This window comes from Bifidobacterium sp. MSK.17.10, from assembly GCF_019129655.1.
GTDB classification, from domain to species: Bacteria; Actinomycetota; Actinomycetes; order Actinomycetales; family Bifidobacteriaceae; genus Bifidobacterium; species Bifidobacterium adolescentis.
On the sequence record NZ_JAHOJD010000008.1, the window covers coordinates 1 to 57,671 of the forward strand.

General features: G+C 61.4%; 43 protein-coding genes and 2 tRNA genes (1 of these 45 running past the window's edge). 9 read left to right on the top strand and 36 right to left on the bottom strand.

The annotated features are described in order from the left end of the window. Window positions 1-364 precede the first annotated feature (364 nt). The 10 genes from KSX58_RS07850 to KSX58_RS07895 all read right to left on the bottom strand — a co-directional run bounded on the left by KSX58_RS07850 (window position 365) and on the right by KSX58_RS07895 (window position 17,806). On the bottom strand, window positions 365-1,507 hold the full coding sequence (locus KSX58_RS07850; protein ID WP_254882494.1) for a hypothetical protein: 1,143 nt from the start codon (window positions 1,505-1,507) through the stop codon (window positions 365-367). Between the two features lie 771 nt (window positions 1,508-2,278). Continuing rightward, a complete protein-coding gene (locus KSX58_RS07855) occupies window positions 2,279-3,352 on the bottom strand; it encodes a LacI family DNA-binding transcriptional regulator (RefSeq protein WP_217752063.1) in 1,074 nt (357 codons plus the stop codon). Window positions 3,353-3,396: 44 nt separating this feature from the next. Further along, window positions 3,397-5,499: a beta-galactosidase gene (locus tag KSX58_RS07860; protein WP_217752064.1), complete on the bottom strand. Its 2,103-nt coding sequence runs from the start codon at window positions 5,497-5,499 to the stop codon at window positions 3,397-3,399. Between the two features lie 55 nt (window positions 5,500-5,554). Further along, window positions 5,555-7,810 (bottom strand): beta-galactosidase, encoded by a 2,256-nt coding sequence (locus KSX58_RS07865; RefSeq protein WP_217752065.1) that lies wholly within the window; start codon window positions 7,808-7,810, stop codon window positions 5,555-5,557. Between the two features lie 41 nt (window positions 7,811-7,851). Beyond that, a complete protein-coding gene (locus KSX58_RS07870; protein WP_003809794.1) occupies window positions 7,852-8,685 on the bottom strand; it encodes a carbohydrate ABC transporter permease in 834 nt (277 codons plus the stop codon). Beyond that, window positions 8,682-9,644, bottom strand: a complete 963-nt coding sequence (locus KSX58_RS07875; RefSeq protein ID WP_172458536.1) for a carbohydrate ABC transporter permease — start codon at window positions 9,642-9,644, stop codon at window positions 8,682-8,684. The genes KSX58_RS07870 and KSX58_RS07875 overlap by 4 nt, the downstream gene beginning before the upstream one ends. A gap of 101 nt (window positions 9,645-9,745) precedes the next feature. Next, window positions 9,746-11,023, bottom strand: a complete 1,278-nt coding sequence (locus KSX58_RS07880) for an ABC transporter substrate-binding protein (protein ID WP_254882496.1) — start codon at window positions 11,021-11,023, stop codon at window positions 9,746-9,748. Between the two features lie 551 nt (window positions 11,024-11,574). Beyond that, window positions 11,575-12,279, bottom strand: a complete 705-nt coding sequence (gene pdxT, locus KSX58_RS07885; RefSeq protein ID WP_217752066.1) for a pyridoxal 5'-phosphate synthase glutaminase subunit PdxT — start codon at window positions 12,277-12,279, stop codon at window positions 11,575-11,577. 189 nt (window positions 12,280-12,468) lie between these two features. After that, window positions 12,469-13,344 carry a pyridoxal 5'-phosphate synthase lyase subunit PdxS gene (pdxS, locus tag KSX58_RS07890; protein ID WP_085393463.1) on the bottom strand — a complete coding sequence of 292 codons (876 nt, stop codon included), beginning with the start codon at window positions 13,342-13,344 and terminating at the stop codon, window positions 12,469-12,471. Between the two features lie 424 nt (window positions 13,345-13,768). After that, entirely contained in the window at window positions 13,769-17,806 is a 4,038-nt protein-coding gene (locus tag KSX58_RS07895; protein WP_217752073.1) for an ATP-binding cassette domain-containing protein, read from the bottom strand. 643 nt (window positions 17,807-18,449) lie between these two features. On the opposite strand from KSX58_RS07895, the gene KSX58_RS07900 reads away from it, so the two are divergent. Beyond that, window positions 18,450-20,273, top strand: a complete 1,824-nt coding sequence (locus KSX58_RS07900; RefSeq protein WP_035011338.1) for a long-chain fatty acid--CoA ligase — start codon at window positions 18,450-18,452, stop codon at window positions 20,271-20,273. A 192-nt stretch (window positions 20,274-20,465) separates the two neighbouring features. On the opposite strand, the gene araA is transcribed toward KSX58_RS07900, so the two are convergent. The 15 genes from araA to KSX58_RS07975 all read right to left on the bottom strand — a co-directional run bounded on the left by araA (window position 20,466) and on the right by KSX58_RS07975 (window position 39,141). Then, window positions 20,466-21,980 (bottom strand): L-arabinose isomerase, encoded by a 1,515-nt coding sequence (gene araA, locus KSX58_RS07905; RefSeq protein ID WP_003809815.1) that lies wholly within the window; start codon window positions 21,978-21,980, stop codon window positions 20,466-20,468. A 53-nt stretch (window positions 21,981-22,033) separates the two neighbouring features. Continuing rightward, entirely contained in the window at window positions 22,034-22,726 is a 693-nt protein-coding gene (locus tag KSX58_RS07910) for an L-ribulose-5-phosphate 4-epimerase (RefSeq protein ID WP_003809816.1), read from the bottom strand. Between the two features lie 43 nt (window positions 22,727-22,769). Continuing rightward, window positions 22,770-24,392, bottom strand: coding sequence for a xylulokinase (locus tag KSX58_RS07915; RefSeq protein ID WP_011743705.1), 1,623 nt, complete (start codon window positions 24,390-24,392; stop codon window positions 22,770-22,772). Between the two features lie 164 nt (window positions 24,393-24,556). Further along, entirely contained in the window at window positions 24,557-25,675 is a 1,119-nt protein-coding gene (locus KSX58_RS07920) for a LacI family DNA-binding transcriptional regulator (RefSeq protein ID WP_038445162.1), read from the bottom strand. Between the two features lie 110 nt (window positions 25,676-25,785). Next, the gene (locus KSX58_RS07925) at window positions 25,786-27,213 is read right to left on the bottom strand and encodes a Maf family protein (RefSeq protein WP_055054972.1); all 1,428 of its coding nucleotides are present in this window, start codon (window positions 27,211-27,213) and stop codon (window positions 25,786-25,788) included. Further along, window positions 27,210-28,214, bottom strand: a complete 1,005-nt coding sequence (gene thrB / locus KSX58_RS07930; protein WP_003809823.1) for a homoserine kinase — start codon at window positions 28,212-28,214, stop codon at window positions 27,210-27,212. The genes KSX58_RS07925 and thrB overlap by 4 nt, the downstream gene beginning before the upstream one ends. Before the next feature lie 171 nt (window positions 28,215-28,385). Next, window positions 28,386-29,702 (bottom strand): homoserine dehydrogenase, encoded by a 1,317-nt coding sequence (locus KSX58_RS07935; RefSeq protein WP_042990582.1) that lies wholly within the window; start codon window positions 29,700-29,702, stop codon window positions 28,386-28,388. Between the two features lie 158 nt (window positions 29,703-29,860). After that, window positions 29,861-31,435 (bottom strand): diaminopimelate decarboxylase, encoded by a 1,575-nt coding sequence (locus KSX58_RS07940; RefSeq protein ID WP_217736125.1) that lies wholly within the window; start codon window positions 31,433-31,435, stop codon window positions 29,861-29,863. A 22-nt stretch (window positions 31,436-31,457) separates the two neighbouring features. Then, window positions 31,458-33,248, bottom strand: coding sequence for an arginine--tRNA ligase (argS, locus tag KSX58_RS07945; protein ID WP_217736126.1), 1,791 nt, complete (start codon window positions 33,246-33,248; stop codon window positions 31,458-31,460). Window positions 33,249-33,279: 31 nt separating this feature from the next. Continuing rightward, window positions 33,280-34,764, bottom strand: coding sequence for an amino acid permease (locus tag KSX58_RS07950; RefSeq protein ID WP_085382131.1), 1,485 nt, complete (start codon window positions 34,762-34,764; stop codon window positions 33,280-33,282). Window positions 34,765-35,025: 261 nt separating this feature from the next. After that, a complete protein-coding gene (locus tag KSX58_RS07955; RefSeq protein WP_151908339.1) occupies window positions 35,026-35,415 on the bottom strand; it encodes a Rid family detoxifying hydrolase in 390 nt (129 codons plus the stop codon). Window positions 35,416-35,693: 278 nt separating this feature from the next. Further along, a tRNA-Arg gene (locus KSX58_RS07960) sits at window positions 35,694-35,766 on the bottom strand. A 145-nt stretch (window positions 35,767-35,911) separates the two neighbouring features. Then, complete coding sequence (locus tag KSX58_RS07965; protein ID WP_021913582.1) at window positions 35,912-36,880, bottom strand: tetratricopeptide repeat protein; 969 nt, start codon at window positions 36,878-36,880, stop codon at window positions 35,912-35,914. 132 nt (window positions 36,881-37,012) lie between these two features. Beyond that, a complete protein-coding gene (locus KSX58_RS07970) occupies window positions 37,013-38,011 on the bottom strand; it encodes a hypothetical protein (RefSeq protein ID WP_003809846.1) in 999 nt (332 codons plus the stop codon). Then, the gene (locus KSX58_RS07975; RefSeq protein ID WP_080863616.1) at window positions 38,011-39,141 is read right to left on the bottom strand and encodes a hypothetical protein; all 1,131 of its coding nucleotides are present in this window, start codon (window positions 39,139-39,141) and stop codon (window positions 38,011-38,013) included. Before KSX58_RS07975 ends, KSX58_RS07970 begins: the two co-directional genes overlap by 1 nt. Window positions 39,142-39,221: 80 nt before the next feature. On the opposite strand from KSX58_RS07975, the gene KSX58_RS07980 reads away from it, so the two are divergent. Continuing rightward, window positions 39,222-40,178 carry an FKBP-type peptidyl-prolyl cis-trans isomerase gene (locus KSX58_RS07980; protein WP_173401859.1) on the top strand — a complete coding sequence of 319 codons (957 nt, stop codon included), beginning with the start codon at window positions 39,222-39,224 and terminating at the stop codon, window positions 40,176-40,178. A gap of 48 nt (window positions 40,179-40,226) precedes the next feature. Here the strand turns inward: KSX58_RS07980 and nucS are convergent, their stop codons facing one another. The 10 genes from nucS to metA form a co-directional block, all read right to left on the bottom strand. Further along, a complete protein-coding gene (gene nucS / locus KSX58_RS07985; protein ID WP_034984488.1) occupies window positions 40,227-40,931 on the bottom strand; it encodes an endonuclease NucS in 705 nt (234 codons plus the stop codon). A 149-nt stretch (window positions 40,932-41,080) separates the two neighbouring features. Next, window positions 41,081-41,359 carry a F0F1 ATP synthase subunit epsilon gene (locus KSX58_RS07990; protein ID WP_085382134.1) on the bottom strand — a complete coding sequence of 93 codons (279 nt, stop codon included), beginning with the start codon at window positions 41,357-41,359 and terminating at the stop codon, window positions 41,081-41,083. Next, entirely contained in the window at window positions 41,359-42,843 is a 1,485-nt protein-coding gene (atpD, locus tag KSX58_RS07995; protein WP_003809855.1) for a F0F1 ATP synthase subunit beta, read from the bottom strand. The genes KSX58_RS07990 and atpD overlap by 1 nt, the downstream gene beginning before the upstream one ends. 8 nt (window positions 42,844-42,851) lie before the next feature. Then, a complete protein-coding gene (locus KSX58_RS08000; protein ID WP_070122622.1) occupies window positions 42,852-43,772 on the bottom strand; it encodes a F0F1 ATP synthase subunit gamma in 921 nt (306 codons plus the stop codon). A gap of 3 nt (window positions 43,773-43,775) precedes the next feature. Beyond that, complete coding sequence (gene atpA / locus KSX58_RS08005) at window positions 43,776-45,404, bottom strand: F0F1 ATP synthase subunit alpha (protein WP_003809860.1); 1,629 nt, start codon at window positions 45,402-45,404, stop codon at window positions 43,776-43,778. Between the two features lie 71 nt (window positions 45,405-45,475). Continuing rightward, window positions 45,476-46,303 (bottom strand): F0F1 ATP synthase subunit delta, encoded by an 828-nt coding sequence (locus KSX58_RS08010; RefSeq protein WP_011743720.1) that lies wholly within the window; start codon window positions 46,301-46,303, stop codon window positions 45,476-45,478. Between the two features lie 29 nt (window positions 46,304-46,332). Then, window positions 46,333-46,854, bottom strand: a complete 522-nt coding sequence (locus KSX58_RS08015; protein WP_011743721.1) for a F0F1 ATP synthase subunit B — start codon at window positions 46,852-46,854, stop codon at window positions 46,333-46,335. A 59-nt stretch (window positions 46,855-46,913) separates the two neighbouring features. Beyond that, the gene (atpE, locus tag KSX58_RS08020) at window positions 46,914-47,141 is read right to left on the bottom strand and encodes an ATP synthase F0 subunit C (RefSeq protein WP_003809874.1); all 228 of its coding nucleotides are present in this window, start codon (window positions 47,139-47,141) and stop codon (window positions 46,914-46,916) included. Between the two features lie 56 nt (window positions 47,142-47,197). Then, window positions 47,198-48,007: a F0F1 ATP synthase subunit A gene (gene atpB / locus KSX58_RS08025; RefSeq protein ID WP_011743722.1), complete on the bottom strand. Its 810-nt coding sequence runs from the start codon at window positions 48,005-48,007 to the stop codon at window positions 47,198-47,200. Between the two features lie 493 nt (window positions 48,008-48,500). Continuing rightward, window positions 48,501-49,535: a homoserine O-succinyltransferase gene (gene metA, locus KSX58_RS08030; RefSeq protein ID WP_011743723.1), complete on the bottom strand. Its 1,035-nt coding sequence runs from the start codon at window positions 49,533-49,535 to the stop codon at window positions 48,501-48,503. A 195-nt stretch (window positions 49,536-49,730) separates the two neighbouring features. Here metA and KSX58_RS08035 point away from each other — a divergent pair. The 4 genes from KSX58_RS08035 to KSX58_RS08050 all read left to right on the top strand — a co-directional run bounded on the left by KSX58_RS08035 (window position 49,731) and on the right by KSX58_RS08050 (window position 54,150). Further along, window positions 49,731-49,807: transfer RNA gene (locus KSX58_RS08035), tRNA-Met, on the top strand. A gap of 271 nt (window positions 49,808-50,078) precedes the next feature. After that, window positions 50,079-52,337 (top strand): maltotransferase domain-containing protein, encoded by a 2,259-nt coding sequence (locus tag KSX58_RS08040; protein WP_217736127.1) that lies wholly within the window; start codon window positions 50,079-50,081, stop codon window positions 52,335-52,337. Between the two features lie 437 nt (window positions 52,338-52,774). Further along, window positions 52,775-53,269 (top strand): inorganic diphosphatase, encoded by a 495-nt coding sequence (locus KSX58_RS08045; RefSeq protein WP_021913572.1) that lies wholly within the window; start codon window positions 52,775-52,777, stop codon window positions 53,267-53,269. Window positions 53,270-53,583: 314 nt separating this feature from the next. Continuing rightward, a complete protein-coding gene (locus KSX58_RS08050; RefSeq protein ID WP_117762691.1) occupies window positions 53,584-54,150 on the top strand; it encodes a manganese efflux pump MntP family protein in 567 nt (188 codons plus the stop codon). A 67-nt stretch (window positions 54,151-54,217) separates the two neighbouring features. On the opposite strand, the gene KSX58_RS08055 is transcribed toward KSX58_RS08050, so the two are convergent. Continuing rightward, window positions 54,218-55,003 carry a hypothetical protein gene (locus tag KSX58_RS08055; RefSeq protein WP_039775832.1) on the bottom strand — a complete coding sequence of 262 codons (786 nt, stop codon included), beginning with the start codon at window positions 55,001-55,003 and terminating at the stop codon, window positions 54,218-54,220. A 157-nt stretch (window positions 55,004-55,160) separates the two neighbouring features. On the opposite strand from KSX58_RS08055, the gene KSX58_RS08060 reads away from it, so the two are divergent. From KSX58_RS08060 to KSX58_RS08070, 3 genes are all read left to right on the top strand, one after another. Then, window positions 55,161-55,919, top strand: a complete 759-nt coding sequence (locus KSX58_RS08060) for a response regulator transcription factor (protein ID WP_217736128.1) — start codon at window positions 55,161-55,163, stop codon at window positions 55,917-55,919. Between the two features lie 188 nt (window positions 55,920-56,107). Further along, window positions 56,108-56,773 carry an endonuclease III gene (gene nth, locus KSX58_RS08065; protein WP_055054963.1) on the top strand — a complete coding sequence of 222 codons (666 nt, stop codon included), beginning with the start codon at window positions 56,108-56,110 and terminating at the stop codon, window positions 56,771-56,773. An 89-nt stretch (window positions 56,774-56,862) separates the two neighbouring features. Continuing rightward, window positions 56,863-57,671, top strand: the 5' portion of a protein-coding gene (locus KSX58_RS08070) for an ABC transporter substrate-binding protein (RefSeq protein WP_217736129.1). The gene runs 739 nt beyond the window's last position; the window shows 809 of its 1,548 coding nt (coding positions 1-809); it begins with the start codon at window positions 56,863-56,865; its stop codon lies off the right edge, out of view.

Genomic DNA, 57,671 nt, shown 5'->3' on the forward strand with positions numbered 1-57,671 from the left:
AAATGTGTCACGATTCGAAATTTCGGCTGTTTTTTCGAATCGTGACACATTTTTCCTTCCCCAAAAACAATACGGGGGTATAAATCGGCGCATTTCCAAGGAAAATGCCTCAAAAAACATACCCCCGAACCGAAAGCGGTATGTCACGATCCAAAATTTTGGCCATTTTTTCGAATCGTGACACAAAAAACAAGCCTCCTATATCCTGTGCGCAACCAAACGTATCGGAATGACGCGCGACGAACACGATTATCAGCGGCTTTCAAGGATTCCAGCGCCGATCGCCACAAAAGAGGCACAACACCGAGGAGTCGCGATCATGCGGAAAGCGGGCGGCCTCACGCGCGCACCCAACGAAACCGCATCAGTCAAGCAGCCTAAGCTTGCGGGCTTTCTGATAACGCAGCACCACTTTGCGCCATGGCAAGGGCGTGGTCACCCCAATCGGCCGACCGACGATCGAAGACAACGCATGGGCGACGTTCATGGCGAACGCGGCGCGATGCAATTCGTCGGACAAATCCAGCTGCGTGACCGAAAACACAGTCCAACCAGCGGCCGCAAGACGCGACAGCTTGTTCTGATCGCGCCGATATTGCGCACGGTCAGTACGATGATGGTCACCCTGATAGTCCAGGCCAAAACGATGCTCGGCATCGACAAGATCCAACGTCACCGCAGCGCCATTCGCAAAATTCACGCCGGGGACCACACAGTTCGGTTGCATAATCGGCAGGCCATAACGCACAAGAGTCAGCCTCATTTCGGTCTCCTTGGGGGAATCGCTGCCTGACTGCACGAGCGCCAACGCATCCAGACACTTGCTCCGGTATGGGACGTTCTCAGTTTTAACAAACTCAATCAGCCCCTTGCGAGTGGCGAATCGATGGCGAATCAACGACTCCGCAACCATGACGATGTCCTGGATACCCCACCGGCCGGCAGCCAAAGACCACGCCGGAACGGACATAAGCACCGGAACTCCAGCAACCTCACGCACGTGTCGCGCGGACAAGCCCTTCCAGACATGCACGGTCACATCGGCCGACACCGATGTGCTTTTCTTCACACGGCCGCGACGAGCCGGCGATTGGGCGACCGTATGAAGTTTCGCCGGGGATTGCGGGAATTGGGAAGGCTGAGAAGCCGACTGCCGAAGACCTGGAATCTGATTCCGAGAAACAGCCTGGGAAGCCGGGAAATATTGAAAATCCGAATCCGGGAAATCCTGCCCTAAGCGGATAGAGTGCTCGGAATGGCCGAAAGCCGGACTTTCTCCACTCCATCCATAGTCCACGTCCGTCCCAGCGTAACCGCCTTGCGACGAACGCAGCGAAACAACGGAGCAATCACTATCTGCGGGCAGCTCGACGCCCCAAATCGCGAGCGCGGTCTCGTGACTTACGGGATGCCGCAACTCCACGGACTGGGCAATGCGGAGAATACGCCAGCTGGCTTCGGACAGGGTCGCCCGCTGGATCGGCTTGTATGCATCATCAGCATTCATGGCGTGCAATATAAACGATGGCAACGGTTTGATGTGCGTTTTTCCAAAGTTGTGGTCGGAGAACATGCGATTTGGGGCAGTTCAGCATGGCATGGCCGTAATTCCAACGATTTGGAGCGCAACAGCCTGTGGATAACCAATGGAGATGGTTCCAGCTACCACCGCAGCCTTTACAAGGGACGCGGCCTGGCACTTCCGGAAGTGCGGCAAACCGGTATTTCTTTTCGCTTGGGGAATCGGGGATGGATCAGCCTCAGCCCAGCCTTCAAGGCAATTCGGACCAATTCATCACGAACCAGCACAAACTAGTCTCAAGCGAGCCTTGAACCAGTTTTGGAGCGGAATCTTCCGCTATAAATGTGTCACGATTCGAAATTTCGGCTGTTTTTTCGAATCGTGACACATTTTTCCTTCCCCAAAAACAATACGGGGGTATAAATCGGCGTATTTCCAAGGAAAATGCCTCAAAAAACATACCCCCGAACCGAAAGCGATGTGTCACGATTCGAAATTTTGGCCATTTTTTCGAATCGTGACACAAAACAAGCGACACGGGCAGTACCGGAAGAGTAGGTCCAAGGCCTGCTCTGGAAAGGGCGGAGCTGGCGCACAGATAGCGTGGGCAGTGCCGGAAGAGCGGAATCAAGGCCTGCGATGGAAGCGAGGAGGGCACTCAGGGGAGGAAGGCATGCGGAAAGCGGGAAGCACTAGGCGGCGAGAAACCAAACACGCGACACTAGACACAGGCAGCTAGGCACAGCCAACGCGACACTAGGCACGGGTGGTGGCGCGGGCTATGACGCGGGATTGGGTGGTGATGAGCTCCGGTTCCAGCGTGCGGCTGCCGTCGATGCGGTTGATGATGCGGCTGACCGCGGTCGGCGCGATCCAGTCGAGGCAGGAATCCATGGTGGTCAGCGGCGGCTGGAAATATGCGGCTTCCTCGTTGTTGTCGAAGCCGATCACCTGCACCCGGTCGGGCACCGCGATGCCGTTCGCTGCCAAAGTGAACAGTGCGCCCAACGCAAGCTGGTCGTTGAACGCCACGATGCCATCGAAGGGGATGCCGGAGTCGACGATGCGCTGCGTCATGCGCGCGCCCGAGCCGATGGTCCAATCCTGGCCGACGTTGGGCACTAGCCGTGTGTCCAATTCGACGCCTTGGTCGGCACACGCTTCGAATATGCCTCGCATGCGCAGCTGCGCGTTGCCTTCCACGGCGTCGCGCAGCTCGAGGATATGCTCCGGATCGGTTCGCGAGCCGATCACCGCAAGATTCGTGGCACCGTGGTCGAACAGGTATTGCGCGGCGAGACGCGCCTCCTGGACGTCGTCCGGGGTGACATGGTCCGCCTTGCCATGCGTGGACCGCGCGCCCACGCAGACCAGCGGATAATCCACGTCCAGGTCCTCGGGATCGAGATCCTCGACTTCGGAGATGGACAGGATCATGCCGTCCGACACCGTGGCATTGAAGTTTCGCAACAGCGCGCGGGCACCCTGCGCGGATCCTTCCGCATACGTGGTGATGTACACGGAATAGCCGTAGATGCGGGCCGCGTCGATCACCCGGTTGGCCAGTTCGGCCAAATATGGCGCGGTCAGGCTCGGCACCGCGAGCGTGATGAAGCCGGTTTTGCCGCGATTGAGATTGCGGGCCGACACGTTGACGCGGTAGCCGAGCCTGTCGATGACGTCCTGCACTTTTTCGCGTGTGGCGTCGGCCATGCGGCCGGAATGGTTGATGACGTTCGACGCGGTTTTGAGGGAGACTCCGGCCTCTTGCGCCACTTCACGCAGTGTGACGCGTTTCCTGTCGGACTTGTCCGGCCTCGTATCGGCCATGTCTCCCCCTAACCGCATCCGTCATCGATATTCGGTTTCCGACTTTACCGCCTTACCACGAGCACGCCGTTGCGATGCACGGTGTATGAGCCGGGCTTCTTCCCCCGTTCCGTTTGGAACAGGATTACCGGTTCGCCTTCGATGCCCTGCAATTCGACCGTCTCCTTGCCGCGGGGCAGGTAGAAGTCGAAGGTGGCGTCGGCGGAGGCGCGCACGGTGTGCAGCACGTCGGCATTCTCCTGCGACGAGGCCGCGAGATATGCGCGGACCAGCTTCGTCAGATCGGCCACATCCAGGTCGCAGCCGACGAAATACGCTTCGCCGGAGCCGTACGGATTACGGGTGACCGCGGCCGTGCCGTCGAGCTCCCATTCGTCCGCTTCCTCGCCGGCGTACGTGGCAAGCACCTGCGCGTGTTCGCCGGTCACGTTCACGTCGTTCTGCCACAGGCGGGTCGTGGTGCCGTCCAGCGCGGCCGAATCGTCGGCGGACGACAGTCGGATCTCGCCCGGCTCGCCTTCGGCTTCGGCGCCGAGGATGTTGAATTCCTCGCCGCGGACGCCCAGCATCGAGCGCAACAGGCCATCGCCCGCGCCCGGGTATCCGCCGAGCCAAGTGTGGAAATGCTCGTCGATTAGTCCGGTCGCGTAGCCGACCACCACGCGGCCGCCGGCGGCCGCGAAGTCGGCCAACCGCTGCGTGTCGGCGGTGCTCAGGATCAGCACGGTCGGCAGCACGACGGTCTTGTACGAGCTCCAGTCGTAGGCGAGCGGCACGATGTCGGCGCGCGAGCCCGCGTCCAGGAACGCGCGGTACCAGTCACGCACGTCATGCCAGTGGTTGAGTTTCATGCTCGGCAGGGTCTGGGAGCGGGTGGCCCATTCCGATTCGGCGCTGAAGAGGATCGCCGTGTCGGAGTGCGCCAATTCGGTGCCCTGCACGCCGGCGTCGGCGAGCGTGTGCAACGACGCGCCCAGCTCGCACACCTGGCGGAACAGCTTCGTGTCCTCGCCGGCGTGCGGAACCATGGCCGAATGGAACGCTTCGGCACCGAACGCGGACGCGCGCCACTGGAAGAAGTTGATGGCGTCGGCGCCCATGGCCACATGGGCCAGGGAGTCACGCACGGTCTCGCCCTTGCGCTTGCGGGTGTTAAGCGGCTTCCACTGCACCGCCGAGGTGGAGTGTTCCATGACGTACCACGGCTTGCCGAGCGCGAGCGAATCCATGAGAGCGTCGGAGCAGGCCAGCTCGTCGAGGTGGGATTCGCCCTCGTGGAAGTAGTGGTCGTTGGATACGAAGTTCACTTCCTTGGCCCAGGCGGCGTAGTCCATGCAGCACTGGTCGGTGGAGACCATGAAGTTCGTGGTGAACGGCTTGTCGGGGCAGATTTCGGCGATCGCGTCGCGTTCGGCTTTGTAGAAGTCGAGGAGCATGTCGTTGCCGAACCGTTCGAAGTCGAGCTTCTGGCCGGGGTTGACCATCGAGTCGGCGCCCATGAACCGTGGGATGAGCACTTCGTCGAAGCCGTTCATCTCCTGGCCCCAGAAGGTGGTGCCCCACGCCTGATTGAGCGCGTCGATGGTGCCGTACTTGCGGCGGCACCATGCGCGGAAGGCCTCGAGCGCGTTGTCGGAGTAGTCCTCGCGGTTGTTCCACCCGTATTCGTTGCCCATGTGCCATGCGGTCACATACGGGTTGGTGCCGTACCGTTCGGCGAGCTTGCGGCACAGGGTCAGCGCGTATTCCTTGAACACCGGGCTGGTCGGGCTCCAGGATTGGCGCGAGCCGGCGTTGACCGGATGGCCGTACTTGTCACGCGGAAGGACCTCCGGGTGGCTTTCGTACAGCCACAGCGGCGCGGTCGCCGTCGCGGAGGCCAGGTCGACCACGATGCCGGCATTGCCGAGTTTGTCGATGATGCGGTCGAGCCAGCCGAAATCCCAACGATCCTCGGTGGGCTGGATGCGATCCCAGCTGAAGATGGCGAGGGCCACGGTGTTGACGCCGGCCTGCTTCATCAGGCGGATGTCGTCGTCCCAGATGTCCTCGGACCATTGGTCGGGATTGTAGTCGCCACCGAAGGCGATGCCGCGGCCATCCGCGGTCAGCAGTTCCGGCCATTCGAAGTTGCGTCGCGCACTCACGATTATCTCCTTTGGTAATTGGCATAAAGCCATGGTTTTTTGTATATTACATTCGTTATTCGCCCACCGGCATGTGGTACACCGGTGTAGCATACACGTCGGTGACGTCAGCGACGCACGCATCGGACTGCTCCAGGCGGGCCGCCATCGACGATGTTACCTTCACGCGGACCCCGCGCCTCAGCGGCGTGACGACCAGCGTCAGCTTTCCACCAGCGGCATCGATGGCATCCGCGTAATCGCGCAATCCGACCTGCCATGTCTCGCCGTTGCAGAAATTATCGGCGATCAGCACATCGCCGCAGAACAGCCAGCCGATATCGCCCTGGTATGCGATGTTCAGCATGACATCGGCGACCTGCCGTTGATCGCGGAAAAGCCGTCCCATGCCAGCCGGCAAAGCGATTTCGTACCGATCGGCGTGCAGTCTTCTCAGACGCGCATACACCGATACGGGCTCCACCGGCCGCGGAGAGCCGAGCAAGCCTTCCGGATATGCGGCGATCCCGTTTTCGGCGCGGGGCGATTCCAGCGTCCACCCATCGCCGTCCTCGTACAGCAACGCGTTGTCGTCGTCGACGAAGGCGAGGCCTCCGTCCAACACCGTCATCCGCCCGGCGAGCGCTCGTGTGACGCATACGATCTCCGCCGCGTCCCGGACCATGAAGCGTTCGAAATCCGCCTTGCCGACGGTGACGTCCTGGATGTCGCCTTCGAAATGGAACGTCAGCTCATCCATGCCATCGGGCTTGAGGAACACGAACGTGCGGAACGGTCGGCCCGGCACCCGCAGCACGGTGACCGGCTGCAGGTTGGCGCGGACGAGCCGCACGCCGTCCAGATCCATGTTGAACGGCAATATGCAGTTCTCCCCCTCGGCGAGGCCGATGCCGGTGAACCGTATGCGCTCACCGGTACCCGTCGTCACGTCGATTTGCTCACCGTGACGGCTCGGCACGCGCGCATGGTCCTGGAAGTTGTCGATGGACACGAAACCCCGTTCGCCATCGCTGCGCACGGCATACCGGAGGGTCTCGGAGTCGGACGGATCGATGCGGTCCTGCCCGTCCTGCAACGAGACCGGCATTCCGGCGAGTTCCGGCCCGAAGGCTTTGACGAACTCGTGCAGGATGCGCAGCCGCCGGTAGGATTCCCGCACCTGTCCGAATTCGCCAAGGGGCGCTTGGAAATCATAGGAGCGTTTCGGGGTCTGCCCCTCATTGAGGAATCCGGCCGCGCCCTTCGGGTTGGTTCCGCCATGGAACATGTAGTAGCCGAGGAAATCGCACCCCGAGCCGAGCTTGATGTTGGCCATCGCGTCGACGGAGCGCTTCGGCAGCACGAAACGGTAATCGTACGAATTGAACATCCCGCCGCCCATCTCGCAGCAGGCGTACGGGCGGCTGTCCGGATCGTACGGGGGATCGAAGCCATCGCTTGTGCTGGAGCCATGCAGCCTCCGGTATCGGTACTCGTCGGTGGCGGGATGCTCCGTCATCCCCTCGGCACCGACGCCGTCGTAGAACAGCCACGGCCGGTACGCGTATCCACCCCACAGCGGCAGCATGTCGTCCGGAACCGGTGACTGCCAGCCGGTGCAGGTGAACATCGGCGGGTCGATGCCTTCCTCGATCGCGATGTCGCGCAGCCGTTCCAGGTAGCCGGCCCCATCGTGGCCGGACGGCACCCATTCACGGCTGATGCCGGTGGTCATCTCCCAAGGAGCCGACGACGCCATGTACTCGTTGTCGACCTGGGCCGCGATGATCGGCCCGCCATCCTTGAAATACAGGCCGCGCAGCTGCTGCGCGATATGCGCGTAGAGACCGCGCACCGCATCGAGGAAGCCGGCGTCGAGGGAACGGACCTCATACGACTTGCCGTACAGCCAGTCGGGAAGTCCGCCGTTGCGCACCTCGCCATGGCAGAACGGTCCCAGCCGCACGATGACGTGCAGTCCGTGCCGGGCGCACAATTCCACGAATCGGTGCACGTTCCTGTTGCCGGAGAAATCCCACTCCCCCTCGCGCTCCTCATGGTGGTTCCAGAACACGTAGGTGGATACGACGTCGATGCCCGCCGCGGCCATCTTCGCGAGTTCCGTGTCCCACCGTTCGGCGGCGATCCGCGAATAGTGCATCTCGCCGGCGATGGGGATCCATGGCGATCCGTCACGGGTCAGGAAGCGGTTTGTGGCGCCCAGGGTCCCGCCATCCGGCCCGCATGCGGCTGCGGCGCGGATGACGGGGATCCCGTATGCGGGCGTCCGCGCGAACTTGCTGGCTTCCGAAAGATCAACCTCATAGCGCATAACGCTGCTCCTTGTCGAATTCCCGCAAGCAGGAGGACCGGTCAGCCCTTGACCGAACCGGCGACCAGGCCGGCCACGATCCAACGCTGGCAGAAGATGAAGAACACGAACACCGGGATGAGCGCGATGGTGGTGACCGTCATGAACAACGGCCAGTTCGTCGTGAAGGTGCTGATCGCGTTGAACACCTGCAGCACGATGGTCTGTTTGTTGGTCGACGAGATGTACACGCTCGGCGTCATGAAGTCGTTCCACGTGCCCATGGTCTGGAACACGATGACGGTGGTCAGGATCGGGCGGATCAGCGGCAGCACGATCGTCCAGAAGATGCGGAACGGACCGGCGCCGTCGATACGGGCGGCCTCGATGATCTCATACGGCAGGCCGCGCATGTACTGCACGATCAAGAAGTAGCAGAAGGTCGCGCCGCCCGTGTAAAGCACGATCAGGCCGAGCAGCGAATCGACGAGACCCACCTGTGCCTCCATGCGGTACTGCGGAATCAGCAGCGTCTGGCCGGGGATGATGAAGGACAGCATGAGCAGCACGCCGATCACGGCGGTGAACTTGCTCTTCTTCAGGATCATGCCGTATGCGGCGAGCGCGCCGAACAGCACCTGCAGGCCGACGCCGACCACCGTCACGATGATGGTGTTCTTGAAGGCGTTGACAATGGGCAGATGCCCGAATGCATACGTGTAGTTCTCGAAATTCCATGTCTTTGGTAACCCAATCGGGTCCATGGACATCTCGGCGCTGCTTTTGAACGTGTTGATGACGATGACGTACAGCGGCACCGCGCAGATCAGCGCGATAGCGATGACGACGACGGAACGGATGATCGAGCCGATACGCTCGCGTTGCTGCAGAGTCATGACAGCCTCTTTTCTACCAGATTGGTGATTACCTGCTGCAGGGCGACCAACAGCGCGCAGCAGATGAAGAAGATGACGCCCAGTGCGGAGCCCAGTCCGTACCGGCTCGAACCGATGCCCGTGAGGATGATGGACTGGGTCACGGTGTAGGTGGAGTAGCCCGGACCGCCGCTGGTGAGGCCATACGGCAGATCATAGACCTTCAAACCACCGGTAAGCAGCATGAAGATGCTCACACCCATGGCCGGAACCATCTGGGGCAGTGTGATGTTGAAGAACTGCTGGCGACGGTTTGCGCCATCGACGGCGGCCTGTTCGTAGATATCGGCGGGGATAGCCTGCAGATACGCCAGATACAGCGTGGCGTGCCAGCCGATCTGAGCCCATACCGCTACGAAAATCACACAGAATTTGGCAAGTTCGGAATTCGACAACCACGGAATCGCATCGATGCCGATCTTGGCGAGCAGCGTGTTGACGACGCCGGACTTCAGCGGGGAGAAGATGTACTGCCAGACCAAGCCGAGCACGGCCATGGACGGCACCGAGAAGAAGAAGAACAGGGAACGGGCGAAGTTACGGCCGAAGAACTTGCGGTTGAGCACCACAGCCAGCGGCAGGGCGATCACGGTGATGAGCACGGTGGTGGCCACCGTGTACAGCAGCGTGAAGCCGAGGCCCGCGAGCAGCGTCGGATCCTTGAAGCACTGCACGTAGTTCGCGAACCCCACGAACTTCGCGTCCGCGAAATTGTAACCGGAGTAATCGGTGAAGCTGAACACCAGGCTTTGCAGGAATGGGATGAGGATCACCACGATGAACACCACCATGATCGGCAGCAGGAAGCGTGCCGAGGCGAAGTTCTCCATGAAGTTGCGGTGACGACGCTGCTTGAGATGCAACGCCTCTACCTGATCAGCGGAATGTGGACGCGCCGCTGACGCTGTTGATACTGACATGTTGGTTGCTTTCTACAAAACGTGAGATTGGCAGGTCCAGGCGTGGCGCGGACGGAAGGGTCCGCGCCAGCCTGCCGCGATGGATGTCTGTTCGCGATGGATCAGGAGAGGGTCTTGAGCTTGGAATCGAGGTTCTCCGCGGCCTGCGTAGGGCTGATGGAGCCGAGGGCTACCTGCTGCAGCTGGGTGAAGGTCTCGGCGCGCAGCGCGGTGGTGCCCTTGCTCCAGTGGGCGGAATTCAGGTACACGTTGCCGGTCTTGATGTACAGGTCGTAGGCGTCCTTGAAGTGGTCGTCCACCGTGGCGTTGAAGCCCTTGACGGACGGGATCAGGCCCAGCTGCTTCTGGTACAGCTTGAGGCCCTCGTCGGAGGTCAGGAAGGTGAAGAACTTCTCCGCGGCCTTGAGCTTGTCTCCGGAGATCTTGTTGTTGATGCCGAAGGCCGGATCGATGGAGCCCGGCGCGTACGGGGTGTCACCCTTCTTCAGCATAGGGATCTGGCCGAAACCGTAGTTGAGGCCGGTCTCATTGAAGCTGTCGATGTCCCACGAGCCGGAAGGATAGACCGCAAGACGTCCGGCGGTGAATTCCGACTTGACCTGGTCGCCGCTCAGGCCGGACACGTCGGAGCTCATCAGGTTCTGCTTGATCAGCTTGTCCCATTCGCCGTAGTACTTGCCATACACGTTCTTGAACGTGTCCTTACCGGCGTCGATCTTGGCGTCGAGCGCCTCGCCCTGCTTGGCGGATTCAGCGCCGATCCAGCCCTCGACGGCGTTGCCCAGTCCATCCTTCGGCTCAAGGTATGGGGTGATTCCCGCGGCTTTGAGTTTGCCGCACATGGTCAGGAATTCATCCCACGTCGCCGGGATGGAGTCGTAACCGACCTTCTTCAGCAGATCCTTGTTGTACACCCAGGCATTGGTCCAGGTGCTCACGCCCATGGCGTATACTTTGCCATCCACGCTATAGGCCTTTTTTGCGGCATCGCCGATTTTATCCATGAAGCTTTCATTGCTCAGGTCCTTGGCGTAGTTGCCTTTGACCAGATCGCTCAACGCCTCCGGAGGAACGATGTAGACGTCGGCCAGGTTTCCGCCGGAGATTCGAGTCTGCAGCGTCTGCTGGTAGCCACTCTGGGAACCGGTGGTGGTGCTGTAGTCGATCTTGATGTCCGAATTGGCCTTTTCGAACGCGTCGATGATCGGCTGGTACTTGTCCTGCGAATTGTTCGAGAAGAACGACAGCGTGGTCTTGCCGTCGGCGGCGTTTCCTCCACCGCACGCGGCCAGCGGAACAAGCATCGCCGCAGCGGCCACCGCCGCAATCATCCTGATGGATTTCTTCTCCATGATGTATTCCTCCTTGTGTTCCATCATTGGCACCCGCTTTACGTACGTTCATTCGTCGAACCCACTCCAGCTGCGGTAGATACACGTCAATATGTCTTCAACTGACCATTCAGTTGATTCGGGATATTTCCTTCCCTTTTTGATATAACTGTGTACCTGTTGAAACAGTATAGGTTTTCCGGTGTACCATGTCAATTCAAACAAGGAAATTTGCATCCCATCGACCGCTACCCCCTACAAAACATCGGCGTGTCGTATACCGGCAGCACCGTCGACAGCGGACGACGACCCGCCCGCACCATCCGGAGGCGCGCAGCCCGAAAGCGTATTGCGGGTGGGCAGGACGCATGTGGACAAGTCGGTGTATTACGGGGGATTATTTTTCCGATGAATTCCCCAGTATTGGTTGGGATTGAAAAGATGCTGAAAGTCCACAGATAAAAAATCGGCGGCCCCAAGGAAATATCCTTGGAAGCCGCCGATATGCTTGCGTGCGTCGCGCTACGGGCTCAAGCGAGTACACAGCGTGCTACGCAGACCGTGAGCAACGCAGACCGCGCGCTACACAGAATCGCAAGCTACAAACTCAGGAACAGCTCGTGGATGCGGGTGTCGTCGGTGAGCTCGGGATGGAACGCCGTGGCGAGGATCTTGCCTTGGCGCAGGCCGACCACATTGCTATCCACCGATGTTTCGACGGTGGCGGCCGGTCCGACTTCGGCCACGAACGGCCCGCGGATGAACACCAGCGGGAAATCCTTGAGCACGATGTCGGCCAGGGCGTCTTGCGGAACATGCTCGCCCGGTGCGACCACGACGGTGGAATCGCCGGAAGAGGAGCCGAAATCGGCGGTGGCGGCGAACGAGCCAAGCTGGCGGCCGTATGCGTTGCGCCGCACGACGGCGTCAAGCGCGCCGAAGTAGACGTTGTCGTCGTTATCGAGCTTGCGGGCCAGCAGAATCATGCCGGCGCAGGTACCGAACACCGGTTTGCCGGCGGCGATGTGCGCTGCGATGGGTTCGAACAGGCCGGTCGATCGCAGCAGCTTGCCCTGCGTGGTGCTTTCGCCACCTGGCAGGATCACGCGATCGATCGAATCGTCGAAATCTTCGGCGGCACGCAACAGTTTCCACGGCGCGCCAAGACGATCCAGCATGGCCGCATGCTCGGCGAACGCGCCCTGCACCGCCAGAATGCCGGTCACGCCGTGCTTCGCGGATGCCGAGCCTGCGGCGACGTCGGCCGACTCTTCCTTTGAAATGTATTCAACTGCTACAACCAACGGATGCTCCTCATTCAGGTTGTTCAACAAATCGTTCGGTGAATCGCCGAACATCACAACAAAAAGCGGCAGGCACGTGCAGCACCGAAAATCACACGCACCCACCGAGTCCTTCAAAGTCGATCACACGACCGGCTTATGTAATCCTCGCGGAATTGCAAGCAATCAAGCAATCGACGAATCAACAGATCATTCGCCGCGCGCCGCCATGATGGTTTCGATCTCGTCCTCGTTGATGCCGACCATGGCCTCGCCGAGGTTCTCGGACAGGCGCGCGAGCAGATCGGCGTCCTGCCAGTTGGCGGTGGCCTGCACGATGGCGGCGGCGCGCTTGGCCGGGTCTCCCGACTTGAAGATGCCGGAACCGACGAACACGCCTTCCGCACCGAGTTCCATCATCAGGGCCGCGTCGGCCGGGGTGGCCACACCGCCGGCGGCGAAGTTGACGACCGGCAGACGGCCGTTGTCGTGCACATACTTGGCGAGGTCGTACGGCACGGCCAGCTGCTTGGCGGCCTCGTACACCTCGTCGTCGCGCAGGGAGACGAGCTCGCGGATCTGCTTGTTCATGGTGCGCATGTGACGCACAGCCTGGATGACATCGCCAGTGCCCGGCTCGCCCTTGGTACGAATCATGGACGCGCCCTCGGCGATGCGGCGCAGCGCCTCGCCGAGGTTCTTCGCGCCGCACACGAACGGCACGTCGAACTGGTTCTTGTCGATGTGGTACACGTCGTCGGCGGGGCTGAGCACTTCGGATTCGTCGATGTAGTCGATTTCGATGGCCTGCAGAATGCGGGCTTCGGCGATGTGGCCGATGCGCACCTTCGCCATGACCGGGATGGACACGGCCTCCTGGATGCCCTTGATCATGGCCGGGTCGCTCATGCGGGAGACGCCGCCGGCAGCGCGGATGTCGGCCGGGATGCGCTCGAGCGCCATCACCGCGCATGCGCCCGCGTCCTGCGCGATCTTCGCCTGCTCGGGGGTGGTGACGTCCATGATCACGCCACCCTTGAGCATCTGCGCCAGATTCTTGTTCAGTTCGTTCCTGTTGTTGGCCATCGCCAGCCTTTCGTCGAAGGATTTGCCTTTGACACAGATACTAACGATTTTCCATTTCGATTTCACGCGAACTGAATCTTATAACCTACCAAAAAGTCGGTTTTGCTAAATTTGCAACCTTATTTTCACGATTGTTTCATTTCCCTATGATTTCGATTCCGTCGACATTTCGTCGGTTTCGTCCGTTTTTCTTGCTTTACCTGCGACTATGGCTTTCGATTCGTCCGCTTCCGTACGCCGTCGCGCGCGCTATAGGAAACACGAATGACATGCGATTTTCATACGACCACATTGCGGACGTGCGGCGCGTCCGTATGCGGCCGCATGGGCATGGGCACCTCACCAGGCCCCGCATTACGCCGATTCACACGCTAGTTCGCACGCATCGGCTCGCCGCATCAGTTCGCAATCCGCACGCGCCAGCTCACATGCGCACGATGCGGTCCACGATGCGCATGGTGGAATCGCGGTGCGAGACGAGCAGCACCGCGCTCCCCTGCTGCGCCAACGCGTCAATCGATTGCAGAATCACGGATTCGTTGTAGGCGTCGAGGCGACTCGTCGGCTCGTCGAACAACACCAGCGACGCGTTGCGCAGGAAGACGCGAGCCAGGCCGATGCGTTGCCGTTCACCCTCTGAAAGCCGCCCGCCCAACTCGCCGACGGGGGTATCAAGGCCCTGCGGGAGCGAGTCGACCAGTTCAAGCGCGGAAGCCTTGGCGAGCGCGGCGCGCAGCACGTCATCACCGACAGAAAGGGGCGTCCGGGTGGAAAGCACGGAATCAGCGGCATTCCACGAAACGGGAGGAGCGGGCGGGGTAAGGAGCGCTCTGCCGGAAGTCGCGGAATCGTCCGGATCGCCAGCATTATCAGCATTACCAGCCGTATCCGCACCGCCCCTGTCGCAGGCCATAAGCAGGTTTTCACGGATAGTGCCGTCGAACAGGTAGGTTTCCTGCCCCATCATCGTTTGCACGCGACGGCGATGATGCGCGTCGATCTGCGGCAGTGGCACCTCGGACAGTGCGACTAAGCCGGATTGCGGGTCCCAGTAACGCATGAGCAGTTTCAGCAGGGTCGATTTGCCGCGGCCGGACGGGCCTTGGACGCCGAGGATGCCGTGTTGTGGTATGTCGAGCGAGACGTGGTTGAGGATTGGCTCGGCGGATGACTCGGGGGCATCCGCATCGCTTCCGGAAGTTGGAGCCTCGCTCGAATTGCCGTAGCCGAACGTGACGTCGTGCATGGACATGCCGTGGTAGCGCGGCAGGAAATCGCCCCGCTCCTCCACTGCGGGGGTTTCGTCCATCAGCGCGAACAGGCGGCGGGCGGCTGCAAACGTTTGCGTGAGATTGGCCGGCAGCGCGCTCAACGCGAGCGTCGGACCGAACGAGCTGGCCAGCAGCACGAAAGCGGCGGTCAGGCGGGCGGCGGGCGCGGAAAGGACGGTCTGGATGGTCGCAGCTGCAGCGGAAGCGGCGGAAGCGATGGGCATCGTCGTACCGGACGTGACCATCGCCAGCAATGCCGCGATGGCAGTGAACAGTACGACCAGCACCGCGCCGAAGCCTGCGAAATCGCCATTCTTGGCACTCAGCCGGGCGCGGCGGCTCCAGAGCGAGCGCGTGCGTGACGCGATGCCGGCAAGCCGCGCATGGCCTTGGCCGAATCGGATGATTTCGTCGAGACCGCGCATATCGTCGAGCATTTCGTCATCAAGTTGGGCGGATTCGCGGCGAATATCCCCACCGAGACCACCTATCGCCGTGGCGAAGAGTTTCGGCAGCACGATGCCGACGGTCAGGTGCGCGATGACCAGCGTGACAGCGATTGCAGGACTCAGCGTAAGCAATGCGACCGCGTAAAGCACGGTGGTCGCAATGGCGATGACAACCGGCGAAATGGTGTGCGCGAAGAAGATTTCCAGCAGTTCGACGTCGGTGGTAACCAGCGCGATCAAGTCGCCTTTGCCTTTGCCGGACAGTTTGGCGGGCGCGAGGCGACGCAGCGCGGCAAACGTTTTCGACCGGAACAGCGCGAGCAGGCGGAAGGCGACATTGTGGTTCATGTATTGCTCGGCGTAGCGCATGCCGCCGCGGATCAGTGCGCAGATAATCATGGCTGCGATTGCCGCTGGAAGGCTGAGATTCCAGACTTTTGCGCCAGCTGCGGCGAACAGCGCGGCGACGCCGAAAACCGGCAGGAACGTGGCGGCGAGGTGGCCGAGGATGCCGCACGCGCAGGCGATGGCCATGGGTTTGCGCAGTGGGCCGACTTCGCGCAGCAAGCGGGCGATGACTTGGGTTGTTGGCATGTCCGATTTGGCGCCACTGGCGTTCGATTCGGCGGAACCAGACATCCGAGACACGGCAAACGCACCAGACGCATGAGTCATACGCGATACGCGCGGCGCGACGCGACCAGACAATCCCACCCGTTCCACGCTTTCCTGCGCCCGGAACAGCTTGGCATACGTGCCGTCCGCGGCCATGAGATCGTCATGCGCGCCCTGCTCGACGACGACACCCCCATCAAACACTACGACATGGTCCGCGTCGGCCGCGTTCGCCATGCGGTGCGTGACCATCAGCACGGTTGCGCCGGCGTCGGCGAGCGCGCGAATCGTTTGCAAAATCAACGTTTCGCTGTCCGCGTCGACGCTGCTGGTCGCCTCGTCGAAAATATAGACGGCCGACCTGCGCAACAGTACACGGGCGATCGCAATGCGCTGTTTCTGCCCGCCGGACAGATTCGCGCCGTCCTGCGTGATCGGCATATCGAGTCCTCGCGATTGCGCGCGCACGAAATCGTCGATATGCGCGGCTTCCAGCGTCTGCCACAGCTCGTTGTCGGTGGCGTCGGCGCGGGCCATGAGCAGGTTGTCGCGCAGGGTGCCGGCGAACAGGTGGCTGTGCGCGGAGACGATGGAGATTTCGCGGGTGAGCGATGCTGCGGTGAGGTCGCGGATTTGGTGCGATTTCAGGGTTTCACTGTCATCCGGCGCCGCACTGCTTAACATAGCGCCCAGCACTTCGTCCTGCATTCCGGATGGCATTTCGGACAGCAGCACATCGCCTTCATATCCGACAAGCGTGCCGGCAAGCAGCTGGACGGCTGTGGACTTGCCGGAACCGGATGGCCCGACGATCGCAGTGACTTCGCCGGGCAGCGCACGGAGGGCCACGTTGCGCAAGGCGTAGCGCGTTTCGCGCGCGTCACCCGCGCCGCCGCCCTCATCAACGCTGTCCACATCCGCGTTCCGCATATCGGAATGCGATGTGGACGATATACGACGGGGACTCGCAACACCGGCACCCGCAGACCCGGCAGCGTCAGGCCCCGCACCAGCAGCACCCCCAGCATCCACATCCGCGTCCGCATACCGGTACGAAACACCACGAAACTCCACGCCGACACCACGCCCGGAAGCCCCGAATTCCGGCAGTTCCTTGCTGCCATGCTCCGGTTCGGGCGCGTCGAGCAGCGCGAAAATACGTTTCGTGGACGTCATGCCGTTCATCGCAACGTGGAAATACGAGCCGAGCTGTCGCAGCGGAATGAAGAAATCGGCGGCTAGCAGAATCGTCAGCAATACCGCGGCGATCGGCGTCAAACCAAGCGGCAGCACGCCGGACAGCGCGAAAACGCCAGACGGCGAGAGCGAGCCGGATACGAATCGCCATACCGCAACGCCGATGCCGGCGGCCGCGCCACCGTACGCCACGGCATCCATCGCCGTGAGCGAACGCAGTTGGATCTGCAGCACGTTCATGGTCATCACGCGGAACTGTTCGGCCTTCTCGTCCATGACTCGTGCGGCGCGCTCGTCCGCGTCGAAGGTTTTCAGCGTCTCAAGTCCCTGCAGATTGTCGAGGAACGCGGCGCCCATATCCGTGTATTTGCCCCAGTATTTCTTGAATACGCGGGCAGCACGCATCGCCACCATGCCGACGATGAGCACGATGAGCGGCGCGCAGGCGAGCAGCGTCGCGGCGGTGGGCAGGTCGATCGGCGCAAGCACGGCGAACAGCGTGATGGGGGCGAGCACGGCGTAGCACAGTTGCGGCAGGAACAGTTCGAAGAAGCTTTGGATTTGTTCGATGCCTTCGCCCGCGGACTGCACCACGCCGGCGGTGCGCACGCGCTGCGCGTAGGACGGGCCGAGCGCGAGCATCTTATTGAACAGTTTCTCACGCAGCGCGAGTTTGACGCGTTCGGCGGCCTCGCTACCGAAACGTGCGGCGGCGCGAATGGTGACGAATCGCACGACCGCGGCAATAAGAATAATGACGATGCAGGGCGCGGTGGCGGACGGTACGGGCGCGAACAGCGGTTGCAGCATACGCACCACAGCCACGGCGAAGGCGATGTTGGCCACGAGGCCCAGCCATTGGCAGGCGACTTTCGCCGCGATCAATCGACCGACGCCGTCAGCCAAGGAAAACAGCCGCTTGTCGAACATCATGCCCCTTTTCCAATCGTTTGCAATCCCGCCATCCGCTCCAAGCGTATCGGGCATACCGACGAAAGGCAATGACGGAACGGCAATCGCAGAAAATCGTCGGAAAAATATAGAAAACCATCAGAACTCGCAAGCAAATGCACAACAGCAAAACCACAGAAAACCAAGGGAACGGCGAAAAGTGAGGCGGCTGAATGTTTGCCGTTGAGCAAACAGCCTAGGCGCAAGGGGTAGTTGCGCCAAGCTTGAGTGTACACGGAACATGTTGTGGTTCGCAACGTCACTCCGCCCAGTTTTGCCGCATTTTCCACCGTTTTCGCCCGTAAGGGCCACCCCTCTCGAACCCGTCGCGCAACCCGTTGGACACCCTGCGATCGAACGCGTCAAACCTTTTTTCGAGATGATGCATCCGTGTACCAATCCCCCGTTCCGTTGACGTTTCGTGCCACTTTGTCAGTTCAAACAAACCCGTCGCCGTATTTCTTGTTGTTTCTTACAATGCGGACTTACGTCACCGTAACTTACGATATGCGAGGCGCGACACAGGACGCGAAAAGCACGTCACCGATCACCGCAATCGCAGCGATCGCATATATCGCAAAACCCACGAAAACCGCGGAAACGCAAGAAAAGAGAACACTTCATGCTCACCGAGTACACGACCCCGGGCGCATCCGTCGAAGTACGCGACGACGAATCCATCTACTCCCTGCTTACCGAACGCATCAAGCGCACCGGCGAAGACACCGTGATCGCGGAACGCAAAACCGCTCCGGGCCAGTGGACCAAGGTGACGACCGGCGAATTCCACAAGAATGTGCTCTCCGCGGCCAAAGGCCTGATCGCGTTCGGCATCGGCAAGGGGGATGCCGTCACCCTCTTCTCCACCACCCGTTACGAGTGGGGCGTGCTTGATTTCGCACTGGCCGCAATCGGCGCGGTCAATGTGCCGATCTATGACACCGATTCCGCGGCGCAGGCCGAACGCATTCTCAACGATTCCAACGTGAAGCTCGCCATCGCCGACGATCGCGAACGCTTCGACCGTCTTGATTCCGTGATTGGCCGCTGCCCGTCTCTGAAGCATATTCTGATGCTCGACGCCAATGCCATGGGCGCGCTGGAGGGATTGGGCGTCACCGTGTCCGACGAAGAGCTGGATGCGCGTATCAAGTCGGTTCGTGCCGACGATCTGGCCACCATCGTGTACACGTCCGGCTCCACGGGGGCACCGAAGGGTGCCGAGCTGTCGCATCGCAATTTCGTGTCGATCACGCGTGCCGGCAGCCTTGCGCTGCACGAGATGATTCTTGAAGACCATCCGCGTCTGCTGCTGTTCCTGCCGCTCGCCCACTGCTTCGCGCGCTTCATCCAGTACGCGTCGATCGCTTCCGATGACGGCGTGGTCGGCTATCTGCCGGACACCAAGACGCTGCTGCCGGATGTGCGTTCGTTCGAGCCGACGTACCTGCTGGGCGTGCCGCGCGTGTTCGAGAAGGTGTACAATGCGGCTTCCCGCAAGGCCGGCATGGGTTGGAAGGGCCGCCTGTTCCTCAAGGCCGCCGAATCCGCGCGCGACTGGTCGCGCATGCAGCAGGCTGGCGAGAAACCGACCATGAAGCAGACCGCCGAACACCTGTCGTATGAGGCGTCCGTATACCACACCGTGCGTGGCGCGTTGGGCCCGCGTATCCGTTATGTGGCGTGCGGTGGCGCTCCGCTGGACGTGTCGCTGGCGCATTTCTTCAATGGCATCGGCCTGCCGATGATCCAGGGCTACGGTATGACGGAAACCGCGGCGCCGTTTGCCGCGACCCGCGTCACGGACAATGCGATCGGTACCGTCGGCCAGCCTGCGCCGGGATCGTCCGTGCGTATTTCCGACGATGGCGAGCTGCAGGTCAAGGGACCGAACGTGTTCATGGGTTACCACAATCTGCCGGAGAAAACGGCCGAGGTGTTCACCGAGGACGGTTGGCTGCGCACCGGCGATCTTGCGTCGATCGACGATGAGGGTCGTATTACGATTACGGGCCGCAAGAAGGACATCATCATCACCGCCGGCGGCAAGAACGTGTCGCCGATTCCGATGGAGCAGGAGATTGCGAAGTGTCCGATTGTGGAGCATGCCGTGGTGGTGGGCGATAATCGTCCGTTCATCGGCGCGCTGGTCACGCTCGATCCGGAAGGATTGGCGGCCTGGCTGCCGTCCGTGGGCCTGTCCGCGGATACGCCGCTTGACCGCGTGGCGGCTACCGCCGCCGTTCATGACGAGATTCAGAAGTATGTGGACAAGGCGAACGCGACGGTTTCGCGCGCCGAATCCGTGCGTAAGTTCGTGGTGCTGGATGCGCAGTTCACGCAGGAGAACAAGTGCCTGACGCCGTCGCTGAAGGTGGTGCGTCCGGCAGTGAACCGCGTGTTCGCCGACGTGATCGACCAGCAGCTGTACGCCGGCAAGCGCTGAGCCGCACATAGGTAAACAAAAACAGCACGGCGGGGAACGCTGCGTACAAAAGTACGTCAACTTCCCCGCCGTGCTGTTTTTTAAGCGCACCCCGTATCGCTGAGATAACGCGTGCGGTAACAGTGCGGCAGGAAACGCCGGCGTACGAAGGTACGTCAAGTTTCCTGCCGTGCTGTTAAACGCTCCGTTATTTCAGTGACGGTTGTTGAGGCGGTGGTACATTTCGCTCAGCTCCAGCTCCTTCTCGAACTGGCGGGCGTTGGTGTTCTCGTCGATGACGGCGAGTTCGACGCCGGCGATGCGGGCGAAGTCCTCCCAAGCCTCACGACCGACGGACGTGGTCATGCAGGTGTGGTGGGAGCCACCGGCGGTGATCCAGCACTGCACGGCGGTCTTCAGGTCCGGCTTCGGCTTCCACACGGCGCGGGCGCACGGCAGGTTCTTCAGGGAGCCCTGCGGTTCGACGATGGTGACCTCGTCCATGAGCAGGCGGAAGCGTTCGCGCTCGTCGGCCATGGAGACCACGACGGCGTCGGCCGGCTTGCCGGAGAACACCAGACGGACCGGGTCGGACTTGCCGCCGATGCCCAGCGGGTAGATCGCCAGCTTCGGCTTGGCGATGGTGCCGATGGACGGGGAGACTTCCAGCATGTGGGAGCCCATGTCGAACTCGTTGCCCGGCACGAAGTTGTAGGAGTAGTCCTCCATCAGGGAGGCGCCACCCTCAAGGCCGTAGCCCATCACGGCGCCGATGCGCACCAGCACGGAGGTCTTCCAATCGCCTTCGGCGGAGAAGCCCCAGCCGTACTCGGACGGGAAGCGCTGCGGGCCGACGCCCGGCAGCTGCGGCAGGGTGCCGAGGTCCTCGAAGTTGTCGACGCCGGCGGTGCAACCGTTCTCACGCATCATGTTGACCATGGCGGCCTCTTCCTTGGCTGCGATGAACAGCTCATCGTAGCGGGAGTCGAGCAGTTCGGGGGCCACGTCGTACTTGGCCTTGTAGTCCTCGATGAGGTCCTTGACCTGGCTGTCCTTGACCTTCTCGTAGGCGGCGACGAGGTCGTTGACGGCCCAGGTGTTGATCGAAGCGCCGAACACGCGCTCGGCTTCGGTCTTGTCACCTTCGGTGACGGCCACGTTGCGCATGTTGTCGCCCCAACGCATGACCTTCATGTTCTGGGAGGCATCCCAGCCGGCGCAGGCGCGAGCCCAGGTGCCGACCTTTTCGGCGACTTCCGGATCGGTGTAGTGGCCGACGACGATCTTGCGCGGAATGCCGAGACGGGACACGATGTAGCCGAACTCACGGTCGCCGTGGGCGGCCTGGTTCAGGTTCATGAAGTCCATGTCGATGGTCTCCCACGGAATCTCCTTGTGGTGCTGGGTGGCCAGCTGCAGCAGCGGCTTGGTGAGCACTTCGAGGCCGCGGATCCACATCTTGGCCGGGGAGAAGGTGTGGCACCAGGTGATCACGCCGATGACGTTCGGGTTGGCGGAGGCTTCGGTCATGAACGCCTTGACGCCGTCGGAGGACTTCAGGGTCGGCTTGAGCACGATCTTGGCCGGAATCTTGCCGGTCGCGTTGAGGAAGTCGACCATCTCGCCGGTCTGCTGGGCCACCTGGCGCAGCGCCTCCTCGCCGTAGAGGTCCTGCGATCCGACGCCGAACCAGATTTCCTTGCCTTCAAATGGGTTTTCCATTGCCATGTTGGATTATTCCTTACTTCGTTGTTGGGTTTGTCGTTTCGGTTTCCGCTACGTCAGTGCTGGCCGTAGACGTTGGTGTAGCGGTCGTTAAGGCTATCGATGTCTTCCTGGGAGATCGGGATGATGTCTCCGAGCTGCTTGGCGGCCCACATGGTGTGCGCCACCTCTTCGGTCATGGCGGCGGCCTTGACGGCGGCTTCCGCGTCCTTGCCGATGGTGAACGGACCATGGTTCTGCATGAGCACGGCCGGGGACTTCGGATACTTCTTCAGGGTTTCGACCACGCCTTCGCCGATGGCTTCGGAGCCGATGAGGCGGAACGGTCCGACCGGCACCGGGCCGCCGAACTCGTCGCCCATCATAGTCAGGCCGCACGGAATGTTCTGGCCGGTGGCCGCCCATGCGGTGGCGTAGGTGGAGTGGGTATGCACCACGCCGTACACGTCGGGCATGTGGCGGTAGATGTACGCGTGGGACGCGGTGTCGGAGCTCGGCGCTTCGGCACCGTCGACCACGTTGCCGTCGAGGTCGCACACGACCATCGAGCTCGGGGTGAGGTACTCGTAGCGCAGTCCGGACGGCTTGATGACCATCAGGTCGGCGGTGTGCAGGCGCTGCGAGACGTTGCCTGCGGTCCACACCACCAGATTCCACTTGATGAGCTGCTCGTGCAGGGTGGCGACCACTTCGCGCACCTGCTTGACTTCAGCTCGTACTTCCGGGCCGTAATCAGCCAACGTTGCCATATTATGTTCCTTTCGTCAGGCTTGCTGTTGTTACGATGGACGGTTATTTGGTTTCCAGCGGGATGCTTTCGATGGCGGCATGCTCGATCGGCAGCCCCTTGCGGAAGCGGTCGAAGAAGGCTTCGAAGCCGGCCACGTCGTTGGCGTCCGGCGCTTCCGTGGTGGAGGCCGCGTCGGCGAAGACGCGGGTGTCGAGGTAGTCGGCGAGCGGCTGGTCGGCGTGCCACAGATAGTCGGCGAGCACGGCCATACCCCACGCTCCGCCTTCGGCGGCGGTGGCCATGACCTTGATCGGGGTGTCGAATGCGGCGGCGAGAATCTTCTGCGCGACCTTCGGCGTGGTGAAGATGCCACCGTGGCCGACGAGCGAGTCGACGGCGACGCCTTCGTCCTTGGTCATCACATCCATGCCGATCTTGACCGGCGAGAAGGCGCTGAACAGCTGGGTTCTCATGAAGTTGCCGAGGCTCATGCGCGCCTCCGGGCTGCGGGCGAACAGCGGTCGGCCTTCCGGCAGGCCAGCCAGGAATTCGCCGGAGCGGAACGGATAGTTGAGCAGACCACCGCAGTCGGCGTCGACATCGTCCGCGATCGCGGCGCGGAACAGCGTGCCGTACAGCGTGCCGGCATCGACCGGCTGGCCGATCGCGGCGGCGAACTGTCCGAACAGGCCGACCCAGGCGTTGAGATCGGAAGTGAAGTTGTTGGCGTGGCTCATGCCGGCCAGGTCGCCGGCTGGGGTGGTGACGAGGTCGACTTCCGGATGCAGGCGCGCCAGCTTGTGCTCGAGCACGACCATGGCGAAAATCGAAGTGCCGGCGGAGACGTTGCCGGTGCGCACGCGCACGGAGTTGGTGGCGACCATGCCGGTGCCCGCGTCGCCTTCCGGCGGGGCGAGGACGACGCCCGGCTGAAGGGTGCCGGTCGGGTCGAGCAGTTTGGCGCCTTCGGCGGTGAGCGTGCCGGCCGGGGTGCCCGCCACGAGCGGACGGGGCAGCAGGTTCTCAAGCTTCCACGGCTGCGCGGCGACTTCCTCGATCGCGTCGAATCGCTTGATGAACTCGGTTTCGTAGGTATGGGTGGCCGGGTCGATGGGGAACATGCCGGAGGCGTCGCCCACGCCGAGCACCTTCTCGCCGGTGAGCTTCCAGTGCACGTAGCCGGCGAGTGTGGTGATGTAGTCCACCTTGGAGACGTGCTCCTCGTGGTTGAGCACTGCCTGGTAGAGGTGTGCCACGGACCAGCGTTCCGGAATGTTGTACTGGAACAGCTCGGAAAGCTTCTCGTGGGCTTCGTGGGTGTTGGTGTTCTGCCAGGTGCGGAACGGCACGAGCAGTTCGCCGGACTTGTCGAAGGCGAGGTAGCCGTGCATCATGGCGGAGAAGCCGATGTGCCCCACGTGGGTCAACCGTTCGCCATAGGCGGTTTCGACGTCGCCGGCCATCCGGGCGTATGCGGTCTGCAAACCCTTCCAGATTTCCTCCTGGGTGTAGCTCCACAGCCCGTCCTCGAGATGGCTGGCCCACTCATAGTCGCCCGCCGCGATGGTGTGGTAGGCGTCATCGATGAGCACCGCCTTGATGCGGGTGGAGCCGAACTCGATGCCCAGGCTCGTCTTGCCTGCGCGGATCTTCTCGGCGGTCACTGCGACCTGCTCTTGCGTCATAGTTCACGAACTCCTTGCGTCCGAGCGCCTCGCAACCACTCTGTCAACTGAATGTTAGCGCTCACTGTTAACGCTCACTATTGTAGGCACAAACCCGTGACGCACCAAATCCGACGTGTCATCGGAGCAATGAATATATAAACAAATCGAGAAGAAGCAGCGCCTTAGCGGCGGCGGACAGGACCCAGGGAGCTGCGGTTGACCATCTGCGCCGACACCAGTCCGACGCCATGCTGCGATGATCCGAAGGAGTTCTCCTCCCCCGCGCCCAGCAAGTACAGCGTCTCGCGCATGGCGGCGACACCCAGCTGCTCAAAGCCGGGGCGGACCGTGGTCAGCGGCGGGAACATATTGTCCATGGCAGGCATGTCGTCGAAACCCACTAGGCTCACATCCTGCGGAATGCGCACGCCATGCTCATGCAGCGCGCGGGCCACACCCACGGCCTGGCTGTCGTTGGCGCAGACCATGCATGTCGGCAGATTGCCGCCGGTGCGGCCGATGTTGTCGAGAATGTGGTTCATCTTGCCGTACGCTTCAGAGGATTCCCAGGTCTCACACTGCACCGTCACGGAATTGACTGCATTGGCCGCGCATAGCTTGTTCCATGCCAGCAGGCGCGTCGCCGCGTCGCGCCACTCCTTGGGACCGGCGAAATACAGCACCGAACGGTGCCCGTATTCCACGACTAGATGCATCACGTCGGCCATCGCGGACCATTGGTCCATGCCGACGACGGATACGCGGCGGCGGTCGGCGGACTTCATCAGCCGCAGGCCGTCCTGCACGCCGATGCCACCGTGCGTGGATGTGACGATCACACGAGGCTGCGCGATCCGCGTCCGGCATGCCGCGGAGAACATGACATCGGTGGGCGTGAGGAAGATGAACGCATCGACGTTCATCTCGTCGAAGGTGCGGCACAGGTCGTCGAATTCCTCCTGCGAGCACAGCGCCTCATGCACCATGCTCACCGTCACGAACAGGCCATGCTGGCGGGCCATCGTCTCAATCGCGGAAATCGTGGAAATCGGGCCATAGAAATGCTGGCCGCCGGCGATCAGGCCGATGGTGCGGGACCGGTGCGAGGCGAGCGCGCGGGCGGAGTTGCTGGGACGGTATCCGAGCTGGTCGATGGCCTTCTGCACCTTCTCGCGGGTGGCGTCGGAGACGTCCGGCGAATGGTTGATGACGCGCGAGACCGTCTGGTGGCTCACACCAGCCAGCTTCGCCACTTCGAACATCGAAGGACGCTTATTGCCCGCATTGCGTTTGCCTGCCATGCCCCGTCGCCTTTCGCACACAACTGTTGGTACGTTCGCCTATTGTACACGCAACTTCAGTTAGCGCTAACAACCCTCATGCTCCAAGGATGCGGCACACTGCGCGCAGGCTACCGCACGGCCGCCAAAGCACGCAGACGCGCCGCGAAGTTGGGCCAATCGGTGCGCATGGCGGTCAGCAGCTTGCGGTTGGGCACGTCATCGACCGGCACCCATTCGATCTCCATGCTTTCGTCGTCGTTGGCCTTGGGCTCGACACGATGCCCCGGCTTTTCGAAGGCGAACACCGTGGTATACGACCATGGGCCGTGGTCCTCGCAGTATGAGCCGACCACGTCGATGTCCTCCGGCGTGATGTTGGCTTCCTCGTACGATTCACGCAACGCGCCCTCAATCGGGCTTTCGCCGTCGGCGGTGGCACCGCCGGGAATGCCCCACGTGCCGCCTTCCGCGCTCCATACCGCGCGGTGCTGCATGACGACGTGCGTCACCTCACCGGTCGTCTCACTGCGGCGGGCCAAGAGCACGCCGGACGCGCCGTTCGTGCCCCAATGCTTGCGACCGCAGGCGCAATCGACCCAGCCGTCTCCCGGCTGGTGCACGTTCTCCTTGGGCGGCAGCGGCTTCGCGGCACCCGTTTTCGCATCATATTCGGCGTCCGGCACAAGGTCGGAGCGGGTGACGTTCCACAGGTCGGTCCATTCGACGCCCAATTGCGCCGCCAGACGGCGCGCCAACGGCAGGCTCAGGCCGATGATGCCGTGCGGATCGCCTTCGATCGAGTCGATGAACGCGCCGCCGAAACCTTCCAAAGTGAACGATCCGGCCACTTCCAGCGGCTCGCCGGTGGCGATGTAGCGTTCGATATCCAGGTCGGAATATTCGCAGAAGTGCAGGGTCGCTTTGCTGGCGCCGCGCACCATGCGGCCCGACGCGAAGTCGATGAGGCAATGGCCGGTCCACAGCTCGCCGGTGGCACCGCGCATGGCACGCAGCCGTTCGCGCGCTACCTCTTCGCTATGCGGCTTGCCGTAGCATTCGCCGTCCAGCAGGAACATGGAATCGCAGCCGAGAATCAGCGGGCCGGCCTTCGAACGGGTCAGGCTCGGACGGCCATCCACGAAATCGGCGATCGGCTCGGCGACGGTGGGAATGGCGATGCCGGAGAAATCGCGGGTCTTCGTCTCGTCGGCGGACTGCGCGCTGTCCGTGCGTGCGGCTGTGCCCGCCGAGGATGCGTCGCGATCGTCTGCTGCCCGGAGCGGGAAGCCGACCACGCGCTCCCCGCGCGCGTGCGCCGCGGTATCGGCGATGTTGCGATACGCCTGGTGCACGGCCTCGGCCTTCGCCGTGGCGAGAATCATCACACGCTGTTCGACGCTCAGGTCGTTCACGGTGACGCCAAGCGCGGCCGCCTCGCGTTCGAGCGCGGCAGGCTCGTCGACGTGCGAGACACGGATGGTCGGGCAGATGCCGGCGGAGAACAGCACGTCACGGCGTGGACGGGACTGGGAGGCGAGAATCAGCGGGATGCTCATGCGCGTTCCACCTGCACACCCTTGGTGTCGACCGCGAGATGCAGCACACGCCAATGGCCGGATGCCAGCTCTTCGGCGGCGATCCGTTCGAGTTCCTCGTGGGCGTCGCCATGGTGCAGCACAAGCACGCATGGGCCGGCGCCGGACACGGTGGAGGCGAAGCCGTGGGAGCGCATCTTCTCGATCAGCGCCCAGGACGGCTCCATCAGCGAGGCGCGGTACGGCTGATGCAGGCGGTCCTGCGTGGCCGCGAACAGCAGTGCGTTGGCGTTCTGACGCGAGCCGGAGGCCAGCATCGCGGGGTTCATGGCGGCCGGCAGTAGGCTCACACGGGAGACGTTGTGCACGGCGTCCTTGAACGGAATCTCAGTCGGCAACGCCTGACGGGCCTTTTCGGTGGACAGCTCGTAGTCCGGCACGAACACGGCCGCGGTCAGATCGTCCGCCACGCGGTAATTGATGGTATGGAAGCCGTTGTGCATCGGCTCGCCGCCTGGAATCGGCACGGATCCGACACCTTCCGCGGTCTCCATGTCCCAGGACATGGTCAGGCCGCCGTACACGGCCGGGGCCACGTTGTCCGGATGGCCTTCGATGGCGGCGGCCAGCTCGAACACGGCGTCGCGGTTGAGGTCGTCGTCCTGCGCGAAGGCTGCCGCGGCGGCGATGCCGGCGACGATGGCCTCGGCGGAGGAGCCCATGCCTCGCGCCTGCGGGATGTTGTTGTGCGCCTGCAGGATGAATCCGACGCGTCCCAGGCCGAAGGTCTGGCATGCGCGGCGGAACGTGGAGACCACCAGGTGCGTCTCGTCACGTGGCAGGGTGTCCTCGCCCTCGCCTTCGATCATCACCTGCGCCGCGGTGTTCACCGGGTCGGCGCTCAGCGTGAATTCAAGCTCGTCATGATAGTCCAAGGCCAAACCGACCGTATCGAAACCGGAGCCAAGATTGGCGCTGGTGGCCGGAACCTTCACACGCACCTTGCGGGTAACTGGAGTCATCTCTCGTCGTCCTTCGTCACATCTTCATTACAAATCAAGCACCGTATACCGTGGCAGTGCCAGAGTCAAATTTCAGGGGGAACCGCACCCGTGCATCGTATTCGGGCCCATGACGGCGGCTTGGCATGGCTTGCATGTCAATCGCATCATGGGCCCGAATCGCATCCGATATCAGTTCAGCACGCGCAGGATCGACGGCTCTCCGCACACGCAATCCAGCTCGCACACGTCCTTGACGGTTTCGCGCAGGGTGAGCTCGTCGGTCATGTGGGTGACCAGACGCAGCTGCTGCAGCTCGCCGTCATAGCCCGGATCCTTCAGCGTCGGCTTCAGATCCTGGTTCACGCCGTTGATGGACACGCCATGGTCGGCGAACTTGGCTGCGATCGCGGCGAGCACGCCCGGATTGTCGTGAATCACGAAACGGACCGCGAACTCGGCCTTGGACGCCTCGATCGGAGCCTTCTTCAGATCCTTGTACAGCGGGATGGACGGACCGGTGCAGCCCTGTGCGATATGGCGGGCTTCGGTGACCACGTCGCCGACGACCGCGGAGGCGGTCGGAGCGCCGCCGGCGCCGCGGCCGTAGAACATGAGGTCGTCCGCGGCTTCGGCCTTGACGAACACGGCGTTGAAGGAGCCGTGCACGGAGGCCAGCGGATGGGTGTTGGAGATCAGTGCCGGGTAGACGCGCGCGGACACGCCGGCATCGGTGTTCTCCACGACGGCGAGCAGCTTGATCACCTTGTTTTCCGCGGTGGCGGCGGCGATGTCGTCGGCGGTGATCTTGGTGATGCCCTCGACGGAGACGTCGTCGATGGTGACGGAGGTGTGGAAGCCGAGGGTGGCCATGATCGCGGCCTTGTTGGCCGCGTCGTAGCCCTCGATGTCGCCGGTCGGATCGGCTTCGGCGTAGCCCTTAGCCTGCGCGTCCTTGAGCACGTCATCGAAGTCGAGGCCCTTGGTGGTCATCTCGTCGAGGATGTAGTTGGTGGTGCCGTTGACGATGCCGAGCATGCTCGTCACCTTGTCTCCGACGAGGGATTCGCGCAGCGGCTTGAGGAACGGGATGGCGCCGCCCACGGAGGCTTCGAAGTAGATGTCGACGCCCTTGGCTTCGGCGGCCGCGTAGATCTCCGGACCATACTTGGCCAGCAGCGCCTTGTTGGCGGTGACCACGGAGGCGCCGGATTCGATGGCGGCGAGCACGAACTTGCGTGCCACGCCGGTGCCGCCGATCAGCTCGATGACGATGTCGGAATTGGTGGCCACGCTCATGGTGTCGGTGGTCACGATGGCCTTGTCGATCCACGGGAACGGATCGGTTTCCACCGGGTCGAGGCAGGCGACGCCGGTCAGCTCGATCGGTCGTCCGATACGTGCGGCAAGCTCGTCCTTCTGCTCGACCAGCAGGCGTGCGGTCTGGGAACCAACGGTACCTGCGCCCAGCAATCCAACGCGAATCGGCGCAACATCTTCCTGTGCCAAGGCATCCTCCCTTGAATGTGAAGTATTGGTGTGACCTTGCTTATTGTACGGTCTCAATATGACGTAAGGCCGCGGAATATCAAGAAAATGGACGGTTTCCGAAGCTTTCCCCGCAAGGAAGCCCGAAAACCGTCCATACCGTGAGACGCAATCGTGGACTATTCGCTGACGTCCCAGCTCAGCAGATCGTCGATCGTCTGCCGGCGGATCATGACGTGTGCGCCGGCCTCGCCGACGCCGACCACGGCGGGAATCAGCGCCTGGTTGTAGTTGCTGGCCATCGTGCGGCCGTATGCGCCGGTGACCGGCACCGCGAGGATGTCGCCACGCTTGATGTCGGCGGGCAGCCGCACCTCGTTGACGACGATATCTCCCGATTCGCAGTGCATGCCGACCACGCGGCACAGCTTGGTCTGCTCGCTTCCCTTGCGGTTGGCCAGACGCGCGGTGTAGTCGGAGCCGTACAGCGCCGGACGAATGTTGTCGCTCATGCCGCCATCCACGGACACGTACACACGTTCCGTCACCGGATTGCCTGACTTGTCTTTCGCCTCGCCGGAAAGCTCGACCGGCTTGACGGTGCCCACGCGGTACAGCGTGACGCCGGTGGGGGCCACCGTCCAGCGGCCCGGCTCGAAGGAGATGACCGGGGCCGGCATGCCGAGCGCGCGGTTCACGGTGCTGACCGCGTCGGCGAGCCTGCCGAGCTCCACGTCGATGTCCATGGAATCCTCGCCGTCGGTGTAGGCCACGGAATAGCCGCCGCCCAGATCGACCTCCGGCAGGGTGTACGCATCGGTGGCGTAGAAGGTCTTGCGCAGCAGCATCATGCGCTTGGCCGCCTGGATGAAAGCGTCCGCGTCATGGATGTTGGAGCCGATATGCGAGTGCACGCCGACCAGTTCGAGCACGTCCTGGCGGCGGTAGATGTCCTTGAGCACGGCGAGCGCCGGGCCGTCGGCCACCATGGTCATGGCTTCGGCGAGCCTGCGGTCGCCTTCGGAGACCTTCTCGTGGCTCAAATCGTACGGGTATTTGATGTCGTACTGCAGCTCGCGTTGCGCATGGACTTCGGAGGCGTGTTCGCCGAGTCGTGCATTCGAGCCGGCGGGCGTCACGTCGGTGAGGTCGTCGAGCACGCCGAGTTTGCCGGCGTCGGCTCCGGCGGGCAGCAGGGCCACGCCGAACTTCTGGTCCTCGTGGGCGGTGGACACGAATTCGTGGCCGCCGGCGTGGATGCCGGAGGTGACGCGCAGCATGACGCGGGCGCGCTTGCCGAGCCGCTTGGCGATCGCGGCGATGCGTGCCGGCTCATCCGGCTCGTCGATCACGATTTTGTTGAAGCCCTGTTCGATGGCGAGTTCGATTTCCGCGTCGGACTTGTTGTTGCCGTGCAGCACGAGCCGGCGGCCGGGGACACCCGCGGCGAGCGCGATGCGCATCTCGCCCATGGTGCAGGTGTCGATGAGCATGCCGGATTCGGTGACGATTCGGCAGATTTCCTTGCTTAGCAGCGCTTTGCCGGCGAAGCTGACGTGGGTGACGGTGTTGTTGAACGCGTGGGACGCGGCGTGCACGAATTTCGTGGCGCGGGCGCGCACGTCGTCGGTGTCGATGACGTAGAGCGGCGAGCCGAATTCGTCGAGCAGGCTTGCGGCGGTGCGGCCGTGGAAGGTGATCTCACCTTCGGCGTTCACGGCCGAGCCGGCCGGCCAGATTGGACTCACAGACATGGTTTGCGTTATCTCCTGCCGGTCACATCTTGTCGGGGGCGGTGACGCCGAGCAGGTCGAGGCCTTCGGCGATGACCGTCTGCACGGCGTCGTTGAGCTTGAGTCGGGCGGCGGCGCGCGCCGGTTCCGGAGCCTTGGCGATGCGGATGGCGTCGGCCTGTTCCCCGCGGGCCTCCGGGTCGGTGAGCTCCATCGGCACGACGCGCTCCACGTTGTACCACTTGTGGTAGGTGGCGGCGAGGTCCTCCAGGTAGTGGGCCACGCGGTGCGGGGCGCGCAGGTCGCCCGCTTCGCGCAGCAGGGCGGGCCACTGGGCGAGCGCGGCGAGCACTTCGCCGTCGGCGGTGGTGTCGAGCAGGCTCACGTCGGCGCCTTCGTAGGTGATGCCGGCGGCGGCCGCGTTGCGGTCCACGTTGCAGGAGCGGGCGTGCGCGTACTGCACGTAGTACACCGGATTCTCGTTGGAATGCGAGGACAGCAGGTTCAGGTCGATATCCACCGGGGAGTTGTAGTCGGTGCGGGCCAGCGAATAGCGGGAGGCGTCCACGCCGATGGCGTCGGTCAAATCGTCGATGGTGACGACGTTGCCGGCGCGCTTCGACATGCGCACGGCCTTGCCGTCCTTCATGACGTTGACGAGCTGGCCGATCAGGATCTGCATGTTCTCGCCCGGCTTGTCGCCGAAGGCTGCGCACATGGCCATCATGCGGCCGATGTAGCCGTGGTGGTCGGCGCCGAGCATGTAGATGGCGATGTCGGCCGGGTTCACGTCGCGGTGGCGCTTGTTGCGATAGTAAGCGATGTCGGCCGCGAAATATGCATAATTGCCGTCGGACTTGATGATCACTCGGTCCTTGTCGTCACCGTGCTTGGTGGATTCGAACCAGGTGGCACCGTCCTTCTCGTAGATGTCGCCGCGGGCGCGCAGATCGGCGATGGCCTTGTCCACTTCGCCATCGGAATACAGGCTGTTTTCGTGGAACCACACGTCGAAGTTGACGCGGAAGTTCTTCATGGACTTCTGAATCTCGTCGAACATCATCGGTACGGCGCGCTTGCGGAATTCCTCGCGCTGCTCGGAATCGCCTTCGCCGAGCGGTTCGCCGTCCTTGTCCACGCCACCGTCGACGCGCGGCAGGCTCAGCACGTCCACGCCGTCCGCGTTGGCTTCGTCGATGACACGCTTGGCGATTTCGTCGATGTACGCGCCCTTGTAGCCGTCGATCGGGGTTTCCTCGCCGTGGGCCGCGGCGACGAGCGACTTGGCAAAGCGGTTGATCTGCTCGCCGTGGTCGTTGAAGTAGTATTCGCGCACCACCTTGGCGCCGTTGGCCTCAAGCACGCGGGCCATGGAATCGCCGACGGCCGCCCAGCGGGTGCCGCCGATGTGGATCGGGCCGGTCGGGTTGGCAGATACGAATTCGAGGTTCAGGGTCTCGCCGCCCAGATGGTCGTTCTTGCCGTAGTCGCTGCCGGCTTCGAGCACGGCGTCCACCACGGCCGCCGCGGAGGCGGAGTCAAGCGTGATGTTGATGAAGCCGGGGCCGGCCACTTCCACGGACTTGATGCCGTCGGCATTGGTCAGTTCGGCGGCGAACAGTTCGGCGAAATCACGCGGCTTCATGCCGGCCTTCTTGGCCAGCTGCATGGCCGCGTTGGACGCCCAATCGCCGTGCGCGCGGTCCTTCGGGCGCATCACGGCGAACTTGGCCTGCGGCGGAATCAGGTCGGCGGTCAGGGTGCCTGCCTTGCCTTCGGAGACAAGGGTGTTGGCAATGTTGAAAATCAGTTCACTAAGGGCTTCTGGACTCATTCTTCCAAGAATACCGGGCACGCTGACAGAATCAGTCTTCCTGTCCATCCTCACGATGGGGTTGCGATACGTCCTGCGGAACGCTTTGCAAGGCGTTCTGAGCATCGTCCTGCCCGCCATGCCGTTTCGCACGCCACGCCACGGACGCGTAGTAGCCCGTGTAGCACAGCGCCACGAACGGAATCATGTACAGCAGCGTGGAGCGCTGCGACGGATCGCAAATCACCAGAACCAGCGCGCCGACGCACATCACAATCGCGACGATCGGCACGAACGGGTAGCCAGGCGCGCGGTACTTGAGCTCGCCAACCGTATGTCCCTGCGCGAGCCATTGGTGGCGGAATCGCAAGTGGCAGACGGAAACCGACGCCCACACCACCAGTGTGGCCAGGCCGGAAACCGCGACCAGCGCGAGGTAGACGGTCGAAGCGGCTACCACGGAGGACAGCAGCGCCAGCAGCGAGCCGGCCATGCTGAACATCACGGCGCACACCGGCACACCATGGAAGTTGGTTTTGGCGAGCACGCGCGGGATCATGCCTTCCTGCGCCAGCGACCACACCATGCGCGAGCACACGTAGAGGCCGGAATTCGCGGCGGACAGCACCGCCGTGAGCACCACGAAGTTCATGATGTCGCCGGCGAACGGCATGCCGATCGATTGGAAGACAAGCACGAACGGGCTCGCGTCGACGCCGGACTTGTGCCACGGAATCAGCGCCGCCATGACGGCGATCGAGCCGATGAAGAAGATCGCCAGACGCAGCACGGTGGTGTGCACGGCCTTCGGAATCGCCTTGGACGGGTCCTTCGTCTCGCCCGCCGCGACGCCGACCACTTCGGTGCCGGAGAAGGCGAACACGACCGTCAGCAGCGTGGAGAAAATCGGCAGCACGCCGTTGGGCAGCCAGCCGTCGCTGTAGAAGTTCTCGAACATGGGCGCGTGGTCATAGCCGGCGATCGGAATCGCGCCGAACATGGCCAGCAGGCCAATGATGATGAACGCGATGATGGCGAACACCTTGATGGACGCGAACCAGAATTCCGATTCGCCGTACAGGCGCACCGACAGGATGTTGAGCAGGAACACGACCACGATGAACGCGGCCGACCAGACCCATGCGGGCGAATGCGGGAACCAGCGTTGCATCAGCAGGCCCGCGGCGGTGAATTCGGAGGCGAGCGCCACCGCCCAATTCAGCCAGTAGAGCACGGCGATGGTGAACGCGGTGCCGGGGCCGATGAAACGCTTCGCATACAGGTGGAAGCTGCCGGCGTACGGCATGGCCACAGACAGCTCGCCGAGGCTCAGCATGATGAAGTAGACGAGCAGCGAACCGATGGCGTACGCGATGATCGCGCCGAGCGGGCCCGCCTGATGGATGGTGTAGCCGGAGCTTAAAAACAGGCCTGTGCCGATCACGCCGCCGAGCGAGATCATGGTCAGGTGGCGCGTTTCCATCTTGCGTTCCAGGCCGCCCTGTTCGACGTCGGGCTTTTCTTGCGATTGCGCCATGCTTGCTTCCAGCTCCTCTTACGTTTGGTTGGGTACGGCACATAGTTTGGCTGGCCGAACAATCGCAAATACTATACGTCAGACTCACGGCAACGTGCGATGGTCGTCCATAGTTCGCGGAAGTGTGCAGAAGCCCGCGGAAGTCCGTAAAAAAGCGTCAGCCCGCATGCTGGAAAAGCGTGCGGGCCGTTTGATCGCAGGTAGCGGTAGGCAATCGCAGTAATCGCAATGCTTGCGATACCTACGAAACGTGCGAAATGCTCAGAGCGCGGCGATGGCGTCGATCTCGACGAGCGCGCCCTTCGGAATGTCGTTGCCGCCAAAGGCCACGCGGGCCGGCTTGACGGAGCCGATGAAGGTCTGCGCGTACACGTCGTCGACCTCATGGAAGTCCTCGACGTTCTTCATGTAGATGGTGGCACGAACCACATGCTCGATGCCGGAGCCGGCGGTGTCGAGGATGTGCTTGATGTTCTTCAGTGCCTGTGCGGCCTGCTCGCCAGCGGTTTCGCCGGACAGTTCGCCGGTGGCCGGGTCGATGCCCAGCTGGCCGGAGACGAACACGAATCCGTTGGCCTTCACGGCCTGGCTGTAGGCGCCGAGTGCTGCCGGGGCTTCGGAGGTGGCCACTGCTTCCAGCTTTTCGCTCATACTGTTCTCCTTTGTCGTAAGGTATGTTGCCGCAAGGTATGTAAACGCGCGCCAAGTATGTGCCAATATGCCCGTACATGCGCTATTTGCGTCGCACCTGAAATCATACTTTTCCGATGGGTGGAAGCGGGAAAAACCGTTCACAGAACGATATGGCCGGAGTTGGCACCACACGACGCAGCAGGCACGAAAACGGCGGAATCGCAAGGAAAACCGCGGAAAAATACAACAAACGAGCAACAAAAAAGCTCCAGCCGTTCGACTGGAGCCTTGCCCGGTGGGCTTGATGGGGATCGAACCCACGACCTTCTGTTCCGGAGACAGACGCTCTATCCGCTGAGCTACAAACCCATGCAACGCACTACTGTACACGGTCTGCGCCCGTTTGCGACACGATTCGGCGAAAAACGTGACGCAGACCTTGCAATCGTTGGGAAAGTCAGTACGCGCGCTCAATGCATCAGAGTGCTCGGCGCAACCAGCACGCGCTGCACGCTCAGTACATGAGGGTGGCGAGGCGACGACGTGCGCGCTTCAGACGCTCGTCGGTCGGCTCGGGGATCGTGAAGTATTCGAGCAGACGCTGGCGCACCGGCTCGATGTCGGCCTTGTGGCCCGCCGCCACGAAATCAAGCAGACGGTCGAACGCGTCCTGGATCTGCCCGCCGATCATGTCGATGTCGGCGACGGCAAGCTGCGCGTCCACATCGTCCGGCTTGTCGGCGGCAGCGGCACGCACCACGCGCACGTCCGCATTGGCGGAACGGGCCAGCAGCAGCGCCTTCGCACGTTCGCGGGCGGCGCGCGTATCGTTCGGATCGGCTTCCAAAACCTTCTCGTACGCGGCGGCGGCACCGGCGTAATCGCCCTGCTGTGCCAGCATGTACGCTTCCTGATGTTCCGGCGGCACCTGATCCTGCACACTGCCGGCGGATGCGGAATTGGCCGCGTCGGAGTCCGGATCGCCCGAATACGGAGCGGTGCCGGTCACGCCGGCCTGCTGTGCGGCGGCGATAAGCTTCGGCACGACCACGTCTGTGATCTGCTGCAGTTCCTCGTCGGACGGAAGGCCCTGCAGAATCGGCATCGGACGGCCGCCGATCAACGCGAACAGCGCCGGCGCGCCCTGAATCTGGAACGCCTGTGCGATGGAGGGATTGGATGCGATGTCGATGCGGGACAGCTGGATCTGGCCGTTGAGCTTGTTCACCGCGTCACCCAATGCGCGTGCCATGGCGAACAGACGGTCGTCGGTCGGCACCCACAGGAACAGCAGAATCGGGAACGTGGCGGAGGTCTGCACCATGGCCTGGAACGTGTTCTCCGTGGTGTCGATGACATATCCGCCAGCCGCCGGAGCGCCGCCCGCCTGCCCCGGCTCGGCCTTCACCTGATGCTTGAGCGCTTCCAGATCAACGGCTCCCGCCAATGAAACACCCGGATGGAACGCTTGCTGCTCTGCCATACTTGCCTCCAAAAACACGAAATCGTTGCTGGCACCAACTATAGGTGCCAACAACGATTTCCCGGTTTTCATTCCCACGGATGCGCGATAGGCGGAAAACCGCCGACGATGCGCGTCCAAGGACCCGTCGTTTTACAGCGCTTCGACCTTCACCGGCTGGCGTTCGGAACCGACCGCGGTGATTTTCTGCCCGGAATTCGCCGGCGGAACATACAGCGCGATGACGTTCACATAGCTCGTCTTCATGGTGCTGGTGGCCTTGCCATTGCCGAACAGCGCCTTTTCCGCGTCAGAGGCCGGCTGCGATTCACGGCCAGCGCCGGCGGAACGCGTCCATTCGGAGTTGATCTGCGCCACCACCAGATCGCCGCCGTCCGCGGAACGCATGACGCTGATGGCTCCATTGACCGGTTCGAAGGTCTGCTGCTGCGTGCCTTCGTTAAGCTCCATGGCCTTCTGCACCTGGGCAGTCAGATCGGCAAGCTTCGATCGCAGATCATCATCCGCGAATTTGCTGGCGTACTTGCTGTTCGCCCCGTTCTGCAGCAGGTCCGCATACGCGTCCACCGCCGCTTTCGGCGTCATGACCAGACCGGTGTCCGTAGGCGTTCCCTGCGCGCTGCCGGTTTTGGAGATTTCGAAACTCGGCATCTTCACGCCGGAGAACAGTCGCGCCACACCCCACAGCTTGTAGTTCTGGCGTGCGGAATCCTGCCTGAACACCAGCAGACGCTTGGACTGCTGGTCCTTGGTTGTGGACGTGATGGAGAACACGGACCGTGGCCAGCCGGCATCCGTGGAGATCACGGCCTGGGCCAGATCCGTGGGGATGGTGGTCTTACGGTCAAGATTGCCCGTGGCTTTCGCTACGTTCAGCTCGCTGGTGCGGATGTCCAGTTCCGGACCTTCGAGAATCGTCGGCAACGTATCAGTGTCACGGTTCTGATTGCACTGGTCGAGCGTTTTGAGAATCCTCGTGCGGACCTTTTGCTCCTGCTTGGCGCTCAAGTTCGGCGCATCCTGCCGGGTGGTGGCTTTCGGGGTCGGCAGCTGGCCTTCGCAACCGCACATGCCGACGGCCATTCCCAGCGCGAGCATGGCCGCGATAATCGCCTGACTACGCTTCCTCATCACTGGTCCTCCTCTTGGCCGTCTTCCTGCGTTTCCGTCTGAACCTCCTCTTGGGCAAGACGAGCGAAATACGCGGCAAGCTCATCCTGCGAGATCACGGAAGTCGCCTCGTCGTCAACAGACGATTCGCCCGCCGTCGATTCAAATACGGTCGATTCGGACACAGTCGGCTGGCTTTCCGCAATCGTGTTCTGCTGGTCGGCGACCAGGTTACGTGCCACAGGATCGACGATGACGGGCTGTTGCGTTTCCTCGAACGATGACATACGACCGCCGGTGCGATGTTCCGCATGGCGACGCCTGCCGTGATGCGACCTGCTCCGTGCCCTGTTGCTGGCGGCGGTTTCGGCGTTCTTCACCCAAGCCGAAACCTCGTTCTCATCGCCTTCGTTGACGCCAACGCCTTCGACCATGGCGAAAGCGCGCTTGTTGCGGCGCTTATGCGGCGGCATGGCGAATACGGAAGCGGAAAGCACGGCGAGAATCGCCAGCAGTCCGCCGGCAAGATACAACGGCATGGCGAAATTCGGCAGGTTACGACGGTCCCAATTCAGAGTGACCGTATCTCCCTTGCGGTTGCCGAAATCAATCAACGCCACAACATCCTCGGCGTTATTGCTGTTCGATCCTTTGACCTGCATATCAACGGCACCGTCATTGCACTTGATGGTGCGCCACATGTCGGAGTCCTTGAAAGCCACCTGGTTCTGGGAATTGTCCGCGGTTCCCTGCGCGGAGACCTTCATGGTGGAAAGCGTCGTCCAATCGGACAGACCGGAGACGCGCATGTACTTGCTTCCCGCAATCCATCCGGCAACGTCGCGCGCGGAACCTATGGCGATGCACACATTGGATTTCTTGTCACGGGATTTGGCCGAAATATTGACGCGGCTGTCTACCAGCTGCAGCACGTTCGGATCGGTGACCACGTATTCCGAACCGTTCACCGGAGCGGCGGCGGTGATCTCATTGTCCGGTTTCCAGACGGTTGAATTCAACACGCCAAACACGACGCATGCGATGGCAAGCAAGCCGAAAATAGGCGTGACGATGCCACGCATGATCTTCGCATGCCGGGTAGGGCCCGTCTCGATCTGCGGCTTCTCTTGTTCTTCCTGCAATACAGTCATAGCTTTTCCATTCTACAGGGTCCGTTTGCACAAGCCTGAAAAAAACATGAAAATCATGCTTTGCCGCTATGGTTGGCCCTATGCGTAAATCACTTCTTTCCAAGGCCGTCACGGCAGTCTGCGCAACGGTCATGTGCCTGGGCGTCACTGCGTGCGGCGGTAATTCCAGCGCGAAATCCGACAAGTCGAACTCGGATTCCTCCTCATCTTCCGAAAAAATCGGCATGCACCAGATCGCCGGCGTGACCGCCAAGGGCGAGCTCGGCAAGAAGCCGACCGTCTCGTTCAAGACGCCGATGACGGTTGAGGACAACAGCTACGTGGTGCTGCAGAAGGGCGACGGAGCCCAGATCGAGGACGGCGACCGCGTCTGCTCGCAGGGCATCGCCATCAGCGTCAAGGATGGTTCCGAACTGGCCAGCACGTGGGAGAAGAACACCCCCGACTGCTCCACCGTAGTCACCTCGGATACCAGCCAGATGACCGAGAACTACTACAAGATCTTCAAGAGCCTCAAGCTCAATTCCACCGTGGCGTTCGGCGTGAACGACTCGAATTCCTCCGGCACCTCGTACCTGATGGTACTCACGCTGGTGTCCAAGTCGAAGGCCCTGAAGAAGGCCACCGGCGAGAAGGTCGCCGACATTCCGGCCGACCTGCCGAAAGTGACGCTCGCCAAGGACGGCAAGCCGTCGATCGACATGAATGGCTATAAGGGCTCCGATTCCTTGATTTCCCAGGACCTCATCAAGGGCAAGGGCGCTGTGGTCAAGGATACGCAGTCCGTGGTGGCGCACTACACCGGCTGGCTGCTTGACGGCACGCAGTTCGATTCCTCGTGGGACCGCGGACAGTCCTCCGCCTTCTCGCTTGACAGCGTGATCAAGGGCTGGAAGCAGGGTCTGGCAGGCCACACGGTCGGTTCCCAGGTACTGCTGGTGGTGCCGCCGAGCCTCGGCTACGGAAACAAGGATCAGGAGAAGATTCCGGCGAATTCCACGCTGGTCTTCGTGGTCGACATTCTCGCCGCCTACTGATCCAGCCGGTCTAACCGCAAAAAGCCTCCCACCCGGGAGGCTTTTTCATTAGAAGAGTCGTAGAGAGTCGTCTTCGGTGCCCTTCATCTCCTCATAATCGAGAATCAGGCATTTGAAACCGCGGTCCTGCGCGAGCACGCGGGCCTGCGGGGTGATGGTCTGCGCGGCGAAAATGCCGTGCACGGGGGCCAGCAGCGGGTCGCGGTTGAGCAGATCGCAGTAGCGGGTGAGCTGTTCGACGCCGTCGATGCCGCCGTTGCGCTTGATTTCGATGGCCACGTGCTCGCCGTTGCCGTCAATTGCCATGATGTCGACCGGTCCGATGGCTGTCGGGTATTCGCGGCGCACGAGCTTCGCGCCTTTGCCGATGCGTTCGATCTGTTCGGCCAGGTACTTCTGCAGATGGTCTTCGACGCCGTCCTTGATGAGGCCCGGATCCTCGCCGAGGTCGTACGATTCGTCCGAATAGATGTGCTGCAACGTCACTTCCAGCACGTCGTTCGATTTGTCGGCCGACGCGCGGATCACCTTTTGCGGCACTTCAGTATCAACGTCGTCATCGGCGTGGTCGGGGGTGATGTCCCTGATGCTGCATGGCGCGGACATCCAGTTGAGCGGCTTGTATGAGCCGAGTTCGGAGAAGATCAGCAGGCTGTTGTCCGCCTTGATGAGCAGCACGCGCTTGGCGAGCGGCAGGGAGGCGTTCAATCGTCCGGAATATTCGGCAGAGCAGTCAGCAACAATAATTCGCACGAGGCACTACCCTACCATGCGCGTCGCCGTACGTACGGCATACGTATTCGCGGCGGCGGAAAGCCACGTAAAAGACAAAAGCGGCCCGGTAATCGCAATACAAAAACATATTGCGATTACCGGGCCACCTTACGTCAAGCGGAAACGGCTTATTCGGCGCGCTTCACGTTGGTTCCACGCTCGACCGCGACGGTGAGCTTGTTCGAATCGAAGGAGATGAAGCCGTCAGTCACCTCGAAGGAGAAGCGATTGCCTTCAGGATCCACCACAACGATGGTTCCTTCCTTGATCACGGTCAGCACAGGCTCGTGGTCGGGCAGGATGCCCATTCCGCCTTCGGAGGCGGGAATGGTAACGGACTTCGCCGTGCCGTGCCACACAGGGTGGTCAGCGGCGACGATGTTCACCTGCAATGTCGATCCGGCCATCACGCACCGTATTCCTTCTGCATGTCGTGCCACTTCTTCTCGAGGTCGTCGATGCCGCCGATACCGGAGAATGCCTGCTCCGGAACGTCGTCATACACGCCGTCGCAGATGCGGGTGAATGCTTCGATGGTCTCGTCCGCCGGAACGTAGGAGCCCGGACGGCCGGTGAACTTCTCGGCGACGTAGAAGTTCTGGCCAAGGAACTGCTCGATCTTACGGGCGCGGTTCACAGTGGTCTTATCTTCTTCGCCGAGCTCATCGATACCGATCAGGGCGATGATGTCCTGCAGCTCCTTGTTACGCTGCAGAATCGCCTTGACGCGGTTGGCGCACTCGTAGTGAGCCTGGCCCACATAACGCGGATCAAGGATTCGCGAAGTGGAGCTCAGCGGGTCGACTGCCGGGTAGATGCCCTTGGAGGCGATGTCACGGGACAGCTCGGTGGTTGCGTCCAGGTGGGCGAAGGTCGTCGCAGGGGCCGGGTCGGTGTAATCATCGGCCGGCACGTAGATGGCCTGCAGCGAGGTGATGGAGTGGCCACGGGTCGACGTGATGCGCTCCTGCAGCGCGCCCATCTCATCGGCCAGGTTCGGCTGGTAGCCCACTGCGGACGGCATACGGCCGAGCAGGGTGGATACCTCGGAACCAGCCTGGGTGAAGCGGAAGATGTTGTCGATGAACAGCAGCACGTCCTGGTTCTGTACGTCACGGAAGTACTCTGCCATGGTCAGTGCGGTCAGCGGCACGCGCAGACGGGTACCCGGCTGCTCATCCATCTGGCCGAAGACCAGTGCGGTCTTCTCAAGTACGCCAGCTTCGTCCATTTCGCCGATCAGATCGTTACCCTCACGGGTACGTTCGCCGACGCCTGCGAACACGGACACACCGCCGTGGTTCTGGGCCACACGCTGAATCATTTCCTGAATCAGCACGGTCTTGCCGACGCCTGCGCCACCGAACAGACCGATCTTGCCACCCTGCACATACGGGGTCAGCAAATCGATGACCTTGATACCGGTTTCGAACATCTGGGTCTTGGACTCCAGCTGGTCGAATGCCGGCGGGTTGCGGTGGATAGGCCAACGTTCGGTGACCGTGACGGTCTCGTCGGCCTTCTTGTTGAGGATGTTGCCGGACACGTCGAATACGTGGCCCTTGGTGACATCGCCAACCGGCACGGAGATCGGGCCGCCGGTGTCATACACGGTGGCGCCACGCACGAGGCCGTCAGTCGGCTTCAGAGCGACGGTACGCACGGTGGAATCGCCAAGATGCTGTTCAACCTCAAGGGTGATCTTCTTGGTGGTCTCGCCCTCTTCGTGGACACCGGTGTTGGCCAGTTCAACGGTAAGTGCATTGTAAATGTCGGGCAGGTGGCCCACCGGGAATTCGACGTCGATAACCGAACCCTGGATACGCGTAACGCGTCCAGCGGTCGGCTCTGCAGCCGTCTCGGGAGCCGCTGTGGTCTGATTCTCAGCCATATGCGTTCCTACTCTTCCTTCTTGTTCAGCGCATCAGCGCTGCCGATGATTTCGGTAAGTTCCTGGGTAATCGATGCCTGACGCGAAGCGTTGAGCTTGCGAGTCAGTTCATCGATCAGGCTGCGGGCGTTGTCTGTAGCCGTGTGCATGGCGTTCTGTCGGCTTGCAGTCTCGGATGCCGCTGCGGTGAGCAGGCATTCATGGATACGGGACTGGATGTACTTCGGCAGAATCGCGTCGAGTACTTCGTCAACGCTTGGCTCGAACGCATACAGAGGAGTCGCGGCATCGGCATCGGATTCCGGCACAGGACCGGATTCCGGCTGTTCCGGAAGCACGAGCTCAACGGGTAGCATGCGCAGCACACGCACCTTCTGAACCACCATATTCACGAACTCGGTGAACACAATGTAGAGTTCGGAGACTCCACCTTGGTCCGCCGGCTTCATATAAGCGTCCAACAGTGCCTTCGAGATGGACTCTGCGACTTCCACGCCGGGCTGGTCGGTATCGCCTTCCCAAGTGCCGGCAACCGGACGGTTGCGGTACTTGTAATACGTCACACCGCGACGACCATACACATACAGTTCCGGCTGCTTGCCCTTCTCGTCGAGTCGGGCCAACAGCGATTCCGTTTCGCGGATGATCGAGGAGGTGTACGGACCTGCCATACCACGATCCGAGGTGAGAGCGAGGACAGCCACGCGAGGGTTGTCCTCGTTCTTTTTCACGATCGGATGGTCGATATGGGTATGGGCCACCAGCGCTTGCACGGCGTCGAAAATCGCATCGGTATACGGCTTCGCGTTCAAGGCCACGTCACGTGCCTTGGCGATGTGCGAAGACGCGATCATCTCCTGCGCGTTGAAGATTTTCTCCAGCGACGCGGTGGAGGCGATCCTAGATTTCAATGCGAGTTGCGAGCCCATGAATCACTTCTCTCCTGCGACGATCTTTTCCTGCTCGACCGGAGTGGTGTGCTTCTCGTCAGGCTTCTTCTCGACCAGCGGCTTGCCCGCGCTGGTCACGAAGGTCTCACGGAACGCTTCCACGGCCTTGTCGAGGGCAGCCTCGGTGTCGGCGGTGAAGTCTTCGGTCTCGCGAATGGTCTTGAGGATATCGGTGTTGTGATCCAGATAATCCAGCATGCCCTTTTCGAACGGCAACACGTCGCTGATTGGCAGGTCATCCATCTTGCCATGGGTGCCGGCCCACACGGACACGACTTCCTGTTCCATCGAATACGGGGAGAACTGCGGCTGCTTCAGGAGCTCGGTCAGGTGGGCACCACGGTTCAGCTGAGCCTTCGAAGCCGCATCCAGATCGGAAGCGAACATGGCGAAGGATTCCAGCGAACGGTACTGCGCCAGCGAGATCTTCAGCGTGCCGGAGACCTTCTTCAAGGCCTTCGTCTGGGCAGCGCCACCGACTCGGGACACGGAGATGCCGACGTCCACAGCAGGACGCTGGTTCGCGTTGAACAGGTCGGACTGCAGGAAGATCTGGCCATCGGTGATGGAAATCACGTTGGTCGGAATGTAGGCGGACACATCGTTCGCCTTGGTCTCGACGATCGGCAGGCCGGTCATCGAGCCGCCGCCGAGGTCATCGGAAACCTTGGCGCAACGTTCGAGCAGACGGGAGTGCAGGTAGAACACATCGCCTGGGTAAGCCTCACGCCCCGGCGGACGACGCAGCAGCAGGGAAATCGAGCGGTAAGCCTCGGCCTGCTTCGACAGATCGTCGAAGACGATGAGCACGTGCTTGCCGTTGTACATCCAGTGCTGTCCGATGGCGGAACCGGTGTACGGTGCGATGTACTTGAAGCCTGCGGAATCGGAAGCCGGGGAAGCCACGATGGTCGTGTACTCCATAGCGCCGGCCTCTTCCAGGGACTGCTTCACCGATGCGATGGTGGAGCCCTTCTGACCGACGGCCACGTAGATGCAGCGGACCTGCTTCTTCGGGTCTCCGGATTCCCAGTTGCGCTTCTGGTTGATGATCGTATCGATTGCGATAGCGGTCTTACCGGTCTGGCGGTCGCCGATGATGAGCTGGCGCTGGCCACGTCCGATCGGCGTCATTGCGTCGATGGCCTTCAGGCCGGTGGACAGCGGCTCGTCAACCGGATGACGATGCATAACGTCAGGTGCCTGGGCCTCGAGAATACGACGGCCTTCGGTCTTGATCTCGCCAAGACCGTCAATCGGGTTGCCTAGCGGGTCCACGACGCGGCCAAGGTAGCCGTCGCCGACGGGCACGGAGAGCACTTCGCCGGTACGACGCACTTCCTGGCCTTCCTCGATACCGGTGAAATCGCCGAGGATAACCACGCCGATCTCGCGGGCGTCAAGGTTGAACGCCAGGCCAAGCGTGCCGTCTTCGAAGGTCAGCAGCTCATTGGCCATGCAACCAGGCAGTCCCGTCACGTGCGCAATGCCGTCGCCAGCGGTCGCGACATAACCGACTTCCTGGGTCGGAGTGTCCGACGGCTTGTACGACTCGACGAACTCATCGAGCGCCTTGCGTATCGTGGTGGGATCAATGGTAAGTTCTGCCATGATCACTCCTTATTGTTGTTTTTAAATTCAGTCAAGTCTTGTTTCAGGCTTGTTCACCGTGCGGCGTGCCGTCAGGCGGTCGCCTTCACCGTGCGCTGAAGATGTTGCAGCTGTGCGACCACCGTGTTGTCGGTGACCTCGTCGCCCACCTGGATGCGCATACCACCCAGGACGGTCGGATCGACCACCGAGTTGATGTGCACCGGATGGCCGGTCTTCGCCGAATAGATGGCGACGAGCTTCTTGACCTGCTCCTTGCTCAGTGGCGTTGCCGTGGTGACGGTGACCATCGATTCGCCCATGTGACGGGAGAATTTGTTGATCAGCCACTGAATGGTCTGCAGATAGCGGCGATTGCGCAGATTGCAGGTCGCATGCTCGGCCAGACGCTTGGTCACCACATTGAAGTCGGCATTGCCGATCAGGCTGTACAGCAGCTTGATACGGGCTTCGGCGGGGACGGTTGCGTCATACAGCTTGCTGCGTACGACCGGAAGGTTGAGCAGTGCGGAATGCAGCTGGGCAAGCTCGATGGAGACCTGCAGAGTAGCATTCGTGTGGTCCGCGTAGTACATCATGCCATCCACACCGAAATCCTCGGCGGCGTTGGCGATGTCGGACACGCGGCTCCAGCGGCGGGCCACCAGATCGGACATGATTTCCATCGTCAACGGATGGGCTTCATCTCCAATGAGGGTCTTGACTACCGCAACCTTGTCTTCGACTGGGCGCGACGGGTCGGTGAGGGCACGTTCAAGCTGGATGTTGTGGTCGAGCACGTTGGTGATCGTGAACAGTTCGTTCCCGATACGCCATGCGTCCTCGCCGCTGTCACGCAGCTTGGGGGCCAGCGAGTCACGCGAAACGCGGTCTGCGATACGCGATGCTTCTCCTCGCATTGGTCACCTCCCTTTCTTGAAGGTTTCGATCACTTCTTGTCGCTGTCCAGTTCGGCGATCATCTGGTCGATCATCGTCGACTGCACGTCGTCGCTTTCCAGCTTGCTGCCCAGGATCTTGCCGGCCAGTGCCGTTGCCAGCACGCCGACCTCACCCTTCAGGCTCACCAGAGCCTGCTGCTGCTGGGATTCGATGGAACGCTGGGCGGTGGCGGTGATCTGCGCCGCATCAGCCTCGGCACGGGTACGTGCGTCGGCGATGATGTGCGATGCTTCCGCGCGAGCGTCGTCGCGGATCTTGGAAGCCTCGACGCGTGCGTTGCTCAGCTGGGCATCGTACTTCGCCTTGGCTTCGTCGGCATCCTTCTGGGCCTGTTCGGCCTTGGCGATGCCGCCTTCGATCTTGGCTGCGCGCTCATCGAACACGGCCTGGAACTTCGGCAGGAAGAACTTGTAGAAGAACACGGCGACGATGATCAGAATGACCAACGACCAGAAAATGTCGTAGCTTTTCGGAAGGAACAGTTCCATCTCGCTAGCTGCGGTCACCATAGTGTCTTCCTCCTTTCACGTTCGTTTGCGTCTTCGGTGTTTACCTTGGGGATCAAGTCTTACTTGATGAAGGCGAGCACGAAGCCGAGCAGTGCCAGCACCTCGACGAATGCCAGGCCCAGGAACATGAGGGTCTGCAGACGGCTGCCGAGCTCAGGCTGGCGAGCGGTGCCTTCGATGGTCTTGCCGATCAGGATGCCCAGACCGATGCCAGGGCCGATGGCGGCGAGGCCGTAGCCAACGACGTTCAGGTTGCCGGCAACCTCAGCGAGGGTAACGATATCCATGATTGTTTCCTTTCTGGTTATTGCTTGATAAGAAGCAACACTTAAAAAGCCGGCGGTCAGTCGATCTCCGGATAGCTCATATTGATGTACGCGGTGGTCAGGATGGCGAAGATGTAAGCCTGCAGGCAGGCGACCAGCGCCTCGAACAGGAACATGAACATGCCAGCCGCGAAGGTGATGATGCCGAACGGCATCATCAGCTTGTTCACCACATCAACGAGGAAGAACTGCGTGGCCGAGAGGCACAACGCAAGGATCAGGTGGCCCGAAACCATGTTGGCGAACAGTCGGATCGTCAACGAGAACGGGCGGATAATCAGCAGCTCAAGCAGCTGAATCGGGGACAGCAGAATATAGATCGGGGCCGGAACGCCCTTCGGGAAGATCTCGTCCCTCAGGAAGTGGCCAAGGCCCTTTTCACGGATGCCGGCAATCCAGTACTGGCAGAAGCACCACATGGCGAACACCAGAGGCAGCGTGATGGACGCGCTTGCCGCGATGTTGAAGCCCGGGATGATGCCGCACAGATTGAAGACCAGCAACGTGCAGAACACGGTGGTGATCATCGGCACATAACGCTTGCCACGCAGCTCGCCCATCACCTGATAGACGATGTTGTCGCGGACAAACTCGATCAGCCATTCGACTGCGCCCTGCCAACGGCCAGGGATGAGCTTTGCACGGCTTGCCGTAATTCCGAGAACCAGCAGCATGATGACGGTCGCAAGAATACGAACGAGGATGATGCGGTTGATGGCGAACGGCGTGCCTTGAAAAACAAACGGATCGGGAAGGAAGTCATTGATGCTCGGCATCTCTGGACCATCGGCGATGGTCATGATGCCCTCTCCCAATGCACTAATCATTCACGCCTCCTGCTCTTGTGTCAGCTGTTAGTCTAGCCCAACAGCTGAGTCGAATGTGACATTCCGGTTACCAAACCAGAACATCCTTCGGGTTCTATGCTAACGCGCCCATAAACGCGTTCGCATACCAGCCCCGAATGGCTGCAAAGGATTATCAGACCGTGGCTAGACAACATTCCGCACCGGGAGCTTTCCCCTACTACCGTATAGCGAAAACCGGCGTTTCGCACGTTGCGGGGACTATTAGACACAACCACGGCCGTTGTCGATTCGGCCTATTTCACCCCCATTCACACCAAAATAGACATCGTTTGCAACACTGCTTGATAAAACGTTTTACTTAACATATCGCACCATAATATATGACGGCGAAAATGAAACGATGTCGCAGCAGGCAACAAAAACCGCGCAAAAAAGCCCACGACACCGCGCAAAAGCGGCAATCGTGGGACAATCGCCAATACTTGTCAGCAGTTCGCCGATCTTCGTGAAATCAGCCGCGAATGACACCGTATCCATCGTGCGAGAATGGCGTGAACGCGTCGACACGCGGAGAACCGGGCTCGTGCCGGATCGAACGGTCGGTGCCGAGGCGCTTCTCCTCGCGCAGCTGCGGTACTTCGCTCAAATCGTAAGGCGTGGTCTGATAGACCCAGTTGAGCCAGTTGCGCCACAGCAGGTTGGCGTGGGCGCGCCAGGCGAACAGCGGTTCGAGCTTCGGATCGTCGTGCGGGAAATAGTTTTCGGGGAACGGCACGTTGGTCATGCCCTTCTTCATATCCCTCTCGTATTCCTCGGCGAGCGTGTACTTGCCGTATTCCCAATGGCCGAGCGCGAACACTTCGGAGAAGTCACGCGTGGCGATGAGCCCCGGGCCGGACTTCGGACCCCACGTGAGCACCTGCAGCTCGGGATTATGGGCGATATCACCCTCGTTGACCCCCGCCAGGCGGGAATGCGGTTGCAGGCAGATCTCGTCGAAACCGTTGGTGAGGAAGCAGTATTCGTCCTGCAGATACTGGGGAAACACGCCGAAGAGCTTCTCCGGCAGCAACTCCTTGCGCACACCGTACCGATAGTTGAGCGCGCCCATCGCGCCCCAGCACAGGTACATGGTGGAGAAGACGTGGGTGGAAGCCCAGTCGAGAATCTGCTTGAACTCGTCCCAGTAGTCGACCTGCTCGAAATCGAGGTGCTCGACGGGCGCTCCCGTCACCACAAGACCGTCGTAATAGTTGTCTTTGAACGCATCGAGCGTCTCGTAGAACTTCACCAGATGGTCGGCGCTCACGTGCGTGGCCTCGTGGGTGGAGGTCTTCATGAAGTCGACCTCGACCTGCAGCGGACTCTTGGAGATCAGACGCAGCAGCTGCGTTTCGGTCTCGATCTTCTTCGGCATGAGGTTCAGGATCACCAGCTTGAGCGGACGCACGCGCTGGCGCTCCGCTTCGGGCTTTTCAAGCGCGAAGATGCGCTCGGAGTCGAGAATGTCTCTGGCCGGAAGGCCGCTGGGAATCTTGATAGGCATGTTTCCTATTATGGTGCGGACCCGGATATGGCGTATTCGGCGGTTTTCATCGACGGTCCGCAGCGTTATACGAAAAACGGATAACGCGTTATCGGATATGCGATTCCACTAGCAGCGCAATATGCGACACGCCGATTTGACTTATTAGCCAACATCCGTAAAGTAGTTAGAGCTGCCTCAATGAAGGCAAGCCGACGCGGGGTGGAGCAGCTCGGTAGCTCGCTGGGCTCATAACCCAGAGGTCCATGGTTCAAATCCATGCCCCGCTACCAATTGAAACCGGAAACCTTTTGGTTTCCGGTTTTTTGTTTTTCTAGGACGCCTCGCTCCTTTTATATAAAGTCCCCATACATATCGAACGCAACCGGCACACACAACGTATGGTCATGCCGCCGCAGCCTTCATAATCGAACATAATCGCAAACCATGTATTAAAACGCTTTACCAAAAGTATTTGAAGAAAGTACTTGTAGCCGCATCGCCGTAATCGTTACGAAAAAGGGAAATCACAAAAAGAACACAACTACCTCTATAATCGGCTATATGAATGAAGCAACATCATCAAGCGCGACACCGCGCACAAAGGCAACAGCAAAGACAACAGCCAAGGCAGCGGCCACAAAGACAACGAGGACAGCCGCGAAATCAACCGCAAAGACGACAACCAAAAAACCAACCACCAAGCGCACTTCCAAGCCGAAAACCGCAACGAAGCGAACCGTCGGCGAAACTCCAGCACCTATCATCAACCGCACCAGCCCGGAACAGTTCGGCCGCGTAAACGTTCTTGGCATCACTCCGTCCGCCGAAAACGGCCTGTACCCGGCTCGCGTGGAGCTTGGCGAGGCATTCAAGGTCACCGCGCAGGTGTTCATCGAAGGCCGCACCAAGGCCGGTGCCACCGTGTCCGTGCGCAACACGCGCGGCACCGAGAAGGCCCGCTTCCCCATGACCTGCACCAACCCCGGCCTGGACCGCTGGGAAGCGATGGTCAAGATCGGCGACCACAGCGACCTGAAGCCGTGGGAAGATGGCTATGCCGACGTCAAGAAGCAGCTCGGCGAATGGCACATCGTGGTCGAAGGCTGGGAAGATACGTACGCTTCCTGGCTGCACGACGCGCAAATCAAGGTCGAGGTCGGCGACGATGTGGAGAACGCGCTGGAATCCGGCGCGCAGCTGCTGGAACGTTGGGCTGGCGCACGCGATTCCAAGCTGACCGCCGATGACAAGAAGACGCTGCGCGAAGCCGCGAAGACCGTTGCCGACAAGTCGCTCGACGCGACCGCGCGTCTTGCCGCAGCGACCACCGACGCAATCGCAAGCCTGCATGAAACCAATCCGCTGCGCGACGGCCTGAGCGCGTCGAATCCGCAGCGCTTCCGCGTGGAGCGTCCGAAGTCGAGCTTCGCCGCATGGTACCAGTTCTTCCCGCGTTCCGAAGGCGCGTATTTCGACGCCGACGGCAAGATCGTGCAGGGCACGCTGAAGACGGCGCTGTCCGGCCTCGACCGCGCGAAGGCCGAAGGCTTCGACATCGTGTACCTGCCGCCGATCTTCCCGATTGGCGTGACCAACCGCAAGGGCCGCAACAACACGCTGATTGCCGGACCGCACGATCCGGGCTCCCCGTTCGGCATCGGCTCCGAGCTGGGCGGCCACGACACCGTCGACCCGCTGCTCGGCACCATGGACGATTTCAAGGCGTTCTGCGCGCACGCGCATGAGCTGGGTATCGAAGTGGCGCTCGACTTCGCGCTGCAGTGCTCGCCTGACCACCCGTGGGTCAAACAGCATCCGAACTGGTTCCGCACCAAGCCGGACGGAACGATCGCATTCGCCGAGAATCCGCCGAAGAAGTACCAGGACATCTATCCGATCGATTTCAACGCCGACATGGAAGGCATCGAGGCCGAGGTTGAACGCATCATGGACCTGTGGGTCAAGGCTGGTGTGACGATCTTCCGTGTGGACAATCCGCATACCAAGCCGGTGCGGTTCTGGCAGGATGTGATCGCCGCGGTCACCAAGAAGCATCCCGAGGTGCTGTTCCTGGCCGAGGCGTTCACCCGTCCGGGCATGATGCGCGCGCTGAGCTATGCCGGCTTCACGCAGTCGCACTGCTACTTCCCGTGGCGCAACACCAAGGAGGAGCTTGAGGAGTATTTGGAGGAGACCAACGGCGACGGTGGTTTCTACCAGCACAACACCTTCTGGCCGTCCACGCCGGACATCATGACCGCCTACCTGCGCGACAACGGTATCGCCGGTCACGCGGTGCGCGCGGTGCTCGCCGCGATGGGCTCTCCGAGCTGGGGCATCTACAACGGCTATGAGCTCATCGAGAACAAGCAGCGTCCGGGATTCGAAGAGCAGATCGACAACGAGAAGTACGAAGTCAAGGTGCGCGAGTGGGACGAGGCCGACAAGTACGGCATCTCCGAGCTGCTCACCTCGCTCAACAAGATCCGTTCTGAGCATCCGGCATGCCGCAGCTACCACAACCTGCACATCCTGCCGAGCGACGATGCGGGCGTCATCGCGTTCCTGCGCCAGACCCCGGCCGAGCTTACCGGTACCGGCAAGCCGGATACGGTGATCGTGGTGGTGAACCTCGACGGCCACAACGCGCATCAGTCCATCGTGCACATCGAACTGCCGGACTTCGGTTTCGCCACCGACAAGCCGCTCAAGGTACGCGAAGAGCTGACCGGACGCGAGTTCGATTGGGGCTGGGACAACTACGTCTCGCTGGCACCGTGGGCCGACGTGGCGCACGTGCTGACGGTGGTCGAGGACTGAGTGAGTTTGGGTGCTAGGCACTCTGCCTAGCACCCAGCCAGCGCAAAACACATAGATCAAGGGCGGGTTGAAGACGTTTCTCACGTTTTCAACCCGGCTTTGTGCATTCCGTAGGTGGTTTTTTTGATTCCGTAGGTGCTCTCCGGTCAATCCACGCAAACAGAATGGCTGAAATCAAGCCTTTTTGCCGCAGGGATACCAGAGCCAACCACCTACGGAAGAGCAAAACCACCTACGGAATTGTTCTTCCAACGTTCCAAGGCAGGATAGTCAATCACAATCGGCCAAAAAGATGTTGACCAGCGAGCGCATCACGCCTTATCTCCCCAGCACTGAGCACCATTCATATAGGTATCCGGAAAATGGTGCCGATATGGCGCGAAAGCGGGTATTCTAAGTAACGAACTACTGCTGATCATTCGATCAAGGAGAAAACAATGGCAGAAACCTTCAACGTCGTGGTGGAAATTCCGCGCGGCTCCAAGAACAAGTACGAAGTGGATCACGAGACCGGCCGCGTGTTCCTGGACCGCACCCTGTTCACTTCCATGGGTTACCCGGATGACTATGGCTACATCGACGGCACTCTGGGCGAGGACGGCGATCCGCTCGACGCACTCGTCATGATTCCGAACTCCGTGTTCCCGGGCTGCGTGGTGGAATGCCGCGCCGTTGGCCTGTACCACATGGTCGACGAGGCTGGCGGAGACGACAAGGTGCTGTGCGTTCCGGCTGATGTGCGTTTCGACGACATCAAGGATGTCGAAGATGTTTCCGAGTACCACAAGGCTGAAATCAAGCACTTCTTCGAGCAGTACAAGGCTCTGGAGCCGGGCAAGGAAGTCCTGCCGGGCGATTACTGGACTGGCGCCGCCAAGGCCGAGGAGGAAATCGTCGCAGCCCGCAAGCGCCTCGCTGATAGCGAGAAGTGATCGCTTCTCCCCTTTTTATGTCAAAGCCCACTGCCCCCGGCAGTGGGCTTTTCCTCTTTTCCAGCCAGTGGAGGCCAGGTGCCGTTGCGGGGAGTCCAACGGACCAAAGCGTCCGATTTCTTCGTACCGCGGTATAGTGGTCTCTTGTAATTTTCGGCATGCGAACAGTATTCGCTGAATTCAAAGCCCGCTGGACGTCACATATCACATCCGCGTGCGGCAGTTCTGTGTCGGTACTCCTAGGCGTAGGCGGAACGCAATCCGTCGAGGCCCATCCCGTGGGGAGACCGGCGGGATGAACCTTTTCACCAGCTATGCTCATTCAGATTCTGCTTATTGGCGTGTCCGTGTCCATGGACGCGTTCGCCGTCTCCATCGGCAAAGGCCTGACCGTCAAGAAGCTTCGCGGCGTCGATGCGTTCAAAACCGCCCTGTGGTTCGGCGGATTCCAGGCGCTTTTCCCTCTGCTCGGCTATTTCGCGGCCAGCACGTTCAGCAAATACGTGACCGCCGTGGACCATTGGATCATTTTCGGCCTACTCGCTCTGATCGGCGGCAATATGATGCGCGAAGCCTTCGAAGAAGACGAGGAGAACGCCAAGGAAACCCCTGAATTCGATTGGAAGCACATGCTGCCGCTCGCCGTGGCCTGCAGCATCGACGCCTTCGCCGTCGGCGTGAGCTTCGCATTCATGACGCTCAACATCTGGCTTTCGGTGGTCATCATCGGCGTCACCACCGGCCTGTTCTCCGCGGCCGGCCTGTATATCGGCCGCGCGTTCGGCTCGCGGTGGCAGAAGCCCGCGCAGATCGCCGGCGGCATCGTGCTGATTCTTATCGGCGTGAAGGTGCTGTTCGAGCATCTCGGATTCCTCGGTTGACTGCCAATCCAACATAATAAAAGCCCGTAATCATTGCGATTACGGGCTTTGTCATTAGAACAGCCGTTTACAGCACGACGATGGCGAGCGCCGCCAGACCGACTGCGAGACCGGTCAGCATGACCGGCAGCAGTGCGAGGCCGATCCACGGCGAACGCGCATCCGGCTCGGGGTCGGCGTCGCGGTGCCAGAAGTACGAGCACACGGTGAGCGCCACGGCCACCAATACCGTCACGATCGCGGCGACGACCCATGTCGTGGTCACGTTGCTGAACATGTCCACCGTGGCTCCGGAGGCAGCGGACATGGCGGCGGCCCTGGAATGCGTTGTCGGCAGGAGCACCGGCAGGAAGCACCAGCCCGCGCTGGCGATCATGGCGACGCCTTCGACCACGCTGTGCGACAGCGAGCGGATCAGGTGCGTGCGGTTTTCGCGGGCCATCTGCCGGCCGAAGGATACGATGATCAGCACGATCAGCAGTCCGCCCACGCCGGCGATCCACGCTTCCTCCATGGAGAAGCTTTTGCCGCCATCCAGGCCGGCGGGGAAGATCACATTGCCCAGCATCACGGTCGTGGCGCAGATCGCCGACAGCAGGCCTGCGATCGCGGCGATCACATGGCCGGCGACGCCGTCGCGGAACGGACTGAACACCACCAGCAGCACGACCATCGCCAGCGAGGCGATGATCGTGAACGGAACCGCGGCCGGTTTGGCGGCGTCGCCGTACATCATGCCGGGAACCAATGCGAGCGCCACCAGCACCACATATGCGATGATCTGAATCGCCAGGACCTTGGCAAAAGCGACTTTCCGCGTGGCTTCCTGGGCGGTGGCCTTCTCAGCGGTCATCTCGGACCCCCTTTTCATATTGTGGTCATTCCGTATGCAATATGAATAAATGTAGCCGTAAGTGTCCACATACTTCGGTTACAATCGAGGAAACGCCGATAACACATACCGAGTGTACAATCGCGGCATCAGTTATAGGGAACATGAGGGAGCTGACGTGACGGATCTTACGCTTATGACGTTCGCTAGCGACCCGGCCACCGTTCTTCCCTCGCTGGCGTTGCTGTCCCACCGCGTGCGCGTTCTGCCGATGGATGCGGCGAGCTTGGTGAAGATGCCGGAGAACACCATTCTGTTTCTTGATGCGCGTGACGATTTGGCCACCGCGAAAACGCTGTGCCGCCTGATTCACGCGTCCGGACTGTCCACGCCGATTGTGCTGATTCTCACCGAGGGTGGTTTCACCGTGGTGAATTCGCAGTGGGACATCGCCGATGTGGTGGTGGCCTCCGCTTCCCCCGCCGAAGTGGAGGGGCGTCTGCGTCTGGTGTCCGAACGGGGCAATGCGCCGGCCAGCACGGCCGCTAGCACCGGCGAGCAGGGCGTGCAGAACGAGGATGGTCTGATCCGTTCCGGCGATTTGGTGGTGGATACCAACGGTTATACGGCCAGCCTGCATGGCCATCCGATCGACTTGGCGTACAAGGAGTTCGAGCTGCTCAAGTATCTGGTGCAGCATCCGGGCCGCGTGTTCACGCGTGCGCAGCTGCTGCAGGAGGTGTGGGGCTACGACTATTACGGCGGCACCCGCACTGTGGACGTGCATATCCGTCGTCTGCGCGCCAAGCTGGGCGGCGAGTACGAGCATCTCATCGGCACCGTGCGCAACGTCGGCTATCGTTTCGATCCGCCGGAAGAGGATGAGCATGAGGCCGCGGCCAAGGATGCGGCTCACGGCGAGTCCGGCGAAAGCTGACTTTTTTCTTGCGATCATTCCGTTGATGTTCGACGGGTTTCGTTTGTTTTCGTTGGCCTTTCGCTGATTTCCTGTTGTTTTTTGCTGATTTTCTGTCGTTTTTTCGATGGATTTTCGCTGTTTTTGCCGATTGCGACGTTTCCATAGGTTTTCCGCGTTCGTCCGCATGCGAGGGGTAGGCTGGAGGCATGCCTCGGGAATCGAAGAAGGCGCGGATCGCGCGCATGCATCAGGAATACGAGCAGTTGTGCGTGGAGATTTCCGATCCGAAATGCGCGTTGAACTTCAATTCTCCTTTCGAACTGCTGGTGGCTACGGTGTTGAGCGCGCAGACCACCGACAAGCGCGTGAACATGGTCACGCCGGAACTGTTCGGCGAATATCCCGGTCCGGCGGAGCTTGCCGCCGCGAATCCCGAGCACGTCGAGGACATCATCCGCACCATCGGCTTCTTCCGTACGAAAGCGCGCAATATCATCGGGCTGTCGCATGAGTTGTGCGTGCGATTCGGGGGCGAGGTGCCAGCCGATATGGCTTCGCTGGTCAGCCTGCCGGGCGTGGGCCGCAAAACCGCGAACGTGGTGTTGGGCAACGCGTTCGGCGTGCCCGGTTTTCCTGTGGACACGCATGTGATTCGTGTGACTGGGCGATTGCGGTGGCGGTCCGACTGGGCGAGCCCCTCCCCTGACCCGGTGGCCATCGAACGTGAGGTCACCGCCTGCTTCCCTCCCGAAGAATGGACCGATCTGTCTCACCGTTTGATATTGCATGGCCGCGCCATCTGCCATGCGCGAAAACCGGATTGCGCCGACTGCCCCCTCAACGACACGTGTCCGAGCGCGTTCGCCGCGTGATTCCGACGCATGCCAGCCGCCGCGCCGGCACTCCGTCGAATCGCACCCGGCCATCGGGCGTGTAGCACGCGTCAACTAGACTCGGGTGCATGGATGAAAACGGGCGGAAACGTAATCTGAAAGCCGAGGCGACGCGCTGGCTGATCTTCTTCGGCGTCGCGATCGTGCTCAGTGTGCTGCTGTGGCTGGGACTGTCGCTGACAGGCCGCAAGAATCCCATCACATCCTTCGGCACGCTCGTCTCCGACTCGTCGGTGACCGTCGGCATCGAAGGCAATGCGCCGAAATCGCTTGACATCCGCACCGAACAAGGCACCGCCGTGGAGCAAGCGCTGCTCGGCAACGTATACGAAACGCTGGTGTCACGCAGCGAAACCAACAAACTGCAGCCGGGAATCGCCAGCTCCTGGCAGGCTTCCGACGACGGTCTCACGTACACGTTCACGCTGAACGACGGCATGACGTTCGCCAATGGGCACAAACTCGACTCGTCCGACGTGGTCTGGTCGCTGCAGAACGCCGTCAACAACCATTACGTGGGAGCCGACCAGCTTGGTGATCTGAAGGAAATCACCAATCCCAATGCGAATACGGTGGTCATCACGCTCGCCAAGCCGAATCCGCGGCTGTTGCGCGCGCTGGCCGGCCGTGCAGGCGTCGTGTACGACGCGGAAAGCAAAACCAACTATGCGAAATCGGCGGTCGGATCGGGACCATTCACCGTGTCAACCGCGGACCAATCGCAAATCGTGCTGCAACGCAACGACTCGTATTGGGGCAAAAAAGCCGCATCATCGCAAGTGACGCTCTACTACTACACCAACGAGGAATCCATGGCCGATGCCATGAAAGCCGGCAAAATCAGCATGGCGCTGCCGCTGAGCGCTTCAACCGCCTC

Coding starts and splice junctions, on each gene's coding strand:
- atpA (WP_003809860.1), bottom strand. CDS start 45,404: ATGGCAGAACTTACCATTGATCCCACCACGATACGCAAGGCGCTCGAT.
- KSX58_RS07895 (WP_217752073.1), bottom strand. CDS start 17,806: ATGTTCGACAAGCGGCTGTTTTCCTTGGCTGACGGCGTCGGTCGATTG.
- pdxS (WP_085393463.1), bottom strand. CDS start 13,344: ATGGCCAACAACAGGAACGAACTGAACAAGAATCTGGCGCAGATGCTC.
- KSX58_RS07955 (WP_151908339.1), bottom strand. CDS start 35,415: ATGAGCGAAAAGCTGGAAGCAGTGGCCACCTCCGAAGCCCCGGCAGCA.
- KSX58_RS07990 (WP_085382134.1), bottom strand. CDS start 41,359: ATGGCCGGATCGACATTGCAGGTGAACATCGTCGCCGCTGACCACCCT.
- KSX58_RS07875 (WP_172458536.1), bottom strand. CDS start 9,644: ATGTCAGTATCAACAGCGTCAGCGGCGCGTCCACATTCCGCTGATCAG.
- KSX58_RS08010 (WP_011743720.1), bottom strand. CDS start 46,303: ATGCGAGGAGAAGCATCGCGTATCGCAGACCGCGTTTCGCGTGACTCG.
- KSX58_RS07950 (WP_085382131.1), bottom strand. CDS start 34,764: ATGGCGCAATCGCAAGAAAAGCCCGACGTCGAACAGGGCGGCCTGGAA.
- KSX58_RS07975 (WP_080863616.1), bottom strand. CDS start 39,141: ATGACTGTATTGCAGGAAGAACAAGAGAAGCCGCAGATCGAGACGGGC.
- KSX58_RS08000 (WP_070122622.1), bottom strand. CDS start 43,772: ATGGGCTCGCAACTCGCATTGAAATCTAGGATCGCCTCCACCGCGTCG.
- KSX58_RS07865 (WP_217752065.1), bottom strand. CDS start 7,810: ATGCGCTATGAGGTTGATCTTTCGGAAGCCAGCAAGTTCGCGCGGACG.
- KSX58_RS07970 (WP_003809846.1), bottom strand. CDS start 38,011: ATGAGGAAGCGTAGTCAGGCGATTATCGCGGCCATGCTCGCGCTGGGA.
- KSX58_RS07940 (WP_217736125.1), bottom strand. CDS start 31,435: ATGTCTGTGAGTCCAATCTGGCCGGCCGGCTCGGCCGTGAACGCCGAA.
- KSX58_RS07910 (WP_003809816.1), bottom strand. CDS start 22,726: ATGGCAACGTTGGCTGATTACGGCCCGGAAGTACGAGCTGAAGTCAAG.
- KSX58_RS07900 (WP_035011338.1), top strand. CDS start 18,450: ATGCTCACCGAGTACACGACCCCGGGCGCATCCGTCGAAGTACGCGAC.
- KSX58_RS07980 (WP_173401859.1), top strand. CDS start 39,222: ATGCGTAAATCACTTCTTTCCAAGGCCGTCACGGCAGTCTGCGCAACG.
- KSX58_RS07920 (WP_038445162.1), bottom strand. CDS start 25,675: ATGGCAGGCAAACGCAATGCGGGCAATAAGCGTCCTTCGATGTTCGAA.
- argS (WP_217736126.1), bottom strand. CDS start 33,248: ATGAGTCCAGAAGCCCTTAGTGAACTGATTTTCAACATTGCCAACACC.
- KSX58_RS08040 (WP_217736127.1), top strand. CDS start 50,079: ATGAATGAAGCAACATCATCAAGCGCGACACCGCGCACAAAGGCAACA.
- nth (WP_055054963.1), top strand. CDS start 56,108: ATGCCTCGGGAATCGAAGAAGGCGCGGATCGCGCGCATGCATCAGGAA.
- KSX58_RS07870 (WP_003809794.1), bottom strand. CDS start 8,685: ATGACTCTGCAGCAACGCGAGCGTATCGGCTCGATCATCCGTTCCGTC.
- KSX58_RS07915 (WP_011743705.1), bottom strand. CDS start 24,392: ATGACGCAAGAGCAGGTCGCAGTGACCGCCGAGAAGATCCGCGCAGGC.
- araA (WP_003809815.1), bottom strand. CDS start 21,980: ATGGCAATGGAAAACCCATTTGAAGGCAAGGAAATCTGGTTCGGCGTC.
- KSX58_RS07880 (WP_254882496.1), bottom strand. CDS start 11,023: ATGATGGAACACAAGGAGGAATACATCATGGAGAAGAAATCCATCAGG.
- atpE (WP_003809874.1), bottom strand. CDS start 47,141: ATGGATATCGTTACCCTCGCTGAGGTTGCCGGCAACCTGAACGTCGTT.
- KSX58_RS08050 (WP_117762691.1), top strand. CDS start 53,584: ATGCTCATTCAGATTCTGCTTATTGGCGTGTCCGTGTCCATGGACGCG.
- thrB (WP_003809823.1), bottom strand. CDS start 28,214: ATGACTCCAGTTACCCGCAAGGTGCGTGTGAAGGTTCCGGCCACCAGC.
- KSX58_RS07855 (WP_217752063.1), bottom strand. CDS start 3,352: ATGGCCGATACGAGGCCGGACAAGTCCGACAGGAAACGCGTCACACTG.
- KSX58_RS07925 (WP_055054972.1), bottom strand. CDS start 27,213: ATGAGCATCCCGCTGATTCTCGCCTCCCAGTCCCGTCCACGCCGTGAC.
- KSX58_RS08015 (WP_011743721.1), bottom strand. CDS start 46,854: ATGGTGACCGCAGCTAGCGAGATGGAACTGTTCCTTCCGAAAAGCTAC.
- KSX58_RS07965 (WP_021913582.1), bottom strand. CDS start 36,880: ATGGCAGAGCAGCAAGCGTTCCATCCGGGTGTTTCATTGGCGGGAGCC.
- KSX58_RS08055 (WP_039775832.1), bottom strand. CDS start 55,003: ATGACCGCTGAGAAGGCCACCGCCCAGGAAGCCACGCGGAAAGTCGCT.
- atpB (WP_011743722.1), bottom strand. CDS start 48,007: ATGATTAGTGCATTGGGAGAGGGCATCATGACCATCGCCGATGGTCCA.
- metA (WP_011743723.1), bottom strand. CDS start 49,535: ATGCCTATCAAGATTCCCAGCGGCCTTCCGGCCAGAGACATTCTCGAC.
- KSX58_RS07850 (WP_254882494.1), bottom strand. CDS start 1,507: ATGAATGCTGATGATGCATACAAGCCGATCCAGCGGGCGACCCTGTCC.
- atpD (WP_003809855.1), bottom strand. CDS start 42,843: ATGGCTGAGAATCAGACCACAGCGGCTCCCGAGACGGCTGCAGAGCCG.
- KSX58_RS08045 (WP_021913572.1), top strand. CDS start 52,775: ATGGCAGAAACCTTCAACGTCGTGGTGGAAATTCCGCGCGGCTCCAAG.